Here is a 56,647-nt window from a genome sequence, read left to right as displayed (position 1 = left end):
CTAGTGGAAAATGAGGCTCAGTGCTGCGAGATGGGGCTGGCCCGTATGCTCGTGGGTGTTTCCACACAGCCTCGGCCGTATGGAGAGGAACACGGACTGTAGGCGCCGCCCCGCAGTTCCGGCCCCAGTCCTTGCGGTGCCTTGTGTCCGGCATCACCGGTTGCACACCCTTCGCATTGCGGGCGAACTACAGCAAGGCCGCCACCATGATCGCCAGCCCGGCGATGCTCACGGCCCAGGTGGCCGTGCGCACATACGGGATGCCGATGTAGTACACCGGGATGTAGACCATGCGCGCCCAGAAGAACACCTGGGCGCCCAGCTCCACCTGGCTGCCGGTGCGGTTGCTGGCCGTGGCCGCCAGGCCCAGGATGGCAAAGAACACGAGGTTGTCAAAGCTGTTGCGCGCCGTGCGCTCGGCGCGGCCGGCAAAGGCCCCCGGGTCGGCCAGGTGGTCGCGGTTGCCGAAAGCCAGCAGCAGGCCCGAGGGCGTCCAGGCGCGGGCGCGGATCAGGCTGGCCACGACCACCAGCAGCCAGGTGATGATGGCGAAGTACACGACGAGAGTGAGGATGGGGTTCATGGCAGCCCTGGGGCAAGGGGGTTGGAAAACGCCGCATCCATGGCACCTGGACAGGGCAGGAACCCGCAGCATACGCCGCCCGCCTGCCTGCCCGCCGCCCGGCTCAGTTCGGCGCGGCTGGCACGCCGCCGGGCACCAGGCGCTGCTCGGGCTGCTGCCCTGCCAGGCTTTGCGCGGGGCGGCGCAAGGTGGCATCAAACGGGTGGATGCGCGGGCCGATGGCCGCCGCCTCGCGCTTGAGCAGTTCCACCACCGTGGGCAGGCGGTCTTCGTTGAGGCGCGCCGAGATGGTGCCCACGCTGAGCGCGGCCACGGCGCGGCCCTCGCGGTCGAGCACGGGCACGCCCACGCCGGCCATGCCTTCCAGCAGGCCGGTATTGCGGGCGGCATAGCCGGTCTGGCGCACGCGCTCGATCTCGGTGCGCAGGTAGACCTCGTCGTACACGCCGTACTCGCGCACGCGCGACAGGTTGAAGCGGATCACCTCCTCGCGCTCGGCCTCGGGCAAAAAGGCCAGGATGGACAGCGCCCCCTGCCCCACCCCCAGCGCCACCCGGCCGCCGATGTCCCCGGTGAAGGAGCGGATCGGGAACGGCCCCTCGCTGCGGTCCAGGCAGATCGCATCGAAACCGCTGCGCACCAAAAGGAAGATGCTGTCGCCCAGGCTCGCGCTCAGGCGCAGCAGCGCGGGCCGGCACAGGCTGCGCAGGTCGCCCGGGTTGCCGGCCTTGGCCGCCAGGGCGAAGAACTCGGTGGACAGGCGGTAGAGCTTGCTGCGCTCGTCCTGCTCGGCCATGCCCTCTGCGACCAGTGACTGCAGCAAACGGTGCGTCGTGCCCTGGGTCAGGCCCACGGCGCGCGCCAATTGGGTGACGCGCCCCCCCTCGGCCTGCACCTCGGCCAGAGCCCGGATGACGGCAAACATGCGGGGCACGCCGCCCGTGGAGGTGGAAGCTGGTTCCATGCACTGCTCCTGTGGAATAGATGGCATTTTGAAGGCCCATCATATTCCATTAAACGGAATAAATTCAATAAATATTCTGATTAATGGAATACCCGATGCGAACTGGCCTGATTACTGCAATACATTGAATCGAAAGCGCAAGACAGTCCACGGGATGCCAACCCCCTGCACCGCCCCGGTGCAGACAGGGAACAGGCACCACAGCGACTGCCGCAGCGCGGCGATGAAACAGCGACCAGAAAGGCCCGTGCATGTCCTTCCTTCAACTCACTGACGTGACCAAGTTCTACGGCAGCACCTGCGCGGTGCAGGCCATGAACCTGGCGGTGGAAAAAGGCGAATTCGTGTCACTGCTGGGCCCTTCGGGCTGCGGCAAGACCACCACCTTGCAGATGGTGGCGGGCTTCGAGGCGGTGAGCAGCGGCCGCATCGAACTCGACGGGCGCGACATCACGCACGCCAAGGCCAACACGCGCGGCCTGGGGATCGTGTTCCAGAGCTACGCCCTGTTCCCGCACATGACGGTGGCCGACAACGTGAGCTTCGGCCTGGAGATGCGCAAGGTGGGGAAGGCCGAGCGCAAGGAGCGCGTGGCCCAGGCCCTGGGGCTGGTGCACCTGGAGGCCCACGCCACGCGCTACCCGCGCGAGCTATCCGGCGGCCAGCGCCAGCGCGTGGCGCTGGCGCGCGCGCTGGTGATCGAGCCACCCGTGCTGCTGCTCGACGAGCCCCTGTCCAACCTCGATGCCAAGCTGCGCGAGGAGATGCAGTTCGAGCTGCGCCAGATCCAGCGCAAGGTGGGCACGACCACGGTGATGGTCACGCACGACCAGAGCGAGGCCATGTCCATCAGCGACCGCGTGGTGGTGATGGAGGCCGGCCGCGCCACGCAGATCGACCACCCGCACCGCGTCTACGAGCACCCGCGCACGCGCTTCATCTCCACCTTCGTGGGCAAGGCCAACCTGCTGCCCGGCAAGGTCACGGCCAGCGGCACTGAGCGCACCCACGTGGCCGTGGGTTCGCTGGCCGTGCAGGTGGAGGGCCCGGCGTTCCGGCCCGGCGCCGCCGTGCTGCTCAGCGTGCGGCCCGAAAAGCTGCAGCTGGTGCCTGCCGTCCAGGGCCGGCTCGACGGCGAGGTGGGCGAGCGCTTCTTCCTGGGCAGCCAGTGGCTGTACCGCGTGGCCACACCCGTGGGCGACCTGATGGTGCTGGCCCCCAACGATGGCCGCAACGCGCTGAACGAAGGTGACCGCACCGGCGTGGACTGGCCCGACCACTGCATGCGCCTGCTGCTGGCCGACGAAGACAGCGCATTGCACGACGCCAAGGTGGCCGCATGACCAGCGCTGCACGCAAGGCCGTGCCCTGGTGGCTCTCGGGCCCGGCACTGCTGCTGTTCACCGCGCTGCTGCTGGTGCCGCTGGCGCTCACGGCCGTGCTGTCGTTCAACGCCTTCGACCCGGCCACGGGCGTGAAGGCCGGCGAGTACACGCTGGAGCACTACGCCCACGTCTTCGCCGATTCGTACTACCACGCCATCTTCTGGCGCACCTTCTGGATCTCGGCCCTGGTCACGCTGATCTGCGTGCTCGTCGGCGCGCCCGAGGCCTATATCCTGAGCCGCATGCGCAACCCCTGGCGCTCGGTGCTGCTGCTGGTGGTGCTGGCACCGCTGCTGGTGTCGGTGGTGGTGCGGGCCTTCGGCTGGAGCATGCTGCTCGGGCCCGAGGGCCTGGTCAACGGCACGCTCAGGCTCGTCGGCATCGGCCCGGTGAAGATGCTCTACACCGAGATCGCCGTCATCATCGCCCTGGTGCATGTGATGCTGCCCTTCATGGTGATCCCCGTGTGGACCTCGCTGCAAAAGCTCGACCCCGGCGTGCAGAACGCCGCGCTGTCGCTCCGGGCATCGCCGTTCACCACGCTGCGCCGCATCGTGCTGCCGCAGGTGCTGCCGGGCATCCTCTCGGGCAGCCTGATCGTCTTCGGCCTGGCGGCCAGCTCCTTCGCCATCCCCGGCCTGCTCGGTGGGCGGCGCCTGAAGATGGTGGCCACCGTGGTCTACGACGAATACCTGCACGAGCTGAACTGGCCCCTGGGCGCCGCCGTGGCCCTGACCCTGCTGGTGGCCAACCTGGTGGTGATGCTCAGCTACAACCGCCTGGTCGAGGGCCGCTACAAGAAGGCACTGGGATGACGACGCAGAGCCCGCAGGAAATCTGACCATGCAAAAAAACGGCCCCATCGCCCTGGCGTTCAACGCCCTCGTCATCGCCTTCATGCTCGCCCCCCTGCTGGTCGTGTGCGTGGTGGCCTTCACGCCCGAAAACACGCTGACCCTGCCGACCACCGCGTTCTCGCTGCGCTGGTTCAAGGCGGTGTTCGACCACCCCGACTTCGTGCAGTCGTTCTGGAACAGCCTGTGGCTGGCGCTCGCGTCGGCGACGCTGGCCACGGTGCTGGCCGTGCCTGCGGGTATCGCCATCACGCGCTACGAATTCCCGGGCCGTGGCTTTCTCAACGGCCTGTTCCTGTCGCCGCTGATCATTCCGCACCTGGTGCTGGGCGTGGCCCTCTTGCGCCTGTTCGCGCTGGTGGGCGGCACGGGCAGCTTCGGCTGGCTGGTGCTGGCCCATGCCCTGATCGTCACGCCCTACACGCTGCGCCTGGTGGTGGCGGCGCTGGTCGGGTTCGACCGCAGTGCCGAACACGCGGCGCTGTCGCTCGGTGCCAGCCAGGCCACGGTGTTCACGCGCATCACGCTGCCCATGATCCTGCCGGGCGTCACCGGCGGGTGGATGCTGGCCTTCATCAACAGCTTCGACGAGGTGACCATGTCGATCTTCGTCACCTCGCCGAGCACGGTGACGCTGCCCGTGCGCATGTACATGTACGCCACCGAGTCCATCGACCCGCTGATGGCCGCCGTGTCGGCCCTGATGGTGGCCGTGACCGCGGTTGCCATGGTACTGCTCGACCGCGTCTATGGCCTGGACCGCGTCCTCGTGGGACGCAAGTAAGCCATGGCCATGACGATGACCTCCCCTGCTTCGCCGCTGCTGCGCCGTGTGGCCGAAACCACGCGCCAGGCCGTGCCCTTCGTGCTCGACGGCCAGCCGGCCAGCGCGCTCGAAGGCGACACCGTGCTCACCGCCATCCTCACCCTGCAGGCGCGGCTGCGCCACAACGAGTTCAGCCACGAGCCCCGCGCGGGCTTTTGCATGATGGGCGCCTGCCAGGACTGCTGGGTGCAGACCGAGGGCGGCGAGCGCCTGCGCGCCTGCGCCACCTTCATACAGCCGGGCATGGCTCTGCGCACCCAGGAAGGCGCGGCATGAGCGAGCGCACGACCCTGCAGGCCGTGGTCGTGGGTGCGGGCCCCGCCGGCATACGCGCCGCGCAGACCCTGGCCGCCCATGGCGTGCGACCCGTGCTGCTCGACGAATCGGCGCGCGGCGGCGGCCAGATCTACCGGCGCCCGCCCGCGCACTTCGCACGCCCGGCCTCGGCCCTGTACGGCACCGAAGCAGCGCGCGCCACGGCCGTGCATGCCGCGCTCGACGGCATGGCAGGAGAGATCGACTACCACCCCGACAGCCTGGTGTGGAACGCCCAGGGCGGCCTGCTCGATGTGCTGCACGGCCCCACGCAGACCACGCGCACCGTGCCCTACGGCCCGCTCATCGTGGCCAGCGGCGCCGCCGACCGCGTGCTGCCCGTGCCGGGCTGGACCCTGCCCGGAGTCTACAGCCTGGGCGGCGCCCAGGTGGCGCTCAAGTTCCAGGGCTGCACCATCGGCAGCCGCGTGGTGCTGATGGGCACCGGCCCGCTGCTGTACCTGGTGGCCTACCAGTACGCACGCGCCGGTACCACCGTGGCCGCCGTGCTGGACACCGCGCGCCTGGCCGACCAGGTGGCCGCCGTGCCGGCCCTGCTGACCCAGCCCGCCACCTTCGCCAAGGGCGTGTACTACGTGGGCTGGCTGCGCGCGCATGGCGTGCCCATCCACACCGGCGTGCGCCCCGTGCGCGTGCTCGGCAGCGAGCGCGTGGAGGGCGTGGTGTGGAGTGACGGCACCCGCGAGCACACGCTGGCCTGCGATGCCGTGGGCCTGGGCTACGCCCTGCGCTCCGAGACCCAGCTGGCCGACCTGCTGGGCTGCCGCTTTGCCTGGGCGCCCCTGCACCGCGTCCACCTGCCCGAGCGCGATGCCGCGGGCCGCACCAGCGTGGCCAACGTCTACCTGGCCGGCGACGGCGCGGGCATCATGGGCGCCGATGCGGCCGAGTGGGCCGGCGAGCGCGCTGCGCTGGCCTTGCTGGCCGACCAGGGCATGGCGGTGGATGCGGCCCGCGCGCAGGCGCTCGAAGACAGGCTCGCCCACCTGCAGCGCTTTCGCGAAGGGCTGGAGCGCGCCTTTCCCTTCCCGGCCGACTGGGCCGCGCATGCACCCGACGATCTGGTCGTGTGCCGCTGCGAGAATGTCACCGCGGGCCAGTTGCGCGAGACCGTGCGCGAGGCCGGCGCCGACGAGATGAACCGCCTGAAGGCCTTGACCCGCGTCGGCATGGGCCGCTGCCAGGGCCGCAGCTGCGGGGTGGCGGCGGCGGAGATCCTGGCCCATGCAACCGGCAAGCCGGTGGAGCTGGTGGGCCGGCTGCGCGGCCAGGCCCCGATCAAGCCCATTCCCATCCACCTGCAGGCCGCCAGCCCGCACCACGGAACCGCAGCATGAGCACCGCCACGCCAACCCTGACCAGCAGCCCGCGGGTGCTGGACACCGATGTCGCCATCGTCGGTGGCGGCATCGTGGGCGCATCGGCCGCGTTGGCGCTGCGCCGCCGGGGTGTGGACGTGGTGCTGCTCGAACGCGACCTGTGCGGCTCGCGCTCCAGCGGCGTGAACTATGGCGGTGTGCGCCGCCAGGGCCGGCCGGTGAGCCAGCTGCCGCTGGCGCAGCGCGCCCACGAGATCTGGGGCCGCCTGCCCGCGCTGCTGGGCACCGATGGCGAGTACCAGCGCACCGGCCATTTCAAGATCGCGCGCAGCGAGGCCGACCTGGCCTCGCTGGAGAAATACCAGGCGATGAGCCGCGACTTCGGGCTCGGGATCGAGCTGCTGTCGGGCGCCCGCCTGCGCGAGCGTTGCCCCTGGCTCGGAGGCCGCGCCGTGGGCGGGTCGCTGTGCCCCGACGACGGGCAGGCCAACCCGCGCCTGGTGTCACCCGCGTTCGCCCTGGCGGCGCGGCGCGCGGGCGCGCACATCTTCGAGCGCACGCCGCTCGATGCGGTGGAGCACGATGGCCGGCAGTTCACGCTGCACTCGGGGCAGCAGTTGCAGGTGCGCGCGCCCGTGCTGATCAACTGCGCCGGCGCCTGGGCCGGCCCGCTGGCGGCGCAGTTCGGCGAGGCCGTGCCGTTGCGCTCGGGCCACCCGGCAATGGCCGTGACCGAGCCCCTGCCCTATTTCATGCAATGGAGCCTGGGCGTGGAAGGCGGCGGCATCTACTGCCGCCAGGTGGCGCGCGGCAACCTGGTGCTGGGCGGTGGATCCGGCGTGGCGCTGGACGGCGACCGCGCCCGCTCCGAGCGCAGCGCCATTGCGGCGCTGGCGGTGCAGGCCATCGAGCTGCTGCCGGCACTCAAGCATGCCCATTTCTTGCGCACCTGGAGCGGTACCGAGGGCTACCTGCCTGACCGCCAGCCGGTGCTGGACACCAGCCGCACCACCCCCGGACTCATCCATGGCTTCGGCTTTGCGGGCGCGGGTTTCCAGATCGGCCCCGCGGTGGGCGAGGTGCTGGCCGAACTCGCGCGCGACGGTCGCAGCAGCACGCCCACCGACGCCTTTGCCATTGACCGATTCGCCACCGCAGATGCGCCAGCGGCCGCAGCTGCCCATTGATCCCCATCCCCTGCCCGCTACCGACGACAACCTGAAAGGAAAGACCCATGACCTCTTCTCGCCAGACCTCTTTTCTGCGCCGCGCGCTGCCCGCGGCCGCCGCAGCGGTGACGCTGGCCGCCAGCGGCATGGCCGGGGCGCAGACGAAAACGATCTACATCGGCATGAACGGTGGCACGATGGAGAAGGCGTACACGCAGTACGTCTTCCCGGCCTTCGAGAAGCTGCACGGTGCCAAGGTGGTGGTGGTGCCGGGCACCTCCTCGGACATCCTGGCCAAGGCGCAGGCCAACAAGGACAAGCCGCAGATGCACGTGATGTTCCTCGACGACGGCATCATGGTGCGCGCCATGGGCATGGGCCTGTGCCAGAAGCAGCGGCCGAACCCGCACCTCGCCGAGATCTACCCGGCCGCCCGTTTCAAGGACGACCTGGCCAGCGGCGTGAGCCTGGGCATGACCGGCATTGCCTACAACACCAAGATGTTCACCGAGAAAGGCTGGGCGCCGCCGACCTCGTGGATGGACTTCGCCGACCCCAAGTACAAGGGCAAGGTGGTTTTCCAGTCCATGCCTTCGTCGTCCTTCGGGCTGCATGGCTTCCTGATGTTCAACCGCATCCAGGGCGGCAACGACAAGAACGTGGAGCCGGGTTTCAACAACTGGGCCAAGACCATCGGCCCGAACGTGCTCGAGTACATCCCGAGCTCGGCCAAGATCTCGGAGATGGTGCAGACCGGCGAGGCTGCGATGTTCCCGCTCACGCCAACGGCCGTGGCCGCGCTCAAGACCAAGGGCATCCCGGTGGAGTACGCGCAGCCCAAGGAGGGCTCGGTGGTGCTGATGGTGGGCCAGTGCGTGATCGCCAACAACAGCGAACCCGAGCTGGCGCAAAAGCTCGCCGAGTTCCTGCTGAGCCCGCTGGCCCAGGCCAATGTGCTGCAGTTCGGCGCCCAGATCCCCACCAACCCCAAGGCCCCGGCCGTGGGCGAAGGGGCAGCCCAGGTGGCCCAGATCAGCCAGTGGATGAAGAATGCCGTGACGCTGGACTGGGATGCCGTGAACGCCAACCGCCCCGCCTGGAACGCGCGCTGGAACAAGACCGTCGAGCGCTGATCGGCCCCGGCGGCAGGGGCATGGCCTGCCCCGCGGCGACCTGGTGGGCCGCGCGGGCAGGCTATCCGTGACATATGTCACCGGGGCCGCCCGCGCCTGGCGCGCGCAGTGCGCCAAACGGCCTGCAGGACTTCAGAATCCGCTCCATCGAGTTTCTGACCCCCTTCCTACAAGGCTTCCCCACCATGAAACGCTGGATCCAATGGACCGCCGGCAGCGCCCTGGCACTGGGCGTGCTGGTTGCCGCAACGGCGGCCACCGGCCTGTACCTGGCCGAGCAAAAGCGCAACCGCTACATCGACGTCAAGCCCCGCCCCGTGGCCTACACGACCGAGGCGCAGACCATCGAGCGCGGGCGCTACCTGTTCAGCTCGCGCGGCTGCACCGACTGCCATGGCGCTGCGGGCACGGGCCGCGAGTTCGTCAACGACGGCAAGGGCACGCGCCTGGCCGGCCCCAACATCACGGCGGCCGGCGTGGTGGCCCGCTACCAGCCCGAGGACTGGAACAGCGCCATCCGCCACGGCGTCAAGCCCAACGGCCGCCCGCTGCTGGTGATGCCCAGCGAGGACTACAACCGCCTGACCAACGACGACCTGAACGCCCTGGTCTCCTACATCCGCCAGTTGCCTGCCAAGGAGGGCACGCCTGCCGCCATCGAGCTGCCGCGCCCAGCCTGGGTGCTGTACGGGCTGGGCCTGATTCCCGACGCCGCCGCGCGCATCGACCACCAGCTGGCCCCCTCGCGCCCGGTACCCGCCGGCGTGACAGTGGCCAATGGCCAGTACGTGGCGAACATGTGCATCGGCTGCCACGGCGCCAACCTGGCGGGCGGCAAGATCCCCGGCGGCCCGCCGGACTGGCCGGCCGCCGCCGACATCCGCCCCGGCAAGGACAGCTCCATGGCGCGCTACCCGACGGCGGAGAGCTTTGTGGCCATGCTGCGCAACGGCAAGCGGCCCGATGGCACGTCCATCCAGGTCATGCCCTTCGAGTCCCTGGGCCAGCTCAGCGATGTGGATGCGCGCGCCCTGTACGCCTACCTGCAGGCCCTGCCCGCCGACGGCAGCATGCCCCCCGCCCCTGCGGCCGAGGTGGCACTGAACCACCGTTGAAGCGGCCCGCTCCCGGCGCCCGTCAGTGCGTGTGCTGGTGGGCCGGCTGTGCCTGGCTGTAAGAGCCCATGGGGCCGCCAGGTGCGGTGGAAGGCGGCGGTGCCCGGCGCACGCGCGGCACCACGCTCAGTTGCACCGTGTCGAGCACCGGCGTGGCCAGCACCTGCACGGCCTTGCGCGGCAGGTCCACCAGCTGCTCGGCATGCCACACGCGCACCTGGGCTGCGCCCTCGGGCACGCTGGCGAAGCGGGCGATGCCGTTGTCGTCGGTCTTGAGTGTCCAGGCCGAATCGGTCACGAACACGTGGCCGCGCATGGAGCCGTGCAGGTGGCAACCGAGCAGCACCACGCCCGCGGTGTCGAGCTTCACGTCGGCGAAATTCGAGGGCTTGCCATCGGCCTTGCCGGCCAGCCGCAATTCAAAGCCACCGGTACCGGGCGCCGCGCTGGCCGCGGGCGCGGCGGCGTTGCCGCGCACATGGTGGTCCCAGCGGTCCTGGTTGGTGAAACGCACCGTGGTGCCCGGCACCACCACCGTCACGGCAGGCACGAAACGCATCTTCTCCTGCTCGATCACGGGGCTGGGTGCCACCAGCGTGGGCGCGGCACCGCTGCCGGCGGGCGGGTAGACCACCACCACGGCGTCGGGCACGGGCTTGCCCTCCTTGTCAAGCACCTGGATCTGTACGTTGCCGGCGTGCGCCCCCAGGGCAAGGGAGCCAGCAGCGATGCCGGCGGCGATGGCGATGAGCGTGTGTTGCATGGGCAAGGTTCCCTCTCTCTGAGTCAGTGAACGGTGATCACGTCGCGGTGCATGGGGGCCAGCAGGGCCAGCAGGCGGTTCTGCTGGGCGAAAGGAATGCCCTGCGCGTCCATGGCGCTTTGCAGCACCTCGACGAGCGCATGGAAGTGGCCCTTGTTGATCTGCATGTCGGCATGGGCCGATTTCATATCGGCGCCTTCGTATTTGCAAGGCCCGCCGCTGAGCTGGCAGAACTGGTCGGCCAGGCTCTCCTTGAGCGCAGCGGGCTTGGTGTCCTTGAAGTGGGCGCCGATGCGTGGGTCCTTCACGGCGCGGTTGACGAAGTCGTCCACCAGGCGGTCGATGCCGGGCTTTTCGCCCAGCGCCTGGTACAGGCCCGCAGGCGCTGCGGATTGGGCCAGGGCGGGCAGCGCCAGCAGGCAGGCACCGGCGAGGCCCAAGGCCATCAGGGTCTTTTTCATGATCGGTCTCCAGAAGTGCCGGGGGTCAGAACGCGGCTTGTGCAGAGAGGTAGTAGCCAGTCTGGCGCCGGCCCTGGGTCACCCCGGGCACGATGCGGCCCAGGTCCACGTAGGCCAACGTGAGCGACAGGTGCTTGCTCGGTGCCCAAGCGATGAACAGGTCCTTCCAGTCGTCCTCGCGCAGCCCTGCGCCCAGGCCGGCCGCAGCGCCCAGCGCCTGCAGGTGGTTGGGCTTGAAGCGGTATTCGGCGCCCACGGCGACGTTCTTGCTCACAAGGTAGGCCACCGAAAATTCGGGCTGCAGGCTGCGGCTGTTCTTGCCCGGGGCCGCCGAGCCAAAGCCCAGCAGGCCGTTTTGGTTGGCGTTGGTGGAACGCAGCGTGGCGTTGACCAGCAGGCTCTGCGCCAGGAAGAGCTTGGTGGCGCTCACATACACGTCGGTGCCGCTGTTCTTCACGCTCAGGAAGTTGTAGACCGACTGGATGGAGCCGGGGTGGGCGCGCTTGTGCTCGATGCCCACCGCGATCTGCGGCATGAAGCTGTCGGCATCGAGCACCGCATCGCCGGCGACCCGGAACTTGAGGCCCACCACGTCCATCCTGATGTGCTGGCCGGGGGTCACGCCAAAGGCCGCGATGCCGTTGAGCGCCAGCGCTGGCGAGGCATCAAAGTCCTGCCGTGCCAGCGACAGCTCGGCCCGGTCGAACAGCCCCACGGCCACGCCGTAGCCGGTGAGGCCGTAGTCCCGCGTGCCCGCCCGCGTGGCGTAGCCGCTGAAGCCGACCTCGCCCTCGGTGGCATTGCTGCCGATCACGGCCCAGGGCGTGAGCCCCCCGCCGGCCGAGCCGGCAATGGTGTTCACGCCGCCGGTGAGCAGCAGCTTGCCGGTGTCCGCCTGCGCCAGCCCGGCCGCCATGGCCAGGACCGCAAACACGGTGAAGGGACGCCTGTGGGTCATCGGGGGCTCCAGTACGAAAGCGATGTAAGAGGATGTTGCACCCTACTTACGCAATCTGGTGCGCCCCGGATTCAAAAACCACAGATATTTTTCTTCCACCCAAGCCCCAAGGGCTGCACCTTGCGGCATTGGGGCGTCCCGCACCGCCCACCACCCGTCCAACTCGGCGCGGAACCATGCCAGTGCCGCCGTGCAAGGGCCGCCCCGCCGCACTGGCGGCGTCCCCCTGGGGGGAAGGCGCGCAGCGCCTCAGGGGGGCTTCATGCTTTTACAACATGCGCTGGATCAGCTCGCCCTTGAACAGCACAGGGCCCGTGGGCCCACCCGCGCTGGGCACACCGCCCTTGGGCTCCAGGCTGATGGCCAGGACCGGCACCTGGCGCACATCGGCCTCGCCGGCCGTCAGGTTGAGCAGCTTCTCCTGCCCCAGCACGCCGAGCGAACGCGGCCCGCCCGCAGGCGGCAGCGCCCACAGCTGCAGCGATTGGTCCGCCCCCTCCTGGAAGCCGCCCACGCGCTGCAGTTCCAGCCGGTTGTTCTTCGGATCGAAGGTCACCAGCATGGAAGCCGCGGCCTTGTCGTCGGCCAGCACGGCCACGTACTGGATCTGCGGCGCGGCCTGCAGCTGCTGGCGCAGCTCGGCGATCTGGGCGCCGCTGCTGGCGCGCAAGCCGCCATTGACCTGCAGCCCGACCACCACCGCCACCAGGGTGGCCAGGGCGCCGGCCACGGCCGCACCACGCCACAGCAGCAGGCTGCGCAGCCAGCCACCGGGGCCCGCGGACACCGGCAAGGCCGGCTCGCCGGCACCGGCCAGGCGAGCCGCCTGCATGGCCTGGGCCTGGCGTTCGGCCTGCACCAGGTTGTGGATGCGCGTCCACACGGCGGCATCGGGCTGCGCGAGTTCCTGCAGCTCGGCCAGACCCGACCAGTGGGTCTGCCACACCAGGGCGGCCGCCCGCACGGCCGCATGCTCGCGGGCCAGGGTCTCGAAGCGGCGGCGTGCGCCGCCGCGCAGGGTACCGAGCGCATAGCTGGCAGCCAGGCGGTCGAGCAGTTCGGGGTGTTGGGTGATGTTCATGGTGCGCCTCGGCTCAGATGTAGCGGGCCATGCACTGGCGCAACTGCTCCAGGCCCCGCCGGATCCAGCTCTTCACGGTGCCCAGCGGCAGTTGCAGCTGCTCGGCCAGCTCGCTGTGGCTCTGGTCGCGCAGGTAGGCCAGGCTCACCACCTCGCGATGCTTGTTGTCCAGTTTGCCCAGGCATTGGTGCAGTGCAAAGGCCTGTTCGCTGGCCTGGGTCACGTCCATGGGGTTGGGCGAATCGCCTTCCAGGGTCTGGGCCATCTCGTCGTCGAACTCGTTGGTGAGGTCGCTGCGCTCGGAACTGCGCTTGCGCAGCGCGTCCAGCGCACGGCTGCGCACGATCAGCCCCATCCAGGCCATGGGCGGGCTCAGCGATGCGCGGTAGTTGCCCGCCCCGCGCCAGATGCTCAGGAACGCCTCCTGCAGCACGTCCTCCGCCACGTCACGGTGGCGCACGATGCGCAACGCCAGGCCGAACAGCTTGGACGAGGTGCTCTCGTACAAGGCTTTCAGCGCGGAGTCGTCCTGCGCGGCAATGCGGTCAAGGAGGTACATCAGTTCACTGTCTGGGGTGAGGGTGCTCATGCGCCGATTGTGTGGGATGGCCCGAAGTCACGGTGGAAGTTGCAAGGGGTCTGCTGTGGATACGCCACAAACCGGCATCTGGATGCAGGGCCTCCCCATAAAACCGCCCCCACTCCGGTGGCTGCATCCAATGGCTGGCCAGCCCCGTATAGGTGGCACAAGGCACGGTCGGCGCCCCGCAGGCACTGCCCCGTGCTCCCCCATCCGACCCAGCCTGGCCCCATGAACGACCCCACCGGACTTTGCAGCCCCCTTCCCACCCGGCATCCCCAGCCAGGCCTCCCAGGATGAGGCCCGATGTGAAACGAAGCACGGTGGCGTTCGCCGCCTGCCTGCTCTGGCTGGCGGGCAGCGGTGCATCCGCCCAATCGGTGGAACGCGGACGTGCCGTGTACCAGGAGCATTGCGCGGGCTGCCACAGCGTGGAGGCGCACCGCGAGGGCCCCGCCCACCGCGGCGTGGTCGGCCGCCGTGCAGGTGCCCTCAAGGACTACCCATATTCACCGGCCCTGCAGGCCAGCAAGCTGCTGTGGACGCGGGCCACGCTCAAGGCCTGGCTGAACGATCCGGAGGCGCTGATCCCCGGTCAGGCCATGGACTACAGCCTGAACGACGCGCAGGAGCGCGAAGACGTGGTGGCCTACCTGGCCACGCTGCGGCGGCTGGCGGCCCTGACCGCCCCGGCCCCCTGATACGGTGCCCCGCTACCACTGGGCGCAGATGCCCACCAGCCCCGCCAGCACCAGCGCCAGACCGATGCCCTCGGTGCGCGACAGGCTCTCGCGGAACATGCGCCGCGACACCAGGTAGCTGAACAGCACCTCGACCAGCCCCAGCGTGCGCACGTCGGACGCCGGGAGCATGGCATAGGCCGTGAACCAGGCGATGGAGGCCAGCGCGCCCATGGAGCCCGCCACCACCGACAGCCGCCAGGCGCGCGCAATCGCACCGGCCACGCCGGGCTGGCGCGCCAGCAGCCAGCCGCCCAGCACCAGGGTCTGCAGCAGTTGCGCCCAGAACACGCCCCAGGCGCCGGCCACCCAGGGTGCCACGCCCTCGCCCAGCGCCAGCGAGGCCCCGCGAAAACCCACGCTGGCGAGCGCAAAGCACGCCCCCGAGGCCAGGCCGTAGACCACCAGCTTGCTGCTGCCGCCCTCCCCTGCGCGCAGCGCGCGCCAGCCGCCGGCCGGCAGCGAGAGCAGCACCACGCCCACGGTGGCCACGGCCATGGCGCCGAAGGCCAGCGGGCCGGGCAGTTCCTGCAGCAGCACGGCCGAGAACAGCGCGACCTGCAGCACCTCGGTCTTGGAATAGGCCACGGCGAGCACGAAATTGCGCTCCTTCATCGCCAGCAGCAAAAAGGCCGTGGCCCCCACCTGCGTGAGCGCACCCATGGCCAGCCAGGCGGCATAGGGCAGCGAGAAATGCGGAACGCCGTAGCCGGTGCCGACGAAGGTCAGGCCCGCCACCCAGGCCGAGGCCAGCGGCAGCCCGTAGAGAAAGCGCACCAGCGTGGCCGCCAGCGTGCCCAGCTCGGCCGTGACGGAGCGCTGTGCGGCGTTGCGCGCCGTCTGCGCGAGCGCGGCCCAGAGGGTGAGGGGAATCCAGGCCCAGGCCATCCATGAAAGCGTCATGCACCGGTTATAGCGCGCCGGCAGGGGCACCCGCCCACGCCAAAGGGCACGGCGGCCATACAGGCTGGAGAAGGCCCGCGCTACCTGGCTGGATGCCTAAACCGGGTAGGTGCCGGGCAGCAGGATCGAGCGGTCCACGTTGTTGATGTTGGTATGGCCGCAGAAGGCCATGGTGATGTCGAGTTCCTTCTGGATGATCTGCAGCGCGCGGGTCACGCCAGCCTCGCCGAAGGCGCCCAGGCCGTAGAGGAAACTGCGCCCGATCAGCGTGCCCTGCGCGCCCAGCGCGCGGGCCTTGAGCACGTCCTGCCCGCTGCGGATGCCGCCGTCCATCCAGACCTCGATGTCCTTGCCCACGGCCTGGGCGATGCCTGGTAGCGCGGCGATGGACGAGGGTGCGCCGTCGAGCTGGCGCCCGCCGTGGTTGCTCACGATGAGCGCATCGGCCCCGCTGTCCACGGCCAGGCGCGCGTCCTCGGCGTCCATAATGCCTTTGAGCACCAGCTTGCCGCCCCAGCGCTTCTTGATCCACTCCACGTCGCCCCAGTTGAGCTGGGGGTCGAACTGCTCGGCCGTCCACGACGACAGCGACGACAGGTCGCCCACGCCCTTGGCATGTCCGACGATGTTGCCGAAGCTGCGGCGCTTCGTACCCAGCATGCCCATGCACCACTGCGGCTTGGTGGCCAGGTTGATGAGGTTGCGCAGGGTGGGCTTGGGCGGGGTGGACAGGCCGTTCTTGATGTCCTTGTGGCGCTGGCCCAGGATCTGCAGGTCCAGGGTGAGCTGCAGCGCCGAGCAGTTGGCGGCCTTGGCGCGGTCGATCAGGCGCTCGATGAAGTCGCGGTCGCGCATCACGTAGACCTGGAACCAGAAGGGGTGGCGGCCGGTGTTCTCGGCGATGTCCTCTAGCGAGCAGATGCTCATGGTCGACAGCGTGAACGGAATGCCGAAGGCCTTGGCCGCACGCGCGCCCAGGATCTCGCCGTCGGCATGCTGCATGCCCGTGAGGCCGGTGGGCGCAATCGCCACGGGCATGGCCACGTCCTGGCCAAGCATGGTGGTGCGGGTGCTGCGGCCCTCCATGTTGACGGCCACGCGCTGGCGCAGCTTGATGGACTGGAACTCGGCTGTGTTGGCGCGGTAGGTGCCCTCGGTGTACGAACCCGAATCGGCGTAGTCATAGAACATGCGCGGCACGCGGCGCTGGGCGACCACGCGCAGGTCTTCGATGCAGGTGATTTTCGACAGGTCAGGCACGGGGTCCCCTTGTTATGGATGCAGCGCATCGTAGCCCCGCCGCGGCGCGGGCGGCATGAAGGCTTTTGTGCGGCCGTTGAAATTTTTGCATGGGCGATCAGCGGCGCGCCAGCGCCACCCCGGCGATGGCCACGACGAAGCCCACGAGCTGGATGGCCGAGAGCGTCTCGCCGAAGATGAGCCAGGCCTGCAGCGCCGACAGCGGTGGCACGGCCAGCAGCAGGGCTGTGGTGCGCGTGGCCTCGCCCTGGCGCATGAGCCAGATGAGCAGCGTGGCGCCACCGATGGACAGCACCAGCACCGAGAACGCCAGGTAGCCCCAGAGTGCGGCCGAGTTGTCCCAGTGCGGCTGGCCCACGGTGAACGCCATGGCCAGCAGCACGGCCACGGCGCCGATGTTCTGCACGGCGCTGGCGCTGCGCAGGTCGTCGCCCGCAGCCAGGGGCGACTTCTGCACCATGGAGCCCACGGTGAGCGAGAAGATGCTGCCCGCTGCGACCAGCACCACGGGCAGCGACAGCGCGCTGGAATCGGCCGCCTGCAGGCGCGGCAGCAGCACCAGGCCCACGCCGCCAAAGCCCAGCGCCAGACCGGCCCAGGTGGTTCCCGACAGGCGCTTGCCCAGTACCGCCACGGCCAGCAGCGCCGTGAACAGCGGCTGCAGCGCGCCGATGAGCGACATGATGCCGGCCGCCAGCCCCTGCGACATGGCCCACCAGCTCGGACCCAGGTACAGCCCGCTCATGAGCGCGCCGGCCAGCAGGTGCATGGCGATGCGCCGTGCGCCCCGGGGCCAGGCGGCCCGCACCCAGAGCGCCGCGCCGATGAAGGCGGCGGCCACGCAGGCAAAGCGCAAGGCCAGGAACCAGAACGGGTCGGCATGGCTGGCCACGCCACGCCCCGCGAGAAAGCCCGTGGACCATATCAGGACGAACAACACCGGGGCGAGCGCATGCATGGAAGGCGAGGAAAAAGCGGACAGAACCGCCGAGCATAGACGCATGCCGCCCGCCGCGCTGGGCAGGGCTGGCACGCCTGCCGCGTGCTAACCCGGCCCGGGCTGCGGCGGCGTGATGACCCGCGGCTCGGCCCCGGGGCCCGCATAGAGCATGAACTGCAGACGCCCGCCGCGCTTGGCGGCGTACATGGCGGCATCGGCGTGCTGCGTGAGTTCTTCGAAGGTGGCGCCATGCTCGGGGAACATGGCGATGCCACCGCTCAGGCCGATGCGCAGCGCCTCGCCACCCAGCTCGAAGGGGCTGGCCGCGCCAGCCAGCATCTTGCGGGCCACGCTGCAGGCGCCCTCTGCGTCCTCCAGGCCCGGCAGCAGCACCACGAACTCGTCGCCGCCCTGGCGGCACACGGTGTCCGATCCACGCACGGCGGACTTCAGGCGCTGCGCGAACTGCACCAGCAGCCGGTCGCCCATGTCGTGCCCGAGCCGGTCGTTGACGGCCTTGAAGCCGTCCAGGTCCAGGTACATCACGGCCAGGCAACGGCGATCGCGCCGTGCGTGGGCGATGGCCAGCTGGGCGCGGTCCTGCAGCAGCAGGCGGTTGGGCAGGTCGGTCAGCGCGTCGTACTGGGCCAGGTGGGCCATGCGCGCCTGCATGGCCACGGCCTCGGTGACGTCGCGCAGCACGGCCACGGCACCGGTCACCGTGCCATGCCGGTCGGTGATGGTGCTGGCGGTTTCCTCGACATCGAAGCGCTGCCCCGATGTACGGTGCTGCACCACGCCACGCACCGGTACCTCGGGCGGATGGCCGTTGATGGCGCCATGCAGTGCGCTGGGCAGGATCCTGTCCGTGTCCGGCTCCTGCAGCCGGACCACGGCCTCGACCCGGCTGCCGGCGGCGTCGAAGGCCTGCCAGCCCGTCAGGCGCTCGGCCACCGGGTTGAGGTAGGTGATGTGGCCCTGCGCATCGGCACAGATCACGGCATCGCCGATCGCCTGCAGGGTCAGGCGGATGCGCTCCTTCTCCTCGAACAGCTGTTCCTCCATGCGCTTGCGGTCGGTGATGTCGATGGTCTGCGAAAAAACGCCCCGCACCTGGTCGCCGTCCATGTCGGGCACGTAGGAGACGATGGCATGGTGCAGCTGCCCGGCCCTGTCGATCAGGGTGCATTCGAAGAGTTGGCGCTCGCCGCGCAGTGCACCGCGCAGGAAAGGCTCGCACATCGCGTACTGGTCGGGCCCGAGCAGCTCGCCAAAACGCATGCCGCGCAACTGCTCGGGTGCCACGCCGAACCAGGCGTCGTAGGCACTGTTGGCAAAACGGTTGGTGAGGTCCGCGTCCCAGTAGCTCACCAGCGACGGCAGGTTGTCGAGGATGGTCTGCCGGTCGCGCTCGGCCGCGCGCAATTCGGCGCTCACGGCCTGGCGGCGCAGCAGTTCGCGCACGAACAGCATGGCCAATCCCACACAACCGGCCATGAGCAGTGCAGAAAAGATGCTCAGCACCCAGGCGCTGCGGCGCCATTTGGCCAACACGGTGTCGCTGGACTGCGCGACATTCACGATCAGCGGGTAGGAGCCCACGTGCTCCCAGGCCTGCAGTTGGTGCGAGCCGTCGGCAGCCGCCGCATCGACCGCGTCGATGCCCACCGCCGTGGCTTGCAGCCGTGCCAGGGCGGCCGTGCCAGCGATGGTCGTATTCACATCGCCCTGGGCCAGCGGAAAGCGCGAGACAAGCAGCCCGTCCGTGCGGTACAGGTCCACCCGGCTGCCCACCCCCAGGTCGAGCGAACCGAACAGCCTGTCGAAGTAATTCAGGCGGATGGCACCGACCACGACCCCCGCGAAGCGGCCGTTCTGGTGGTAGTAGGCCCTGGTCAACGGAAGAATGTACAGCCCGGTGATGCGCGACGGTACGGGGCGACCCACGTGCAGGCCTTGTTGCCCGCCCTGGGAGAAGGCGAGAAAGTAGTCCCGATCGGCAAAGTTGGCCTGGCGCGGCTTCAGGGCGGACGAGTCCAGCACCACATCGCCCCGCTCATCGACCACCAGCACCGAGCCGGAGCCTGGCACCTGCAGGGAGTTGTCGAACAAAACGCCGTTGCGTATCTCGGGCGGCAAAGCCATCACCTCGGGGCGCTCCAGCCCCGCCACCACGCCCTTGAGCGATTCATCGAGCGAGCGAAGCGTGCCGCCAAGGCTTCGCTCCAGCGTGCTGGCCAGGTTGGCATTGGTGCGGCTGGCGTAGTCCCAGCTGTCCTCCCGCATGGTCCAGATGGTGCGGGCAAACAGCAAACCAATGCCCAGGGACACCAGCAGGGCCAGCCAGATCAGCCTGTGGGAGAAAAACTGGCGGGAAAAGTGCATGGACAAGCGTGCGTTGCGGGGCAAGCGTCATGCAGACCCGGTTATTTGCAACACAGTGTAACGTCGCCCATAGCCCCGGCATAGCGCGAAAAGGCAGGGCTTTTGCGGCACTTATCGGCGCGCTGGCGGGCTGGCGCCGGTCGCCCGCACACCCGCCCCGCGCACTTCGAACTGCAGCGTGTCATGCACCTTGCCGCGCGCGTCCACCAGTTCCAGCTGGTGGCGCCCGGGCCAGGGCGGCCAGGCCCAGCGGGCACCGCGCCCTTGCTCGCGCCCGTCGATGCGCCAGCGCAGGTCGCGCCCGCCGCTGGCCACGAACTGCAGACGCTGGCGCTCGGGCGGAATGTCGGGATCGAGCGCGATGATGGTGCCCGGCACCGGCGCCAGGATGCGCGCCGAGGGCGCTTCGTCGGCAGCTTCCGCCGTGGCGGGAGCGGCCCGCAAGGGCCTGGTACCGCGCTTCGCGGCGACGGAGTCGTCGGCCGGCCCGGCGTCGATGGCAAAGCGCGCCTGCTGGGTGCCGGGAACAAACCATTCCTCGCGCGCCGCCTCCAGCGGCAGCGGTGCCGCCCCTTCCGGCGCCGCCTGCAGGGGGCCGAACTGCACGGCCTGGCGCACCAGGCCCTTGGGCGCTGTGGGTGCCCGGCTGGGCTCGCGCGCATGCAGGAAGCCCATCACCGCGGCCCAGATGGGCGCGGCGCCGCTGGTGCCGCTCACGTCGTGCATGGCCGCACCGCTGGCGTTGCCGACCCACACGCCGACCGTGTAGCGCTGCGACCATCCCACGGCCCAGTTGTCGCGCATGTCCTTGCTGGTGCCGGTCTTCACGGCCGACCAGAAGCGCGTGGCGAGCACGCTGTCGGTGCCGAAGGTGCGCGAGCGCGCATTGCCGTCGGACAGGATGTCGCCCACGATGAAGGCCGCGCCGGCATCGATGGCGCGCACCGGCGCCGCGCCTGGCTGGCCCGGCCACACCCGCACCGGCCCGCGGTTGCCGCCGTTGGCCAGGGTGCGGAAGGCGTTCGTCAGGTGCAAGAGCGGCACCTCGGGGCTGCCCAGCGCCAGGCTGTAGCCGAAGTAGTCGCCGCTCTCGCGCAGCGGCAGGCCCAGGGCGCCGAGCTGGCGGTGGAAGGCATCGGGCGTGACCATGACCAGCGTGCGCACCGCCGGCACGTTGAGCGAGGCCGCCAGCGCAGTGCGCGCCGAGACCCAGCCCTTGAACTGCCGGTCGTAGTTCTGCGGGATGTAGAGACCGCCGGCCGTGGCGATGTGGGCCGGCGAATCGTCCACCAGCGAGGCCGCCGTGAGCCGCCGCTCGGCAATCGCCTGGGCATAGAGGAAGGGCTTGAGCGTGGAGCCCGGCTGGCGCAGGGCCTGCACGCCGTCGACCTCGCCGGCCTGGCTGAGCTGGCCCGAGGAGCCGACCCAGGCGAGCACGGCGCCCGTGGCGTTGTCGAGCACCAGCACCGCGCCGTCCTCGACGTTGCGGCCCTGCAGCTCGCGCAGGTGCTGGGCCAGCGTCTGCACGGCAAAGCGCTGCAGGGGTGCGCGCAGGGTGCTGGCCACCTGTTCGGGCACGGGGGCTGCGCCCGGCACGGCCTGCTGCTGGCGCAGCAGGTAGCGCGCGAAGTGCGGGGCCATGCCCTCGCTGGCACCGAAGGCCCTGCGCTGCAGCGCCGCGGTGACGAACAGGTCCAGCGCATCGCAGTCCACGCGGGCCGCCGCCTGGCCCGGGCGCTGCTGCAGATCGCGCAGCACGCCGCAGGCGCGCTGCGACACCAGCGCAGGCCGGGCATTGGGCGCGCGCACCAGTGCGGCGGCCACGGCCGCCTCGCGGTCGTCGAGGCCGTGGGCGGCCTTGTCGAACAGGGTGCGGCTCAGCGCGTCGATGCCCACCAGCTCGCTGCGAAATGGCACCAGGTTGAGGTAGGCCTCCAGCACCTGGTCCTTGCGCCAGCGGCGGTCCAGCACCTGGGCGGCCACGGTCTGGCCGAGCTTTTGCACCACGCTGCGCCCGCCCGGGCCCTGGCGCCAGTCGCCGTCGAGCAGGCCGGCCAGCTGCATGGTGATGGTGCTGGCACCGCGCGTGCGCTGGTTCCAGAGGTTGCCCCAGGCGGCCGCCGAGGCGGCGCGCCAGTCCACACCGCTGTGTTCGTAGAAGCGCTTGTCCTCGCTGAGCACCAGGGCCGCACGCAGCGCCGGCGAGATGTCGGCCAGCGGCACCCACTGGCCGCGGCGCACCGTGGCATCGGTGCGCAGGCGCTGGACGACCTCGCCCTCCTGCGAGAGGACCAGGGTATCGGAGGGCCTGAAATCCTGGCGCACCTCGGTGAAGCTGGGGATCGCATGGGCGGGCAGCGCCGCCGCTGCCGCCAGGGTCAGCGCCAGGCGGCGCCACCAGAGGGCCGGATCAGCCACCCGGATGCTCCCGCTCGAAGCGCTTCTCGGCCTCGGTGAGGTGGTGCAGCAGCACATGCGAGATGAGGTTGACGCCGATGCCACCGAAGACGGCCGGCAGCACGTAGAGCGCTATCGACACCTCGGACGCGAACACCGCGTCGTCGGCCGCCGAGAGCGTCTGGCGGGCCAGTGCCGCCATGCTTTGCAGCAGGTAGACGTCGACGCCCGCGATGAGCACCAGCGCAATGCCGAAGCCCAGCACGGCCGGGCGCGAGATGGCGCGGGTGCGCAGCAGCGCCGCATAGATGCCCGCAGGCAGCACCAGCGAGAACACCACCAGCACCCAGAACCGCAGCTCCACGAAGACGCTGGCGTTCATGGCCGGTGCCTCCCTGGCCAGGCTGCGGCGCGGGGTGTCACTTGGCGGCCTCCACCTTCACGCGGGCGTTGGGGAACTCGCCGAACATCTCGGGCGCGTACATGGCCTCCACGCGGCTCGGGGGCAGCGCAAAGTCGCCCACGTTGTTCAGGCGCACGGTGTACTCCATCTTCACCGTGCCCTTGGGCAGGTAGTGGTAGTAGCTGCGGAAGGACTCGAAGCTGCGCTCCTCGAACGCCGGCCAGCCGCTGCCGCTGCGCTTTTCGCCCTGGGTGGCGATCTCGGAGTCGCGGCCCAGGCCGCTGCCCAGGATGGTGGCACCGCCGGGCACCGGGTCGGTGATGGCGACCCAGGTCATGTCGGCACTGGCATTGACCTCCAGCGTCACGCGCAGCACGTCGCCGCGCGTGTACTGGCCGGCGGGCAACGACTTGTTGGCCTGCTCCACCGGGGTGATGGTCTTCTTGATGGCGTAGCCGGCGGCGAACGGGGCTTTCAGCTGGATGGCGGCCACCGACTGCAGCGTGAGCCAGGGCTTGCCCGTGCCCTGGTGGGCGACGGACAGGCTTTCCTTGCCGCCCGCGGCCGCCCAGGGCAGGAACATGCCGTTGTTGCGCAGGTTGCCCGGTGCGGCGGGTGCGCCGAACCAGGTGGTCTGGTGCGCGGCGCCGCCGGCATCCGAGGTCTTGATGCGCTCGACCTTGCTCCAGTCCACGCTGGCAGTGTTCGTGCCCATGCTGGCCTTGGTGCTGCCCGCGACCGGCGTGGCCTCGAACTTGGCCGAGAACTTCTCCAGCGCCAGGCCGCCCCAGAGGTTGGCCGTGGTGGTGTGCCAGGCGCCGCCCTGCTGGCGGCTGATGAAGCCATTGGCCAGGCGGCCCATGTCGTCCTTCCAGCCCGGGTCGTCCATCACGGCCAGTATCAGGCGCGCGGTGTTCACGTCGCCGTTCTGCATCAGCCACCACCAGTAGTCGTCCTGCTCGGTGCTGAAGATGGCCTTGGTGCCCTGGAACGACAGGCGGCTGCGCAGGATCTGCATGGCTTCGGCCAGGCGCTTGTCGCGCTCGGGCACGTCGGCCACGCGGCGCAGCACGTTCACCCAGTCGATCACCGAGTGCGTGGGCCACTGGTTGGGCGCCACGGTGATGCTGCTGACCATGCGCCCCTGGGCCTTGCCATAGCGCGACAGGGCCTCGATGGCGGCCAGCTTGCGCATGTCCAGGTCCTTGCGCGGGCTCCAGAACTCGCGCTGTATGCGGCCTTCGATGAAGGCGATCAGGCCCCGCTCCATGGGCGCGCGCGCATCGTCGGGCAAAGCGAATGCCGGGTCGATGCTGGAGGCCTCGTGGGTCGCCGCCAGCAGGTAGGCCGTGAGCGTGTCGCTGCCGCGGTTGGCGTCGCCATCGCGCGGCGGGAAGTAGTTGGCCAGGCCGTCGCTGTCGAGGTAAGTGGGCAACTGGGCCACCACCGTCTGCCAGAGCTTGCCGTCGCGCATGCCCACGGCCTTGCTGGTCTTTTGCTCCAGGCAGGCAAACGGGTAGTTGGCCCACCAGTCGCGCACGCCGGGCAGGCCTTCGGCCAGCTTGGGCTGCAGCGACATCTTCAGGCCGCCGCGGCCGGGCAATGCATCGGCCGGCGGGTTCACGTCCAGGGTGAAGCTGCCGTCCACCTGCACCAGCGTGGCCTGCTGCACCGTGAGCGGGATCGCCGGGATGATGCGCTGGCGCGCCTTGAGCGCATCGCGCGCGCCGCTCACGGTGTCCTTGGCATCGATCTCCCAGAGGATGGCTTCGGCGCGGGTCTGCGCCAGCTGGGCCGGCGCGGTCACGTTCCAGGCCACCTCGCGCGATTCGCCCGCGGGGATGTCGATGGTCTGGGGCTTCACATCCAGCAGCGTGGCGCGCGGCGACACCTCGACCTTCATGGCCGCCTTGGTGGTGTTGCGCAGCGTGAGCTGGGCGCGGAACTGGTCGTCCTCGCGCACCAGCGGCGGCAGGCCGCTGATGATCTGCAGGTCCTGCGTGGCGCGGATGCTGGTGCTGCCGGTGCCGAACAGGCCCACCGAGGCATCGGCCACGGCCACGATCTTGAAGGTGGTGAGTGCGTCGTTCAGGGGCACCGTCACCTTGGCCTGGCCATTGGCGTCGAGCTTGAGCGCGGGCTCCCAGAGCAGCAGGGTCTCGAGCAGCTCGCGCGTCTGCGCGCGGCCGCCGCCGCCGCCCGCGGGCACGGCCTTCTTGCCGTAGTGGCGCCGGCCGATGATCTCCATCTGCGCGGTGGAGGTCTGCACGCCCCAGCTGCGCCGCTGCAGCATGGATTCAAGCAGGTTCCAGCTGGTGTTGGGCATCAGTTCCAGGAGCGCCTGGTCCACGGCGGCCAGCGCCACCTCGGCATTGGCCGCCGGCTTGCCATTGGGCAGGGTGGCGGTGATGGTGACCTGCGCCTTGCCGCGCACGGCGTAGCTTTCCTTGTCGGCCACGACCTTCACGTCGATCTGATGCGCCTTGCTGCCCACGCGGATCTCGGCCAGGCCCAGGCGGAAGGCGGGCTTGGACAGGTCCACCATGGCGGTGGGGGCCTGGTATTCCTTGCCTTCGTACCAGAACGAGCTCCACCACTCGCGTGGCGACTTGAAGCCCCAGGTGAAGAAGCTGTACCAGGGCACGTCGCGCAGGCGTCCGCGCAGGGCCAGCACGCTCACATAGACGTTGGGGCCCCAACCGTCCTCGATCTTGAGCTCGATGGTCGGGTCCTGGCCGTTGAGCTGCACCACGCGCGTGTCGATGATGCCTTCGCGCTCCACCGCCACCAGGGCCGTGGCGAAGCGAAAGGGCATGCGCACCTGGAACTTGGCGGTCTCGCCGGGCTGGTAGCTCTTCTTCTCGGGCAGCAGGTCGATGCGGTCGTGGTCCTCGCCGCCGAACCACAGCTCGCCCTGGCGCGTGACCCAGACGGACGATGCCGCCTCGCTGGTGTTGCCGTCGCGGTCGCTGGCAATGGCCACCAGCTCCACCTCGCCGGCCTCGTCGAGCTTGGACTCGCACAGCAGCAGGCCGCGGCTGTCGCTCTTGCCGCTGCAGATGGTGCCCAGGTCCTTGGTCTCAGTCTGGTTGTCGTAGCTGTAGAAGCCGCCCACCATGCGCTTGCGCGTGGTGGTGGTGATGCGTGCCACGGCCTTGACCTGCAAGGGCACGTCGGCCGCGGCGGAGCCGTTGTGCTGCAGCGCCAGCGCCTGGAAGCGGATCTTCTGCTTGGCTGACACCCAGCCTTCGGTCTTGATGCCGGCCACCACGCCCGCGGGCCACACGGTCTGCGTGCTGCGCAGGGTCTGCACCTCGCCATTGGGGTCGGCGTAGGTGGCCTCCATCACCAGGTCCTGGGGCTGGCGCCCCTGGGGCACGTTCTCGATGGTGAGCTTGCCGGCACCGTTGCGGTCCAGCGTCACGGCCAGCTTGTCGGCGATCACGCGGCTGTCCTGGCTCGCGGCGGCCTCCTCGTCGTCGCTGTTGCCGCTGCCCGACTGGCCACGCTTGCGCGGCGGGTTGAAGCTGAAGGCGTCGTAGTCGTTGTACTGCAGGGACTTGCTGCGCACCATGGCCGATACGCGCACCGGCAGGTTGGCGGCACCGCCGCCGGCCACATAGTTGATCTGCACGTCGGTGGGCACGGAGCGCACGCGCACCAGGGCCTTCTTGTCGGTCGGGGCGATGCGGCCTTCGAGCACCGGCAGGCGGAACTCTTCCACGCGGAACTGGCCCGAGCTGAAGCTGCGCTCGCTGCCACCGGCATTGCGCAGCTCCACCGAGTACATGCCGAGCTTGGCCGCGGGCGGCACGGCAAAGCTGCTCTGCGCGCTGAAGCCGCCCGTGGCCGTGCTGCGCCAGGCCAGGGGCTGGGTGTACTGCTGGCCGCTGCCCAGGTGGGTGATCACCAGCGTGGTGGGCCGGCTCTCGGGGATGTCGAAGCCCTTGCGCGTCTCGGTGCGCAGCAGGTGCTTCATCGACACCGTCTCGCCCGCCCGGAACAGGGTGCGGTCGAAGATGGTGTGGGCACGCTCGTCGGGATTGGGTTCGTTGCTGGTGGGCACGTTGAAGCGCCAGGGCTCGATGCCGCGCTGCCAGTCGCTCCAGGTGAAGGCCATGTCCTCCACGCCGTCGGCGCCCTTGCTGCGCGCGCTGACGAAGTAGGCACGTTCGCCCTCTTCACCGCACTGCTCGGGCTCCGGCGACAGGCCTTCGAGGCTGGCCACGCCCTGGGCATTGGTGGTGCCGGTGGCCAGCTCGCGGCCGCTGCAGTCGGACACGCGCACCGTGGCGCCGGCCACGGGCTGGCCCTTGTCCAGGCTGGTGACCCAGGCCAGCGCGTTCTCGCGGCCGAGCTTGAAGTGCACGCCCAGGTTGGTCACCAGCGCCGAGGTGCGCACGTACATGGTGCGGGCATCGCCATGGCGTTCGTCAAGCAGCGAGTTGCCGAGCAGCTGCGAGGCGATCTCCACCACATGGAAGCCGGGCGCCAGCGGAATGCCCACCACCTCGAAGGGGCGCGGGTCGTTGTTCGCAGGCTTGGGCAGGTCCAGCGTCTTCACGCCGTTCTGCCCGCCGAGCAGGGAGACCATGCGCGACTGCACGTAGTCGCGGTCGTTGTCGAGCACCTTGGGCAGCGGGCCCTTGGTGTCGCGGCGCGCCTCCTTGCGGTCGACGTTGTAGTTGTCATAGCGCTTGACCTTGCGGAACCAGGCGATGATGTCCGAGTCGCTGGTGGGCCGCAGGGTGCTTACCTTGCCGGCGGGTGCCGCGGGCGTGCCGCTGCCCGCCTGCAGGCCCTGCACCTTGAGGGCCGCTTCCACATTGCGCAAGGTGACGGGCAGCAGCGCGGGGCCCTCGGGGCCTTCGGCAAAGCGCTCGACGATGCCGAAGGGCGCGGCCGCAAACTTGGCCAGCGGCGGCCTGCCGCCCGTGGCCACCTTGAGCGGGAAGCTGTCGGCATTGCGCAGCGTGCGGCCGGAGGCGTCCTTGAAATCCTTGGGCAGCTCGATGGTGAACTGGGTGTTCTCGGCCAGCGGGGCCGTGAACTGCAGGCTGGTGACCACGGAATCGGGGTTCTTGTCCTCGTCCGCACCGCCTTCGAGCTGCGGCTTGATGGTTTCCTTGCCCGACTTCAGGCGGATGCCGGCCGCCAGCTTGCGCGACAGCGGGGCATTGAAGGACAGGCCCATCGGGCGGATCGGCAGGCAGGCGGCCTGCGCGTTCTCGCGCTCGCAGCTGAACTCGGCCGAGAAGGGTTCGCGCACCTTGTAGGCAAAGCGCTTTTCCACCGCATTGGCCACGCCGCTCGGGGTGGCCACGCCCTTGCCGAAGACGAACTGCATGCGCGAGCCGGAGGTCAGGCGCCGGTTGCAGGCCAGGCTCACGTACTGCAGCGGCTGCTGGGCAGCGCGCTTGTCCAGGCCCAGCGACTTGAGGATTTCATCGCGCTGGCTGCCCTCGACCAGGCGCACAGGGACCTTCTCGCCCACGCCGTCGAGCGCGCACCAGGTGTTGGCCTTGATGCTGTCGAGTGTGGCCGGGCCGTTGAGCTGCAGCACGAAGACCTGCTCTTCGTCGATGTCCTGGTAGGTGCCGGGGCGCATGTTCTGCACGAACGGGCCGCCGGTGTTGAACTGGAAGCTCGTGGGCCCGGTCAGCGCCGCGCCGCTGGCCGACTTGAAGCCCGCCTTGACTGCGGCAGTGCAGCGCACGCCCGGGGGCAGGTCGTTCTCGAAGTCGAAGACCCATTCCTTCTCGCCCGTCCAGCGGCCATTGCCCCTGGTGGCGGCGGCATCGCTGCAGCTCAGGGTCAGCGGTGGTGGCGCCTTGGGGTCGCCGAAATTGACGGCCGCCGCGTCGAACTTGGCCACCACCTGGCGCACGCGCGCGACCTCGCCCTGGGGGGACAGGCTCGTGATCTGCAGGGCATGGGCGGTCCCCATGGCCCCCAGGGTCGCCAGCGACAGGCCGGCGGCAAACATCCAGTTCTTGGCTTTCACGCGATCCCCTCCAAAGGAACTGGCAAGCGTAACAAAACCGCATGGCATGGAGACCTGCGTTGCAAGCACTTACGGATCCAGGGCGTGCGCCACTTCACGGAAGGGGCCTTTTTTGCGCCGCCGACAGGAGGACGGCCCATGGTCCTACCTCCACCCGCGCGCTGCTGGGGAAAGATGCCATTTGACCCACGTCCCCGCCCCCCATTTCTGGAGCATCCATGGCCAAGTCCCCAGCCGTCCGCACGCCCGCGGACAAGCCACGTTCGACCCGATCCACCACCCCGGCGCCCGACACCTTGCGCGGCAATGGTGACGAATTGCAACAGCAAGCCGGCGCCGATCACCCGGTCATGACGACCCAGTTGGGCATACCGATCGCCGACAACCAGAACTCGCTGCGCAGCACGCCACGCGGCCCCTCGCTGCTCGAAGACTTCATCCTGCGCGAGAAAATCACGCATTTCGACCACGAGCGTATTCCCGAACGCATCGTGCACGCCCGCGGCACGGCCGCGCACGGCTACTTCGAGCTGACCGAATCGCTGGCCGACTACACCACGGCCCGCGTGCTCACCGAAGTGGGGGTGCAAACGCCCGTGTTCACCCGCTTTTCCACCGTGGCCGGCGGTGCCGGCTCGGTGGACACGCCGCGCGACGTGCGCGGCTTCGCCGTCAAGCTGTACACGCAGGAGGGCAACTGGGACATCGTGGGCAACAACATCCCGGTGTTCTTCATCCAGGACGCGATGAAGTTCCCCGACCTCGTGCACGCCGTGAAGATGGAGCCCGACCGCGGTTACCCGCAGGCCGGCAGCGCCCACGATACCTTCTGGGACTTCGTCTCGCTGATGCCCGAGACCCTGCACATGGTGATGTGGGCCATGAGCGACCGCACCATCCCGCGCAGCCTGCGCACGATGGAAGGCTTTGGCGTGCACTCGTTCCGCCTGGTGAATGCCGAGGGCGAGAGCACCTTCGTGAAGTTCCACTGGCGGCCGAAGCTGGGTATCCAGTCCACGGTGTGGGACGAGGCCGTGAAACTGCAGGCGGCCGACAACGACTACCACCGCCGCGACCTGTTCGAGGCCATCGAGGCCGGCAACTACCCCGAATGGGACTTCGCCGTGCAGCTCTTCACCGAAGAAGAGGCAGCCAGCTTCCCCTTCGACCACCTGGATGCGACCAAGCTGATTCCCGAGGAGCTGGTACCGCTGCGCACCATCGGCCGCATGGTGCTCAACCGCTGGCCCGACAACTTCTTTGCCGAGACCGAGCAGGTGGCCTACTGCCCGGCCAATGTGCCGCCGGGCGTGGATTTTTCCAACGACCCGCTGCTGCAGGGCCGGCTGTTCTCGTACCTGGACACGCAGCTGTCGCGCCTGGGCGGCCCGAATTTCGCGCAGATCCCGGTCAACGCGCCCAAGTGCCCGTTCCACAACATGCAGCGCGACGGCCACATGCAGATGAACGTGCCCAAGGGCCGCGTCAACTACGAGCCCAGCAGCCTGCAGGGCGACACGCCCCGCGCCTCGCAGGCGCAGGGGTTCCGCCATTTCGCCGAAGCCGCCGACGCGGGTGCCAAGGGCCGCATCCGGGCCGAGAGCTTTGCCGACCATTACAGCCAGGCGCGCATGTTCTTTCGCAGCCAGAGCGAGCTGGAGCAGTCGCACATCGCCTCGGCCATTGTGTTCGAGCTGTCCAAGGTGGCCACCGTCCACGTGCGCGAGGCCGTGGTCGGCCACCTGCAGCATGTGGACCCGGCCCTCGCCCAGCGCGTGGCCGATGGCCTGGGCATGGATGCCATGCCACCCAAGCCCCCGGCCGCCGTGAAGCCGCAGGACCTGCCACTGTCGCCCGCGCTGCGCATCATCGACCGCATGCAGCCGACGCTGGAAGGCCGCTGCGTGGGCCTGCTGGTCCACGACGGCACCAACGCCAAGTCGGTGGCGACCCTGCGAAAGGCCATCGAGAAGGCCGGTGCCACGGTGAAGATCGTCGCGCCCAAGGTGGGTGGTGCCGTGATGGACGATGGCAGCCGCCTGCCCGCCGATGGGCAATTGGCCGGAACACCCTCCACGGTGTTCGATGCCGTGGCCTCGATACTCTCGACCGAGGCGGGCCAGAAGCTCGCGCGCGAGGCCGCTGCCGTGGACTGGTTCCGCGATGCCTTCGGCCACCTCAAGGCCATCGGCGCCTGCCCCGGCACGCAGGCCATCCTTCAGGCGGCTGGTATCGAGCCCGATGCCGGCGTGGTGGACCCCAAGGACAGCAAGGCCTTCATCGCTGCCGCGCAGACGCGCCAGTGGGACAGAGAGCCCAAGCTACGCACCCTCGCCTGAGGAGCCACCATGCCCCCCGCGCCCGCCCCGCCCTCCCAACGCAGTTGGGAGATCGATGCAGCCCGGGGGCTGATGTTGCTGCTGATGACAGTAACGCACCTGCCCACGCGGCTCACCTCGCCGCTGGGCCAGCCCTTCGGCTACGTGTCCGCGGCGGAGGGCTTCGTGCTGCTGTCGGCCTACATGGCCGGCTTGGTCTACGGCCGCGTGGCCTGGCGCAAGAGCGTGGCCGAGATGCACCATGCCTTCTGGCGCCGCGCCCTCAAGATCTATGCCTGCCATGCGGCGCTGCTGTTGTTCCTGTTCACGGTGATCGCCTTCATCGGCATCCGCATCGAGCAACCGGCCGTGGTGGACCTGCTGAACTTCTACGTCAGGCAGCCGTTCACGGCCCTGGTGGGCGGACTGCTGCTGCTCTACGAGCCGCCACTCCTGGATATCCTGCCGCTGTACGTGCTGTTCATGCTGGCCAGCCCCTGGGTGATGGTGCTGGCTTTCGTCTGGGGCTGGCGGCCGGTGATGCTGGTCAGCGGGCTGGTGTGGCTGGCGGCGCAGTTCGGCCTGTCGCACGGCGTGTACGACAGCATCAACGCCCTGGTGCCGCTGCCCGTGCCCTTCAACGAGACCGGTGCCTTCGTGATGTGGAGCTGGCAGTTCCTTTGGATGCTGGGGCTGTGGATGGGCGCCACGCGCAACGACCCGAATGCGCCGGCGTTCGCCTTCCCGCGCTGGTCGGTGCTGCTGGCCATTGCGCTGGCCATTTTCCTGATGGGCTGGCGCCACCTGGTCGGCCAGATCCCTTTCCATGCCGACGGGCCGTACGCCGCATTCAACCCCTGGTTCGACAAATGGGCGCTGGGGCCCATGCGCATGGTCAACCTGTTTGCGCTGGTGGTGCTCGCTATCCACTATGGCCCCCGGCTGGCCGCCCGCATGCCGCGCCAGCGCTGGCTGGAGACACTGGGCTCGGCCTCGCTACCAGTGTTCTGCGCACACCTGGTGCTGGTGCTCGTGGTGCTGGTCGCGCTGGGTGCGAAATACGACCGGCCCTGGCTGCAGGACATCGCCTTGCTGGCCGCCTCCTTCGGTGTGCTCTATGCGGTGGCGCGGGCGACCCTGTGGCTCGAACGCCACCAGAAGGAAGACACGACGCCGCCCGCCGTGCTGGCCCCGGGCCAGAAGCGCCCGCCGATGTACCCGCCAGCGCCCACCCGCACGGCCGTGCAGCCCGCAGCGCAGGACCCGCCCCGGGCGAAACCGATTCCAGGATGAAGCAGCAGGCCTTCAGCGACCGGTGCTGACCTGGACGGCAGCGGCCTCAGGAATCGCAGGAATGGCCACCGGTGGTGCCGCCGTGGCTTGCGTGGCCTTTTTTACCGCCTTGTCCGGGCCGGCCTGCAGCGTGGCCTGGCCGCGCCCCACATAGTCGGCGATCACCGAGCGCCACAGCCGGTAGCCGGCATCGCTCATGTGCAGGCGGTCCGGCCCGAAGAGTTCGGCGCGGGGCGCGCCCTGCAGGTCCAGCATGGGCGTGAAGATGTCGATGTAGTCGCTGTTGGGCAAACTGCGCACATAGGCAGCCAGCAGGGCATTGGCCTCGCGTGCCCTGGGCATCAGCTCGGCGCGCAAGGGGCTGGGCTTGATGGAGATGTAGGCGATGCGCGTATCGGGCAGCTCGGCGCGCACGGCGGCCACGAAGCCCTCGAAGCTTTCGAGCACCTGCTGTGGCGAGCGGCCTTCGGCCAGGTCGTTGTCGCCTGCATAGACGAACACCTGGCGCGGCCGGTACTGCAGCACCAGCTGCTTGACGAAGTACTGGCAGTCGGCCATGGTCGAACCGCCAAAACCGCGGTTGATGAGCACCGGCACGTCGCGAAAATCCTGCGGCAGCTGCGTCCAGAAGCGGATGGTGGAACTGCCCACGAAGAGCACACCGTCCTCGGCCGGGGCCTGGGCCTTGTCGGCCGCGGCGAACGCCTCCATGCTGGCCTGCCAGCGCGCATAGTGGGAGGCCGAGGACGACTGCGTCGTCTTGGGGCCGGGCGCAGACCCCGTGCCCCCCACGGGCGCGGGGTGCACCGCGGCCGTGCTCGACACCAGTACCCCCGACAGCGCAAGGCGCCGGGCGAGCCTGGAAAGGCGGGGGAATCGCTTCATGGCATGGTTCCCAGGAAGTGGCACATCGTTGTCAGATGGGGCCATTCTCGGCAATTTCACCGCGGCCGCTGCATGTTTTACAACTTCGGCGGCAGCGCCACACCCCGCCAGCCACAGGCACTGCACCCGCCATCCGCATGGATGGTTCAGGGCATGGTGGCGCTGTTCAGCGGCTGGGTTGCAAAGGTATGCAACTCGGCCGAGGCGGCCAGCGTGGCCTTGCCCTTGCCAGTGCGCTTGCTGGCGTACAGCGCCTGGTCGGCCCGGTCGATCAGCGCCGGCAGGGCCTCTGCCGCATCGCCCTGGAACACGGCCACACCGATGCTGACACCGATGCGTGCATGCTCGCCGTTGTCCAGCCCGATGGGTGCCAGCATGTCCTGCAGGACCCGCTGGGCGACCTCCATCGCCGCGTGCGGCGAGGTCACCGCATTCAGCACCAGGGCGAACTCGTCGCCCCCCAGCCGTGCCGCCGTGTCGTTGGCGCGCGCCATCCCCGCCAGGCGCTGGCCGACGCGCAGCAGCACCTGGTCGCCACAGCCGTGGCCCATGCTGTCGTTGATGGCCTTGAAGCCGTCGAGGTCCATCAGCAGCAGCGCACCGGCACGGCGGTCGCGGTGTGCGGCCAGCACAGCCTGGGACAGGCGGTCCTCGAACAGGCGGCGGTTGGGCAGGCCGGTGAGGCGGTCATGGCTGGCCAGCGCCAGCACCTGCTGGTGGGCCCGCACCAGCCAGGCGCTGAGCAGCCCCAGCAGCAGGGCGAACACGTACGACAGCGTCACGACCAGCGCCGGCGCGCTGCCGGCGGCCTTCCAGCCGCCCACGGGCACGGCGCCCAGGATCCAGCTGCCGCCCCCGGGCAGGGGCACGTCGAGCGTGACCGGCTTTTCGTCGAACAGGCCGGCCTGGCCCACGAACACGGCCCCCTGCGCGCCCAGGGCATCGAGGCCGCGCGCGGCCACCTGGAAGCCCATCTGCTCGGTGTTGAGCCCCACATCGGCGAACAGGGTGTCGGCGTTCACGGCCAGCGAGACGATGCCCCAGTAGCGCGGCTCGGCCACGGGGGCCGCGCCGGGCACGCCCGACAGGAACACCGGCGTGCGGCTCACGATGCCCAGCCCGCCCTGCACCAATTGGATGGGGCCGGCCACCACCGTGCGGCGGGTCTGGATGGCGCGCTCCACCGCACCGCGCTGCTGCGGGTTGTCCAGGTAGCGCAGGCCCAGGGCCTTCTCGTTGCCCAGGCGCGGGTAGATGTCGCTGATGACGTTGTCCGGCGCCAGCGCCAGGTTGCGGATGTTGCGCTGGCTCTCCAGCAGGCGCCCGACCACCGAGGCAAAAATCTCGGGCGACATGTGGCCCTGCGCGGCCACGAAGGCGGCCACGGTTTCGGGCACCGAAAGCGTGCTCTGCAGCTGGCGGTCCAGGCGGTCGCGGATTTCGAGCAGATGGGTCTGCGCGCGGGCCACGATCTCGGTGCGTGCCTTGGTGTGCGAGATGTCGATCACCAGCCAGGCCAGCAGCATGGCCAGCGCAGCACTGCACAGCCCCACCAGCAAGGGCAGGTAACGGGACTGCTGCCAGTGCGCGGGCAGGCGGGTGGTGGGCATGGCGGAAGCCGGCCTGCGCCGGCAGGATGGGTTACTGGGCCACGAAGCCCGTGTCCTTGATGATCTTGGTCCAGGCTGCGGTGTAGGCCTTCTCGCGCGTGGCGAACTGCGCGGGCGGCATGTGGCCCACGGTCAGGCCCATGGCCGTGAGGTGGTCGCGCACCTCGGGCATGGCGATGACCTTGGCCACGGCGTTCGAGAAATCGGTGACGAACTTCTGCGGCGTGCCCGCGGGTGCATAGATGCCGTAGTACGGCAGGTCCTCGAAGCCCTTGAGGCCCAGTTCATCGAAGGTCGGCACGTCGGGCATGGCGGCCTGGCGGTTCTTGCCCAGCACGGCCACCACGCGCACCTTGCCGGCCTTGTGGTTCTCGATGAAGTCGGGGATGGAGGCCACGCCGGCGCCGATCTGGTTGCCCAGCATGTCGGCCATCATGGGCGCGCTGCCCCGGTAGGGTGCGGACACGAGGTCGATGCCGAACTTGCCGCCCACCAGCTTCACGAGGAACTCGGGGGTGGACGCAGGTGCGGGGATGCCCACGGCACCCTTGCCGCCGCCCGCGCCCTTGATCCAGGTGACGTATTCGCCGAACGACCTGGCGGGCGTGCCGCCCGAGACAGCGAAGGCATTCACGAAGGTGGCGATGCCGACCACGGGGATGAAATCGCGTGCGGGCTCATAGCCCGGATTCTTCACTACCTGGGGCAGGATGGAGATGGTGTGGTCGTGGGTGAGAAACAACACCGTGCCGTCCGCCGGGCCGGCCTTGAGCGTCTGGGCCGCGATCTGCCCGCCCGCACCGGGCTTGTTCTCCACCACCACCGAGGTACCGAGCTCGTCCTTGAGCTTGTCGGCCAGGGTGCGCGCGATCGCGTCGGTGCCACCACCCGCGGGAAAGCCCACCAGCAGCCGGATCGGCTTGGGCTGGGCCGATGCCAGGCCTGCAGCCGCAAGGCCCAGGAGCAGCGCACCGGTGCGCAGGGTGTTGATGAGAAGACGGCGGCGGGGCGAGGTCATGCGAAGGCTCCAGCGGATAGGTAATCAGATGCAACAGGCGAGGATCGTAGCCGCACGCTGCTGCGCTGTCATGCGCCGCCGGTGGGCGGCTGCCTCACCATGCAAGAAATACACCCAGCCAGGATTACGCCAGCCGTGCGCGGTGGCGCGCCAACTGGGCGTGCACCTGCGCAGGCGCCGTGCCGCCCAGCGTGTTGCGCGCGTTGAGCGAGCCGCGCAGGCTCAGCGCATCGAACACGTCCTTCTCGATCTGCGGGTGGAAGCCCTGCAGCACGGCCAGCGGCAGTTCGGACAGGTCCACCTGGTGCGAGACGGCGGCCTTCACGGCGTGGGCCACGGTTTCGTGCGCGTCGCGGAAAGGCAGGCCCTTCTTGACCAGGTAGTCGGCCAGGTCGGTGGCGGTGGCATAGCCCTTGAGCGCGGCCTGCTCCATGGCGGGTGCGTTGACGGTGATGCCGCCCTCTTTCTTGCCCGTGGCGGGGTTCAACTGGCCGCCGACCATCTCGGCGAAGATGCGCAGCGTGTCCTTGAGCGTGTCCACGGTGTCGAACAGCGGCTCCTTGTCTTCCTGGTTGTCCTTGTTGTAGGCCAGGGGCTGGCCCTTCATCAGGGTGATCAGGCCCATCAGGTGGCCGACCACGCGGCCGGTCTTGCCGCGCGCCAGTTCCGGCACGTCGGGGTTCTTCTTCTGCGGCATGATGGAGCTGCCGGTCGTGAAGCGGTCGGCGATCTTGATGAAGCCGAAGTTCTGGCTCATCCAGATGATGAGTTCTTCGCTCAGGCGGCTCACGTGCACCATGCACAGGCTGGCGGCGGCGGTGAACTCGATGGCGAAGTCGCGGTCGCTCACGGCGTCCAGGCTGTTCTGGCACACGCCCTCCATGCCCAGGGTGCGCGCCACGCGCTCGCGGTCCAGCGGGTAGGTGGTGCCGGCCAGGGCGGCGGCGCCCAGCGGCAGCACGTTGACGCGGCGGCGCACGTCGGCCATGCGCTCGGCATCGCGCGCGAACATCTCCACGTAGGCCAGCATGTGGTGTCCAAAGCTCACGGGCTGCGCCACCTGCAGGTGGGTGAAGCCCGGCAGGATGACCTCCACGTTCTGCTCGGCCACGTCCACCAGCGACACCTGCAGCTCCTTGAGCAGGTCGGCGATCAGGTCGATCTCGCCGCGCAGCCACAGGCGCACGTCGGTGGCCACCTGGTCGTTGCGGCTGCGGCCGGTGTGCAGGCGCTTGCCGGCGTCGCCCACGAGCTGGGTCAGACGCGCCTCGATGTTCAGGTGCACGTCCTCGAGGTCGAGCTTCCACTCGAAGGCGCCGGACTCGATTTCGGCACTGATCTGGGCCATGCCGCGCTGGATCGAGGCATGGTCCTCGGCGCTGATGATGGCCTGGGCGGCCAGCATGTCGGCATGCGCCAGGCTGCCGGCAATGTCGGCCTGCCACAGGCGCTTGTCGAAGAAGACGCTGGAGGTGTAGCGCTTGACCAGGTCGCTCATGGGCTCGGAAAAGAGCGCCGACCAGGCCTGGGCCTTGGTGTCGAGCTGGTTGTGGGAGGGCGCGGACGGCGCGCTATTGGCTTGGCTGTTGGACATGGGAGGGCAATAATCCGGTAGTTCTGACACCCGGAACGCCCGGATGCCGCAATGCAAAACACGCAAATTTTATCGACCCCGCCTCCCGAAGCCGAATCGGACCCACCCAGAGGCCCTTCGCGCAGCGGCCAACCCGCGGCCGGAAGGGCGCTGGTGTTCGACGCCTGCCAGGTCGGCGTGGTGCTGCGGGCCGTGCTGTTCGTCGAGGTCGTGGTGGGCGTGGGCACCCTGTTCGGTGCCCGCGGCCCCAGCGATTGGCTGGCCAACATGGCCCTGGTGACAGGCGGTGCCTTGCCGGCCACCCTGGCCTGGCTGATCACCGCCTGCAGCCTGAAGACCGTGCTGCAGGGCCTGGGCACGGGCCAGCAGTATGCGGCCGGCGTGACGCTCGGGGCGCTGGCGGGCCTCTATGCCTGCGCCATGCTGACCCTGGCCGGCGTGGCCGAGCGCTCGCCCTGGGTGGCCAGCGCCGCCACCGGCGCCCTGCTCGCGGCGCTGCTGGTCGCGGCCCTGGTGCTGCGCGCGCGCGGGCGCACCCCGGCGGCCACAACGGCGCGCCTGACCGAGCTGCAGTCGCGCATCCGCCCACACTTTCTGTTCAATACGCTCAACAGCGCGATCGCCCTGGTGCGCAAGGAGCCCGCCAAGGCCGAATCGCTGCTCGAAGACCTGAGCGACCTGTTCCGCGTGGCGCTCGTCGAGCAGGGCGAAGTGACCTCCCTGGGCGAGGAAATCACCCTGGCCCGCCGTTACCTCGGTATCGAGGAGGTGCGTTTCGGCAAGCGCCTGCAGGTGCAGTGGAGCCTGGACCCGCGCACCGACAGCGCCCGGCTGCCACCCCTGCTGCTGCAGCCGCTGGTGGAAAACGCCGTCAAGCATGGCGTGGAGCCGAGCCCGCGCGGCGGCAAGCTCAAGGTGATGACCGAACTGCGCGGCAGCCGCGTGGTGGTGCGCATCACCAACACCCTGCCCGCGAGCGACATCCGCTACCACGACGTGCCGCGCGGCCATGGCATCGCCCTGGCCAACGTGCGCGCGCGCCTGGCGCTGCTGCACGATGTGCAGGGCGAATTCACGGCCGGCGTGCTCGACGGCCTCTACCAGGTGCGCATCACCCTGCCCGTGCAGGACCGGCCGGCCCGCGTGTCCGGCCGCCCGCGCCGCCATGGCCGGCCCGCCGCACCAGCCCCGTCGCCACCTCCCTCCGCCCCTACCCGCAATGCCGCGCCATGAACATCCTGATCGTTGACGACGAAGCCCTGGCCCGCAGCCGCCTGCGCACCCTGCTGGGCGACTGCGCCGAGACCCTGCACACCACCGTGTCCGAGGCCGGCAACGCCGGCGAAGCCATGGCCCTGCTGGGGCCCACCGGGGGCAGCGCCTTCGACCTGGTGCTGCTCGATATCCACATGCCCGGCCAGGACGGCCTGGGCCTGGCGCACGCGCTGCAGGCCCTGGCGCGCCCGCCGGCCGTGGTCTTCGTGACGGCCCATGCCGACCACGCGGTGAATGCCTTCGAGCTCGACGCCGTGGACTACCTCACCAAGCCCGTGCGGCGCGAGCGCCTGCAGCAGGCACTGGCCAAGGTGCAGCGCACCACCCGCCCGGCCCACAGCACGGCCGCGGCCCCTTCGGCCGCCGACGGCGAGGCGCTGGTGATCCAGGACCGGGGCCGCACCGAGCGGCTGCCGCTGGCCGAGGTGCTGTATTTCAAGGCCGAGCAGAAGTACGTGACGGTGCGCACCGCCACCCGCAGCTACATCATGGACGGGGCCCTGAGCGAGCTGGAGGCGCGCTACCCCACGCGCTTCCTGCGCATCCACCGCAATGCGCTGGTGGCCCGGCGCGCCGTGCGCGCGCTCGAAAAGCACTACGACCCCGAGGAAGGCGACGGCTGGGCCGTGCGCCTGCAGGGCATGACGGAGCTGCTCACGGTCTCGCGCCGGCAGGTGGCCGCCGTGCGCGAGGAACTGGCACGCTAGCCAGCCCGAGCGGCTCAAGGCTGCGCAGGCAACAGCTCCAGCACCGTCTCGGCCGGCCGGCACAGCCCCGCGCCCAGGGGCGTGGTGACGATGGGCCGGTTCATGAGGATGGGGTGGGCCACCATGGCGTCGATGAGTTGGTCGTCTGTCACCCCGGGTTCGCCCAGCTTCAGTTCGGCAAACACCGCTTCCTTGCTGCGCACCACATCGATGGCCGGCACACCCATGGCCGCGATAAGCGCCTGCAGCGCGGCCCGGTTCAGCGGGGTCTTGAGGTACTCGATGACCTCGGGTTGCACCCCGCGCTCCTGCAGCAGGGCCAGCGTGTTGCGCGAGGTGCCGCAGCGGGGGTTGTGGTAGATCGTGACCATGTGCTTTTGCGTGCCTTCAATGCGCATGGGCCGCGCCGCTGACCAAGGTGACGATCACCATGCCGGCGATCAGCCAGGCGATCTGGGCCACGGTCTCGCGCGCGGACAGGCGCTTTTGCAGTTGCGGAATCAGGTCGGCCAGGGCCACGTAGATGAAACTGCTCGACGCCACGGCCAGGAAGTACGGCAGCAGGTCCTGCAACTGCCCCACGAGGAAGTAGCCGACGATGCCGCCCAGGGCGGTGACGGCGCCCGCCAACGACACCTTGACCAGCGCCATGCGCCGGTTGGGGCTGGTCTGGCGCAGCACCACCAGGTCGCCCATGTGGTGCGGCACCTCGTGCGCGAGCACCGAGACGGCCGCGATCATGCCCAGCCGGATGTCGGCCATGAAGGCCGAGGCGATCAGGATACCGTCACCAAAACAGTGCACGCTGTCACCGGTGAGCACGGCCCAGCCGCCGGCACGAGGGGCACCGTGGTGGTGGTGGCCATGCCCGTGGGCATGCTCGGCATGGTCGTGCGCGCCGTGGCCCTGCTCGGCAGGCGCCGCATGGCTGTGCTCATGGCCGTGGTGCCAGAGCTCGGCCTTGTCGAGCAGGAAGAAGAACACCACGCCGATCAGCAGCGTGGCGAACAGGTCGTGCGCACCAGCCTGGCTCTCGAAGGCCTCGGGCAGCAGGTGCATGAAGGCCGTGGCCAGCAGCGCGCCGGCCGCCAGGCTCAGCAGGTGCTGGGGCCCCACGCTGTCGCTGCGGCCCCCGAGCCCCAGGCGCATCAGCAGTGCGGCCAGCCACACGCTGCCGATGCCGGCAGCCAGGGTGGCCAAGATGATTGCTATCAAGGTCATAGCTATATGTGCGCGTCCATTGAGCGAAAGGTATTGTTTTTATGTCAATCGGGTGGCACCGCGGGGTCAAAAAAAGCCGCCCCTTGAATACAGGGGCGGCTGATTGTAGGAGAGCAGCCGGTCGGTCAGACGACGCCGTTCGCCTTGAACCAGGCCAGCGCACGCTTCCAGCCATCGTCGGCCGCTTCCTTGCGATAGCTGGGGCGGTAGTCGGCGTGGAAGGCATGCGGCGCATCGGGGTACACCACGAATTCCGAAGCCTTGGCGGCGGCGGAGCCACCGGCCAGGGCAGCTTTCATCTTATCAACCGTGTCAAGGGGGATGCCGGTGTCTTTTTCACCGTACAGGCCGAGCACCGGCGCCTTGAGGATGGGGGCGATGTCCACCGGGTGCTTGGGCGTGAGCTCGCTGGGCTGGCCCACGAGGCGGCCGTACCAGGCCACACCGGCCTTGACCGGGCCGTGCGCGGCGTATAGCCAGGTGATGCGGCCACCCCAGCAAAAGCCGGTGATGCCCACGCGCGCGCCATCGCCGCCGTTGGCGGTGGCCCAGGCCACGGCGCCGTCGAGGTCGGCCATCACCTGTGCATCGGGCACCTTGGAGACGATTTCGGCCATGAGCTTGGCGGCCTCGGTGTACTTGGAGGCATCGCCCTGGCGCGCATAGAGCTGCGGGGCGATGGCCAGGTAGCCGGCCTTGGCGAAGCGGCGGCAGGTGTCAGCGATGTACTCGTGCACGCCAAAGATTTCCTGGATCACCAGCACCACGGGCAGGCCGGTCTTGCCGGCGGGCGCGGCGCGGTAGGCGGGCACCTTGAATCCGCCCACGGTGAAGCTGACCTCGCCGGCCGTCAGTCCGTCGGCCGGGGTGGCGATGGCTGTCTGCGCCATCAGCGGCGTGGCCGCGGCTGCATAGCCCAGGCCCAGGGCGGTCTGCAGGGCCAGGCGGCGCGTGGCGCCGGCTTCGGTGGCACGGCCGGGCACCAGGGCCTCGGTATCCAGTCGGTGGTCGTCGCTCAGCATCGTTGATCTCCAGAGAGGGTGAATGAACAGAACAAGGCAGCGCGCAGTCTAGGCGGTTTGCGCGGCGGCTGCCACCGCCCGGCCAAACACATGCCGCAGTGGACGGCCTTTTCCCCTCGCGGACCCACCTCTCCCTGGAAGCCCGGAGCGCGGGCCAGCGCTCAGGCTCCCGCGTCCAGGTAGGCCTGCCGCGCCAGCGCCGCCGCCAGCACGGCCGAGGGGTTGACCAGCGCCAGGCCGGGCAGCGCCGGGCCCTCCTCCAGCGCCAGCGGTATCTCCGTGCAACCCATGACCAGGGTGGTGATGCCGTGGCGCTGCTGCAGCGCCCGCGCCACCGCCCTGAAGCGCTCGCGCGCCAGCGCATAGTCGCCGGCCTTCACCCCGTCGTAGATGCCTTGCATGAGCTGCTCGCGCCCGGCCACGCCGGGCAGGCAGCAGGCAATGCCCGCACGCTCGAGCTCGCCCTGGTACAGCCCGGCATCGTAGGCGCCGCGCGTGGCCAACAGGCCCACGCTGCGCACCTGGCGCGCCGCCAGGCCGGCCACCACCTCCTGCACCCCGTGCAGCACCACCAGCTGCGGAAAGCGCTGCTGCAGAAGGCCATGCCAGGCATGGGCCGTGTTGCAGGCGATGGCCACCGCGCGGGCGCCCAGCGCGGCCAGGCGGCCCGTGGCCTGCAGCATGGGTTCGGCAGGCTGGTGCGCGCCCAGTCGGGTGTCGCCCAGCGCGGCCGTGCGGTCGGGAATGGGCACCTGCGCCAGCCAGTGCTCGGGATAGGCCTGGTCGTGCACGGGAATGCCCAGTTGCGCCATGCGTTCGCCGCAGGCCTGCACGAACAGGCGCGCGAAGTCCGCGCCCGCCGCCGGCCCCATGCCGCCCAGGATGCCCACCGTCTGCGTGGCGGGGCGATGGCTTGCCAACATGCTCGGTGGCTCCCTTCAGATGGCGGGCTTGTCGCTCTGGGCGGCGAGGTTGTCGCGCAGCTCCTTGCCCATGGGCAGCTTGAGGTTCTGACCGCGCGGCGCGATGGGCGACATGAACCACTTGGCATACAGCTTCTCGAACTCGCCGGACTTCATCATGCCGCCGATGACGCCGTTGACCAGGGCCTGGAACTGCGGGTCGTCCTTGCGCAGCATGCAGGCATAGGGCTCGACCTGCAGCGCCTCGCCCACCACATCCCACTCGGCCGGATTGCGCGCATTGGCCATCAGGCCGTAGAGCAGGATGTCGTCCATGGCGAAGGCCTCGGCCCGGCCGGTGTCCACCAGCAGCAGCGAATCCTCATGGTCCTTGCCCATCAGGATCTCCATGTCGAGCTTGTTGTCGCGGTCGTACTTGCGCACCACCTGGGCATTGGTGGTGCCGGAGGTGGTGGAGATCTTGCGCTTAGCCAGATCGCCGAAGCCCTTGATACCCGAGCTCCTCTTGGTCAAGAGGCGCGTGCCGGTGTAGAAGTAGTTGGTGGCGAACTGCACGTCCTTGCCGCGCACCGTGTTGTTGGTGGTCGAGCCGCACTCCAGATCCACCGTGCCGTTCTGCACCAGGGGAATGCGGTTGAGCGAGGTCACGGGCTGCAGCTCGACCTTGATGGCCGGGTTGTTCAGGCGCTTCTTCACGGCCTCGGCCACGGCGTTCGAGATGTCCACCGCAAAGCCCACGGGCTGGCCGGTGCCTGCCAGGTAGCTGAAGGGCACGGACGATTCGCGGTAGGCCAGCGTGATCTTGCCGGTGTCGGCGATCTTCTTGAGGGTGTCGGCCTGGGCAGCACAGTAGGCAAGCAGGCAGGCGGCCAGCAGGGTGGCACGGGCGGCGGCGGTCGTTGGCATGGGGTTCCCTTTGCGACGAAGAAAAGAAATGAAAAGGCGTAGATGCACTGTAGAAATTCAGCGCCGCCTTGAACAATTCATTTCTCCGGGTAGGCCATGCCGGAAAGTTATGGGGGCCCGCCCCCACCGATCGGAACCTGTTCTCAGGGCCTGGGGCTGGGCAAGCCCTTGCTGGCCATGGTCTCGGCCACGGCCAGGCGCATGCAGGCGGCCATGGCACTGGCCAGCAGCGAGGCCGGCCGGTTGACGGTGCGCAGCGACTGGATGGGCACGGGGATGTGCGGCGCCAGGGCCAGCACGTCGACCTGGCTGCGGTCGGCCGAGGCGGCCGTGCAGGCGTCGACCAATGCCACTGCATGGCCGTGCTGTGCCAGGGCCAGCGCCGCGTGGTAGGTCTGCACCGTGATCGCCGTGCGCAGCCCCACGCCGGCCTCGCGGCAGGCATGGCCCATCACGGTGCCGATGGGGTCGCGCACGTCCAGGCGCACCACCGGCGTGTCCGCCAGGTCCGTGAGGTGCACGCTGCCCGCCTGCACCAGCGCCGGGCCCAGCATGCCCTTGGGTGCCACGCAGACCATGTAGCCATCGGCGATGTGCTCCTGGCTCAGCGAGGGGTGGGCGATGGAGCTGAACACGAAGCCCACGTCGGCCTCCTGCAGCACCAGGGCCGAGACGATCTGCGGCGAATGCAGCGCATCGATGGTCACGTCCACGTCCGGGTGCAGCGCACGGAAGCTGCGCAGCGCGCGCGGCAGCACCTCGTAGCTCAGTGCCAGCACGGTCAGGATGTGCAGCGCGCCCTCGCGCCGGTCGCCCTTGAGGCTGGCCGCCAGGCGTTGCACGTCGTCGAGCTGGGCGAACAGGCGTTCGATGTGCGGGTACAGCGTCTGCGCCTCGGTGGTCGGCACCAGCCGCCCCTTGAGCCGGTGGAAGAGCGCAAAGCCGAGCTGCAGCTCTGCATGCGCCAGGATGCGGCTCACCGCGGGCTGGGTGACGTTGATGAGCCGCGCGGCAGCGCTCACGCTGCCGGTGAGCATCACCGCGTTGAAGACTTCGATGTGGCGCAGGCGCATGCTTTTCTACCTTGCAATGAACGCGCCAGACATGCAAGCGCCTCTCGCAGGTCACAAGGCCTGCGGCCGAGAATACTGGCGCTGCCTGAGCCAGGACCGCCGCGCAAGGGCCGCCCCGCCGCGCTGGCGATGTCCCCCTTCCCGAATGGCGCAGCCATTCGAGAGAAGGGGGAAGGCGCGAAGCGACTCAGGGGGTTGTCCTTAGTGGGCTTTGTCCCAGTTGGGGCCTACGCCGACCTCGGCCAGCAGAGGCACCTTGAGTGCCGCCACCTCGGCCATCAGGCGCGGGATGTGGCTGCGCACCCAGTCCACCTCGCCCTCGGGCAGCTCGAACACCAGTTCGTCGTGCACCTGCATGATCATCTTCACCTGCGGCTTGTGCGCGTCGAGTTCCTTCTGCACCGCCACCATGGCCATCTTGATCAGGTCGGCCGCCGTGCCCTGCATCGGCGCGTTGATGGCCGCGCGCTCGGCGCCGCTGCGGCGTGGGCCGTTGGGCGAGTTGATCTCGGGCAGGTACAGGCGCCGGCCGAACACCGTCTCCACATAGCCCATGGACTTGGCGGCGGCCTTGGTCTCGTCCATGTACTGCTTGACACCGGGGTAGCGCTGGAAGTACTTGTCGATGTAGGCGGCCGCGGCCTTGGTCTCGATACCGAGGTTCTTGGCCAGGCCGAAGCTGCTCATGCCGTAGATCAGGCCGAAGTTGATGACCTTGGCATAGCGGCGCTGCTCGCTGGTGACCTGGTCCACCTCCACGCCGAACACTTCGGCCGCGGTGGCACGGTGCACATCCAGGCCCGCATGGAAGGCGTGCAGCAGCGAGTGGTCGCCGCTGATGTGGGCCATGATGCGCAGCTCGATCTGCGAGTAGTCGGCGCTGGCGATCACGCTGCCCGCCGGTGCCACGAAGGCCTCGCGCACGCGCCGGCCTTCGGGCGTGCGAATGGGAATGTTCTGCAGGTTGGGGTCGTTGCTCGACAGCCGCCCGGTGACGGCCACGGCCTGCGCATAGTGGGTGTGCACCCGGCCCGTGCGCGGCAGCGCCAGCTGGGCCAGCTTGTCGGTGTAGGTGCCCTTGAGCTTGACCAGGCCACGGTGCTCCAGCAGCTTGGCGGGCAGCGGGTAGTCCTCGGCGAGTTTCTCCAACACCTCTTCGTCGGTGCTGCGCGCGCCGGTGGCGGTCTTCTTGACCACGGGCATCCCGAGCTTGTCGAAGAAGATCTCGCCGAGCTGCTTGGGGCTGCTCAGGTTGAAGGGCTGGCCCGCGATCTCGTAGGCATCGGTCTCCAGCTGCAGGATGCGCTGGCCCAGCTCGTGGCTCTGGTTGGCCAGCGTGGGGGCATCGATCAGCACGCCGTTGCGCTCGATGCGGTACAGGGCCTCGCTGCTGGCCATCTCCAGTTCGTAGATGGCGCGCAGCTTGTCGTTGGCTTCGAGCAGGGGCCACAGGGCCTTGTGCACGTCCAGGGTCTGGTCGGAGTCCTCGCACGAGTACTCGGCGGCCTTGGCCACATCGACCTGGGCAAAGGGGATCTGGTGCGCACCCTTGCCGCACAGGTCTTCGTAGCTGATGCCGCTGCGCCCCAGGTGGCGGTCGGCCAGGCTGGCCAGGCCGTGGGGCTTGTGCACTTCGAGCACGTAGCTTTGCAGCATGGTGTCGTGCACATAGCCCTGCACCTCGATACCGTGGTTGGCGAACACATGGCGGTCGTACTTGATGTGCTGGCCCAGCTTCAGGTGGCGCGGGTCCTGCAGCCAGGGCTTGAGGCGCGCCAGCACCTCGTCGAAGGGCAGTTGCACGGGCGCGTCGGGCCCCTCGTGGCGCAGCGGGACGTAGGCGGCCGCGCCCGGCTCCACGCTGAAGCTGATGCCCACGATCTCGGCGCGCATCTCGTCGAGCGAGGTGGTCTCGGTGTCCAGCGCCGTCAGTGGCGCCACATGCAGCGTGGCGAGCCAGCGGTCGAACTGATCCCAGGTCAGGATGGTCTCGTAGCGCTCGTTGCGGGCTGGCTTTTCCACAGCGGCCGGAGTGCCGTCTACACCCCCCTCGGCCGGCTCGGCGAACAGGTCGGCGGTGTCGGTATCGCCACCGGCTTTCTTGCGGGCAGCGGGCGTGGGCTCGGCAGCAGGCTCGGCGACAGGCCCCCCGAGGGCCCGCGCCAGGCCCTTGAAACCGTACTTTTCATAGAACCCGCGCAATCCATCCACCTGCTGCTCGCCGATCACGATGGCGTCGAGCGCGGGCAGGCCCACGATGTGCTCGACCAGGTCGCAGTCGGTGCGGATGGTCACCAGCTTGCGGCCCGTGGGCAGCCAGTCGAGCGTGTTGCGCAGGTTCTCGCCGGCCACACCCTTGATCTCGTGGGCGCGCGCCACCAGTTCGGCCAGCGAACCGTATTCCATGAGCCACTTGGCCGCCGTCTTGGGGCCCACCTTGGGCACGCCGGGCACGTTGTCCACGGTATCGCCCACCAGGGTCTGGTAGTCCACCATCAGGTGCGGGGGCACGCCGAACTCGGCCGTCACGCCGGCCACGTCGCGGCGCTTGCCGTTCATGGTGTCGATGATGGTGATGTGCTCGTCCACCAGCTGCGACAGGTCCTTGTCGCCACTGGAGACCACGACGTCGATGCCCTGGCTGGCCGCGGTCACGGCCAGGGTGCCGATCACGTCGTCGGCCTCCACGCCCGGAATGGCCAGCACCGTCCAGCCGAGCATGCGCACCACCTCGTGGATGGGATCGATCTGCGCGCGCAGGTCATCGGGCATGGGCGCGCGCTGCGCCTTGTACTCGGGGTAGATCTCGTCGCGGAAGGTCGGGCCGCTGGCGTCGAAGATGCAGGCCGCATAGTCGGCATGCACTTCCTTGCGCAAGGCCTGCATCATGTTGATCATGCCGCGGATGGCGCCCGTGGCCGCGCTCGTGGGATCGCCCGGCACGGCCCGCAGGTCGGGCATGGCGTGATAGGCGCGGTACAGATAGCTGGAGCCGTCCACCAGCACCAGGGTCTTTTTATTGCTCATGGGGAGCCATTGTGCACGGCCAAAGCCCCTGCGGCACCCGTGCGCGGGGCGCTCTACAATCGGGCCATGCGCGCTGTTCACCTCTCCCTGCTGCTGGCCCTGGCCGGCGGCCCCGTACTGGCCCAGACCCCTGGCCAGAATGCCCCCGTGGGCGCCCCCCGGCAAGGCGAGGCGCTCACCACGCCCGAATCCCTGTCCGGGCGCACCAACCAGCGCACCGAACGCATCCAGATCGAGGACGCGGGCAGCCGCGTCGACGAACTGCGCGTGGGCGGCCAGACGCAGAGCATCAACGTGCAGCCCAAGACCGGCAACATGCCCAGCTACGAAGTGCAGTCGCCCGATGGCGCGCGCGGCCGCACCGGTGCCTTGAACGGTGCCGAGACCAACACCGCCCCCCGGGTCTGGAACGTCCTGAAGTTCTGATACGGATTTGCCGTCAACCGTCTAACGTCGTTGGTTCGCCTTGCCGTGCTACAGCACTGTCTGCGGCTCCCGCCTAGTTATACGATCGAAGGCAAATCCGTATATTCCCCCGGGCAGGCGGCCGCTGCGCCACCGGCGCACGGAAATTCCCTGCCCTGCCCGTCCCTGACCCGCATTTCCCGCATTCCCAAGCTGAGCGATGGCCGTTTTCACTGAAGTCTCCAATGAAGAGGCGCGCGCACTGCTGCGCCGCCTGAACCTCGGCGAGCTGGTCGCACTGCGCGGCATCGAAGGCGGGATCGAGAACACCAACTATTTCCTGACCAGCGACCAGGGCGAGTTCGTGCTGACGCTGTTCGAGCGCCTCACGGCCGAGCAGTTGCCGTTCTACCTGCACCTGATGAAGCACCTGGCGCATGGCGGCGTGCCCGTGCCCGACCCGCGTGGCGACGGCAATGGCGACATCCTGCACAGCGTGTGCGGCAAGCCGGCCGCCGTGGTGAGCAAGCTGCGCGGCAAGAGCCAGCTGGCCCCCGGCCCGGTGCACTGCGCCGCCGTGGGCACCATGCTGGCGCGCATGCACCTGGCGGGCCGCGGCTACGACCGCCACCAGCCCAACCTGCGCGGCCTGGCCTGGTGGAACGAGACGGTACCCGTGGTGCTGCCGCACCTCGATGCCAGCCAGGCAGCGCTGCTGCGCTCGGAACTGGCCTACCAGAACCACGTGGCGGCCTCCTCGGCCTACACCGCCCTGCCCACCGGGCCGGTGCATGCCGACCTGTTCCGCGACAACGTGATGTTCGACGGCGAGGAGCTCACCGGCTTCTTCGACTTCTACTTTGCCGGCGTCGACACCTGGCTGTTCGACCTGGCCGTGTGCCTGAACGACTGGTGCATCGACCTGCCCACGGGCGCCCACGACCCCGAGCGTGCGCGGCGCATGCTCGATGCCTACCAGGCGGTACGCCCGCTCACGGCAGCCGAGCGCGAACTGCTGCCGGCCCTGCTGCGCGCCGGCGCCCTGCGCTTCTGGATCTCGCGGCTGTGGGATTTTTACCTGCCGCGCGAGGCCTCCATGCTCAAACCGCACGACCCGACCCACTTCGAGCGCGTGCTGCGCGGGCGCATTGTGCAGCCCGTGCATGCCGGCTGAGCCCCCTTCGCCCCCCAAAAGCCGGCCTGAACCGGCATTCCGCGAGGAATGTCACGCCCCGGATGACTTTCGCAAGCCCCCATGCGGCCCCGGCCATGGTGGGCTGGGGTAAATTCGGCACTGTCTCCCCCACCCATCCGCCAGGCCCGAACACACGGGCCGTTGTCCCGAGCAGCCCTCTGTCCCCATGAAACTCAACATCGTCCCCGCCCGCACCGGCATGACCTGGGTACAGCTCGGCGTCCGGTCGTTCTGGCGCCAACCCATGGCGCTGGCGGCGTTGTTCTTCATGACCATGGCCGCCATGTCGCTGGCCAGCCTGGTGCCCCTGGTGGGCCCGGCCATCGCGCTGGCCCTGCTGCCTTCGGCCACGCTGGCCATGATGGTGGCGGCGGCCGAGACCACGATGGGGCGCTTTCCCACCCCCGCCGTGCTGCTGGTGGCGTTTCGCACCGGCCAGCAGCGCCTGCGCGACATGCTGGTGCTGGGCGCCCTGTACGCCGTGGGCTTTCTCTCCATCATGGGGCTGTCGGCGCTGATCGACGGCGGCCTGTTCGCCAGCGTCTACCTGGGCGGCACGCCGCTCAAGCGCGAAGTGGCCGAGAACGGCGCGTTCCAGGCCGCCATGTGGCTGTCGATGCTGCTGTACCTGCCGCTGTCGCTGACCTTCTGGCATGCGCCGGGGCTGGTGCACTGGCACGGCGTCCCTCCCGTGAAGGCCCTGTTCTTCAGCCTGGTGGCCTGCGTGCGCAACTTTGGCGCCTTCCTCGTCTTCGGCCTGGGCTGGATGGGCGTGTTCCTGATGGCCGGCGTGGTCGTGGCCCTTGCATCGGGCCTCATGGTGGCGCTGGGGCTGGGCGCGGCCGCGAGCGGCATCATGGTCGGCACAGCCATGATGCTGGCGGCGATGTTCTTCACCTCCATCGTGTTCACTTTCCGCGATTGCTTCGAACCGCCTGCCAAACCCTCATCGGAGGAATCCCATGACGAACAGCCAGCACCAGCTCCAGGGCCGCACTGAGGACGAAATCGTCTGGTACCAGAGGCGCAGCCTGTTGCAGGCGGCCGCAGCCTGGACGGCGGCCGGCGGATTCACGGCGGCACACGCGCAGCAGGGCCGCAACGTGGTGGAGGCGCGTGGCGACGTGCGCCGCAACGGCCAGGCCCTGGTAGCGGGCGAAGCCATCGCGCCCGGTGACCGGATCGAGACCGGGCCGGGCTCCACCGTGGTCTTCACCGTCGGCAAGGACGCCTTCATGGTGCGCCAGAACACGCGCATGTCGCTCGAAGGCGATACCCCCACCGCAGTGAAGGTGCTGCGCCTGCTGACGGGCGCGGTGGCCAGCGTCTGGGGGCGCGGCAGCGAGCGCCAGGTGGTCATGCCCACGGCCACGGCCGGCATCCGCGGCACGGGGGTGTATGCCGAGGTGTTCCCCGAGCAGGACTTTCGCAGCTACTTCTGCAACTGCTACGGCACCGTGGACATCGCGGCCGGCGGCGAATCCGTCGTCAGCCAGGCGTCCTACCACCAGGCCTTCTGGGCCGAGGTGGCGCCGCGCAGCGGCCGCATGCTGACGCCGGCCGGCGCCATCAACCACACGGACGAGGAACTCGAGTTCCTGGCCAAGCTTGTGGACCAGCGCACGGCCTGGCAGATCGCCGGGCGCAAGGGCAGCAAGGATGGCAGCGGGCAGATCACCTACCCCGCGGCCCCTGGCGGCAGCGGGGGCTCCGCGCCTGCTGCACCGGCCTCCGGGTCCACGTCGCGCGCGCGGCCACCGTCGCCGTACGGCTCCGACTACTGAAGCACCCCGGCCTGCCGCCAGGCAGGCACGCAAGAAAAAAGGCTGCCACGCCTGCGCGTGACAGCCTGCAAGGGCTTACTGCAAAAAGCGCCCCGTCACACCCCGATGGGGCCGCCGTCTGCCTTCTGGATGACCACGGTGGAAGAGCGGGGGCGCACACTGCCCGTCGGGGCGGTCGTGGCGTCGCTGGTGCCGTAGGCCGGCCAGTTCACCGGGTGCTGGATGTTCAGGAAGATGGTCCGGTAGTCCGGCGTGTAAGCAAAGCCGGTGATCTCGGCTTCGTTGGGGCCGACGAAGAAGCGGCGCAGGTCGCCCTGGTTTTGGGCGTTGATGACCGGGCCCGTGCCCTTGCTGTCGGTGGTCATGGCGCCCGGGATCACGGCCAGCATCTGGTCGTTGGTGGAGCGGGCCACGGCGTTGTTGCGGCCACCGTCGATGCCGTTGTCGGTCTGGATCCACATGATGCCGCGGTCGTCGAAGGCCAGGCCGTCGGGGCTGGCCAGCTGGTTCAGCGCTGTCAGGCCCGAGCGGTTGGTGTCTGCGGCAGCGCCAGCTTCGGAGCCGAACACGAAGATCTCCCACTTGAACGTGTTCGCATTGGGCGTGTCGTGCCAGCGCACGATGTGGCCGTTGGCGTTGTTCAGGCGCGGGTTGGCAGCGTTGGTGCCGGTGGTGGCATTGCGGCTGGTGTTGTTGGTCAGCGTCACGTACACATCGCCGTTGGAGGGGTGCACGGCCGTCCACTCGGGGCGGTCCATGGGCGTGGCGCCCACGAAGTCGGCCGCGGCGCGGGTGTTGATCAGGATCTCGTCGATCGTCTTGTACTTGTCGCCCAGGCGCGTGCCGTCCTTGCCTACGCTGGCCAGCGTCAGCGGCAGCCAGGTGCCCGAGCCGTCTTCGTTGAAGCGCGCGACGTACAGCGTGCCCTTGTCCAGGTACTTGGTGCCCACGGCCAGGCGGTCGGTGCGGCGTGCATCGGCCGGGTCCCAGTTGGCATCGGACACGAAACGGTAGATGTACTCGAAGCGCGAGTCATCGCCGCTGTAGAACGCCAGCGGCTTGCCCGACTCGGGCTTGCCATAGGCCGCGCCTTCGTGCGCGAAGCGGCCCATGGCCGTGCGCTTGGTGGCCACGCTGTCGGGGTTGTAGGGGTCGATCTCGACCAGGTAGCCGAAGCCGTTGACCTCATTGCGCCAGTCGTTCAGTGCGCTGGTGCCGCTGGGGGTGACGTTGAAGCGCGCGAACTCGCCCTGCACTTCGGTGGTATCCCCAGCAGCGGTTTCCCACTTGTAGCGGCCGGCAGCCGTGGGCACGCCCACGCGCGCCTGGTGCGCGGGCAGGCCCGATGCATTGGTGTTGACGAAGCAGGCCGCCCAGTTTTCCTCGGCGGTAATGTAGGTGCCCCAGGGCGTGGTGCCGTTGCCGCAGTTGTTGTTGGTGCCACGCACCGTGGTGCCGGTGGGCGAATACGGCGTCTTGACCCAGTCGGTGCCGCCGACCGGGCCGGCCAGCGCCATCGGCGTGGCCGAGGTGAAGCGGCGGTTGTAACGCGAGTTCTTGACGATGGCCCAGGCGTTGCCGGTCTTGCGAATGTGCATCACCGCCACGCCGTGGGCGTTGACTTCCTTGCGCACTTCCTCGGCGGGGCGTTTGTTGTTCACCGTGGTCGGGCCGGCGGGGTGCAGGGCCTTCTCGTCGATGTACTCGTGGTTGACCACCAGCAGGCCTTCGCTGGAGCTGCCGTCGAGCGGGAAGTAGTGCATGCCGTCGTGGTGCATGCCGGTGGAGTTGAGCAGGTCCCTGGAGGTGTTCTTGCCGTCGCGGTCCCACTCGGCAGCGCTGTCGTTGAGCGGCGTGCCCCAGGCGCCCAGCACCTGGGCCACATAGCCTGGAGGCACCACGCAGGCGTCGGTCATGGAGTTGGCCAGCGAGCTGAAGCCCAGCTTCAGCGGCTCGTCGTCGCTGCCGCCGCAGGCGGAAAGGCTGGTGCCGGTCAGCAGGGCCAGCGCCGCGCTCAGGCCACCGCGCGTGACAGTGCGGCGTGACAGCTGGACTTCCAAGATGGCGCTGAAGGGGGTGTTGCCAGCGTCGTTGCGAACGACCTTGTCAGAAATAGTTTTGCTCATGAGAGCCGCACTCCTCGTGGTATTGGTTGGTCATGGGAAGTGGGCAGTCTAGGAAGCGCATATGACCGATCCGTGACGCAAGAGCACTCGGCGCGCAGGGCGATTCAGCGGGCTGTCGACCGGCCGCCACGGCACCGTCAAATGGCTGTCACACAGTGTGCTTAGCATCCGGCACCAAGAGAGCGGTCCGGTTGCCTGGCCCTGCCTGCGGGGTGCAAGGGCGCCGGGCCGCTCTCCATAAAAACCCATATAACAAACCACGGAAGCTGCACTCCATGACCTCTGCGTCCATCCCTTCGCGCCGCCAGGCCCTCCAATTCCTGGCCGGCATACCCCTGCTTCCCCTGACCACCGGTGGCGCTGCCGCAGCGCTGCTGACCGCCTGCGGCGGCGGCGACGACGCAAGCTATGTGTCCACCGCCTTCACCTCGATGGCCGCGCCCACGCTGGCCAACCCGGCGGCCATGGCCACCAACACCGTGGGCTCGACCATGCAGGTCACGCTGAGCGACAACTCGGTGAAGAGCTATGCGCTGGCCTACCAGCCCTTCTTCATCACCGGCGACTCGGTGGCCAATGTCAAGGGCGGCCAGATCCTGGCCGGCAGCTACTACGACATCAACAACCAGCCCATCATCGACACCTCGGTGGCCGGCAAGGAGCGCCAGTTCTTCTCCGACGCCCCGGACGGCACCTCGCTGCTGACCGTGCCCAATGCCAAGGTCGACGGAGTCAAGGGCAACCACGTCTTCGCCGTGGTGCAGTTCGAATACACCACCTGGGCCCAGGACGGCAAGACCGACATGTACGGCAAGCTGCCCTCGCCCATCGCCGTGCTCACGCTGGACCAGGACCCGAACACCGGCAAGCTCGCCCTGGTGAAGTACCACAACGTGGACACCTCCAAGGTGCACGGCCTGTGGATCACCTGCGGTGCCAGCCTCTCGCCCTGGGGCACCCACCTGTCGAGCGAAGAGTACGAACCCGATGCCTTCACCATCGCCGGCAACACCCAGTTCCAGGCCTACAGCAAGAACCTGTACGGCGACGCGAGCCGTGCCAACCCCTACCACTACGGCCACATGCCCGAAGTGACGGTGAACGCCGACGGCACCGCCAGCATCAAGAAGCATTTCTGCATGGGCCGCATCTCGCACGAGCTGGTGCAGGTCATGCCCGACCAGCGCACGGCCCTGATGGGTGACGACGCCACCAACAGCGCCTACTTCGTGTTCGTGGCCGACAAGGAAAAAGACCTGTCCTCGGGCACGCTGTACGCCGCCAAGGTCGGCGCCGGCTTCACCGTCGACGCCAAGGCCACCGCCGGCGCGCCGCTGACCTGGATCAAGCTCGGCTCGGCCAACAGCGCCGAGATCGAGGCCCTGGCCAACACGCTCAAGCCCACGGACATCATGACCGTGGCCACCACCAACCCGAACGACGCCAGCTACACCCGCATCGTCGCCAACGGCAAGGAAGAGTGGATCAAGCTCAAGCCCGGCATGGAAAAGGCCGCCGCCTTCCTGGAAACCCACCGCTACGCCGCCTTCGTGGGCGCCAGCATGGGTTTCACCAAGATGGAAGGCACCACCGTCAACGCCAAGGACAAGATCGCCTACTCGGCGCTGCAGAACGTGCAGACCTCGATGGTGGCCGGCAATGCGCTGAACGTGGCGGGCAACGGCGTGTCCGTGCCCAAGGCGATCAACGCCGGTGCCGTGATGGCGCTGAACCTGCGCGGCGGCCAGAAGGACACGGCCGGTTCCAACATCAACAGCGAGTGGATGCCCGTGGACACCAAGGCCCTGCTGGTCGGCGAGGACATCAGCGCCGACGCCCTGGGCAACACCGCCAACCCGAACACCATCGGCAACCCCGACAACCTCAAGTTCTCGGAAAAGATGCGCACCCTGTTCATCGGCGAGGACAGCGGCCAGCACGTGAACAACTTCCTGTGGGCCTACAACGTGGACACCAAGCAGCTGTCGCGCCTGATGTCCATCCCCGCCGGCGGCGAATCCACGGGCCTGCATGCCGTGGACGAGATCAACGGCTGGACCTACATCATGAGCAACTTCCAGCACGCCGGTGACTGGGGCGCCATCCACAACGTGGTCAAGCCCACGCTGGATCCGCTGATCATCGCCAACTACAAGAACAAGGCCGGCGCCGCGGTGGGCTACCTCACCGCAACGCCGAGCCAGCCACGCCTGGGCTGATCGACGAAGGTTCGCCACAAGTCATGGGATGCCGCGCCTGGCGCGGCGGGACGGGGCCCTGCAGCGATGCAGGGCCCCGCTCCTTTTCGGGGGGTGCAAGCCGCACCTGCAGGTCAGGGAAATCCCCTTCCCGCACCAATGCAAATAAAACCCATTCTTATAATCACTGCGATCAAGGGATGCCTGCACTGCGGCGCGTCCCTTCCCTCCGGGCTTGCGCCCCACCGACACCCACCGGACTTCCCACGGCCTGGCGCCTTGCCGGACCGGACCGTTCCCGGCATGTCTGCCTTGTCACCCGTCTTCGTTGTTTGAGGAGAAACGCATGAAAACCAAGCTGTTGCACACCACCGCCCTCGCGGCCCTGATCGCCGCCAGCCCCCTGGGCCTGATGGGCGTGGCGCAGGCGCAGGGCACGGCCGCCCAGGCCCAGCAGGCCGTGACGCCCGCCGCGGTGGCAGCACAGTACGCCACGCTGGTGCATGCCAACTACGAAGACACGCTGAGCAGCGCCAAGTCCATGCAGGCCGCGATCAAGGCCTTCACGGCCCAGCCGTCGGCCGAGACCCTGGCCGAGGCCCGCAAGACCTGGCTGGCCGCACGCGAGTTCTACGGCCAGACCGAAGCCTTCCGTTTCTACGGCGGCCCCATCGACGACGACAAGGGCCCCGAAGGCCAGATCAATGCCTGGCCCATGGACGAGTCCTACGTGGACAGCGTCGAAGGCAAGCCCAAGGCCGGCCTGATCAACAACCGCAAGATCGCCATCACCAAGAAGGCGCTGGCGGCACAGAACGAGCGCGGCGGCGAGGAGAACATCGCCACCGGCTGGCACGCCATCGAGTTCCTGCTGTGGGGCCAGGACCTGTCCGAAACCGGTCCGGGCAACCGCAATTTCGAGGACTTCGTGGACGGCAAGAAGCCCAACGCCGACCGCCGCCGCCAGTACCTGAACGTGGTGACCGAGCTGCTGATCGACGATCTGTCCTTCCTCGTGAAGTCCTGGGCGCCCGAGGCCAAGTCCAACTACCGCGCCAAGTTCACCAAGGGCAACATGGAATCGGTGCGCAAGATGCTGGTGGGCCTGGGCTCGCTGTCGCGCGGCGAGCTGGCCGGCGAACGCCTGGAAGTGGCGCTGAACAGCCAGGACCAGGAAGACGAGCATTCGTGCTTCTCGGACAACACGCACCGCGACGCCGTGACCAATGCCAAGGGCATCCAGAACGTGTGGCTGGGCGAGTACCAGCGCGCCGACGGCAGCCTGGTCAAGGGCGCATCGCTGCGCGACCTGGTCGCCGCCAAGAACCCGGCACTGGCCGACAAGACCACCAGGCAGATCGCCGCCTCGGTGGCAGCGGCCGAAGGCATCCAGGCACCGTTCGACCGTGAGATCATCGGCGGCAAGGACGCGCCAGGGCGCCAGCGCATCCAGAAGACCATCGACAGCCTGACCCAACAAAGCAAGGACCTCGTGGAAGCCGCGAACG

General features: G+C 69.0%; 45 protein-coding genes (1 of these 45 running past the window's edge). 19 read left to right on the top strand and 26 right to left on the bottom strand.

Going from position 1 to position 56,647, the window contains the following annotated elements:
• Positions 1–187: 187 nt before the first annotated feature.
• Together AC07PF_RS20240 and AC07PF_RS20235 are read right to left on the bottom strand one after the other, a co-directional pair.
• Complete coding sequence (locus tag AC07PF_RS20240; protein ID WP_494604554.1) at positions 188–583, bottom strand: MAPEG family protein; 396 nt, start codon at positions 581–583, stop codon at positions 188–190.
• Positions 584–686: 103 nt separating this feature from the next.
• Positions 687–1,547 (bottom strand): IclR family transcriptional regulator, encoded by an 861-nt coding sequence (locus tag AC07PF_RS20235; protein ID WP_007848282.1) that lies wholly within the window; start codon positions 1,545–1,547, stop codon positions 687–689.
• A gap of 251 nt (positions 1,548–1,798) precedes the next feature.
• On the opposite strand from AC07PF_RS20235, the gene AC07PF_RS20230 reads away from it, so the two are divergent.
• The 8 genes from AC07PF_RS20230 (at position 1,799) to AC07PF_RS20195 (ending at position 9,684) form a co-directional block, all read left to right on the top strand.
• Positions 1,799–2,890 (top strand): ABC transporter ATP-binding protein, encoded by a 1,092-nt coding sequence (locus AC07PF_RS20230; RefSeq protein ID WP_007848285.1) that lies wholly within the window; start codon positions 1,799–1,801, stop codon positions 2,888–2,890.
• Positions 2,887–3,747: an ABC transporter permease gene (locus tag AC07PF_RS20225; protein ID WP_007848288.1), complete on the top strand. Its 861-nt coding sequence runs from the start codon at positions 2,887–2,889 to the stop codon at positions 3,745–3,747. The genes AC07PF_RS20230 and AC07PF_RS20225 overlap by 4 nt, the downstream gene beginning before the upstream one ends.
• Before the next feature lie 28 nt (positions 3,748–3,775).
• Positions 3,776–4,570, top strand: a complete 795-nt coding sequence (locus AC07PF_RS20220; RefSeq protein WP_007848291.1) for an ABC transporter permease — start codon at positions 3,776–3,778, stop codon at positions 4,568–4,570.
• 3 nt (positions 4,571–4,573) lie between these two features.
• A complete protein-coding gene (locus AC07PF_RS20215; RefSeq protein ID WP_007848294.1) occupies positions 4,574–4,888 on the top strand; it encodes a (2Fe-2S)-binding protein in 315 nt (104 codons plus the stop codon).
• A complete protein-coding gene (locus tag AC07PF_RS20210; protein ID WP_494613003.1) occupies positions 4,885–6,285 on the top strand; it encodes an FAD/NAD(P)-dependent oxidoreductase in 1,401 nt (466 codons plus the stop codon). Before AC07PF_RS20215 ends, AC07PF_RS20210 begins: the two co-directional genes overlap by 4 nt.
• Positions 6,282–7,454 carry an NAD(P)/FAD-dependent oxidoreductase gene (locus AC07PF_RS20205; protein ID WP_494613002.1) on the top strand — a complete coding sequence of 391 codons (1,173 nt, stop codon included), beginning with the start codon at positions 6,282–6,284 and terminating at the stop codon, positions 7,452–7,454. Before AC07PF_RS20210 ends, AC07PF_RS20205 begins: the two co-directional genes overlap by 4 nt.
• 47 nt (positions 7,455–7,501) lie before the next feature.
• The gene (locus AC07PF_RS20200) at positions 7,502–8,569 is read left to right on the top strand and encodes an ABC transporter substrate-binding protein (protein ID WP_007848301.1); all 1,068 of its coding nucleotides are present in this window, start codon (positions 7,502–7,504) and stop codon (positions 8,567–8,569) included.
• Between the two features lie 185 nt (positions 8,570–8,754).
• Positions 8,755–9,684 (top strand): c-type cytochrome, encoded by a 930-nt coding sequence (locus tag AC07PF_RS20195; protein ID WP_494613001.1) that lies wholly within the window; start codon positions 8,755–8,757, stop codon positions 9,682–9,684.
• A gap of 22 nt (positions 9,685–9,706) precedes the next feature.
• On the opposite strand, the gene AC07PF_RS20190 is transcribed toward AC07PF_RS20195, so the two are convergent.
• From AC07PF_RS20190 to AC07PF_RS20170, 5 genes are all read right to left on the bottom strand, one after another.
• The gene (locus AC07PF_RS20190) at positions 9,707–10,447 is read right to left on the bottom strand and encodes a cupredoxin domain-containing protein (protein WP_145696829.1); all 741 of its coding nucleotides are present in this window, start codon (positions 10,445–10,447) and stop codon (positions 9,707–9,709) included.
• A 23-nt stretch (positions 10,448–10,470) separates the two neighbouring features.
• Complete coding sequence (locus AC07PF_RS20185) at positions 10,471–10,908, bottom strand: group I truncated hemoglobin (RefSeq protein WP_007854134.1); 438 nt, start codon at positions 10,906–10,908, stop codon at positions 10,471–10,473.
• A 25-nt stretch (positions 10,909–10,933) separates the two neighbouring features.
• On the bottom strand, positions 10,934–11,866 hold the full coding sequence (locus AC07PF_RS20180) for a DUF3034 family protein (RefSeq protein ID WP_494613000.1): 933 nt from the start codon (positions 11,864–11,866) through the stop codon (positions 10,934–10,936).
• Positions 11,867–12,134: 268 nt separating this feature from the next.
• Positions 12,135–12,947 (bottom strand): anti-sigma factor, encoded by an 813-nt coding sequence (locus AC07PF_RS20175; protein ID WP_494612999.1) that lies wholly within the window; start codon positions 12,945–12,947, stop codon positions 12,135–12,137.
• 13 nt (positions 12,948–12,960) lie between these two features.
• Positions 12,961–13,536 carry an RNA polymerase sigma factor gene (locus AC07PF_RS20170; RefSeq protein ID WP_494612998.1) on the bottom strand — a complete coding sequence of 192 codons (576 nt, stop codon included), beginning with the start codon at positions 13,534–13,536 and terminating at the stop codon, positions 12,961–12,963.
• 299 nt (positions 13,537–13,835) lie between these two features.
• Between AC07PF_RS20170 and AC07PF_RS20165 the strand changes: the two genes are divergently transcribed.
• On the top strand, positions 13,836–14,228 hold the full coding sequence (locus AC07PF_RS20165) for a c-type cytochrome (protein ID WP_494612997.1): 393 nt from the start codon (positions 13,836–13,838) through the stop codon (positions 14,226–14,228).
• Between the two features lie 12 nt (positions 14,229–14,240).
• Here the strand turns inward: AC07PF_RS20165 and AC07PF_RS20160 are convergent, their stop codons facing one another.
• The 7 genes from AC07PF_RS20160 to AC07PF_RS20130 all read right to left on the bottom strand — a co-directional run bounded on the left by AC07PF_RS20160 (position 14,241) and on the right by AC07PF_RS20130 (position 28,541).
• The gene (locus tag AC07PF_RS20160; RefSeq protein WP_494612996.1) at positions 14,241–15,170 is read right to left on the bottom strand and encodes a DMT family transporter; all 930 of its coding nucleotides are present in this window, start codon (positions 15,168–15,170) and stop codon (positions 14,241–14,243) included.
• A gap of 96 nt (positions 15,171–15,266) precedes the next feature.
• Positions 15,267–16,430, bottom strand: coding sequence for an alpha-hydroxy acid oxidase (locus tag AC07PF_RS20155; protein ID WP_471634073.1), 1,164 nt, complete (start codon positions 16,428–16,430; stop codon positions 15,267–15,269).
• Between the two features lie 97 nt (positions 16,431–16,527).
• Positions 16,528–17,388, bottom strand: a complete 861-nt coding sequence (locus AC07PF_RS20150) for a DMT family transporter (RefSeq protein ID WP_494612995.1) — start codon at positions 17,386–17,388, stop codon at positions 16,528–16,530.
• Between the two features lie 87 nt (positions 17,389–17,475).
• Positions 17,476–19,755 carry a bifunctional diguanylate cyclase/phosphodiesterase gene (locus AC07PF_RS20145; RefSeq protein WP_494612993.1) on the bottom strand — a complete coding sequence of 760 codons (2,280 nt, stop codon included), beginning with the start codon at positions 19,753–19,755 and terminating at the stop codon, positions 17,476–17,478.
• A 111-nt stretch (positions 19,756–19,866) separates the two neighbouring features.
• Positions 19,867–22,230 (bottom strand): penicillin-binding protein 1C, encoded by a 2,364-nt coding sequence (gene pbpC / locus AC07PF_RS20140; RefSeq protein ID WP_494612992.1) that lies wholly within the window; start codon positions 22,228–22,230, stop codon positions 19,867–19,869.
• On the bottom strand, positions 22,166–22,534 hold the full coding sequence (locus AC07PF_RS20135; RefSeq protein ID WP_007854116.1) for a hypothetical protein: 369 nt from the start codon (positions 22,532–22,534) through the stop codon (positions 22,166–22,168). The genes pbpC and AC07PF_RS20135 overlap by 65 nt, the downstream gene beginning before the upstream one ends.
• 37 nt (positions 22,535–22,571) lie before the next feature.
• Complete coding sequence (locus AC07PF_RS20130) at positions 22,572–28,541, bottom strand: alpha-2-macroglobulin family protein (protein ID WP_494613009.1); 5,970 nt, start codon at positions 28,539–28,541, stop codon at positions 22,572–22,574.
• 236 nt (positions 28,542–28,777) lie between these two features.
• Here AC07PF_RS20130 and AC07PF_RS20125 point away from each other — a divergent pair, with 236 nt between their 5' ends.
• Positions 28,778–30,898 carry a catalase gene (locus tag AC07PF_RS20125; protein ID WP_494612991.1) on the top strand — a complete coding sequence of 707 codons (2,121 nt, stop codon included), beginning with the start codon at positions 28,778–28,780 and terminating at the stop codon, positions 30,896–30,898.
• A gap of 9 nt (positions 30,899–30,907) precedes the next feature.
• Positions 30,908–32,170, top strand: coding sequence for an OpgC domain-containing protein (gene opgC / locus AC07PF_RS20120; RefSeq protein WP_494612990.1), 1,263 nt, complete (start codon positions 30,908–30,910; stop codon positions 32,168–32,170).
• 12 nt (positions 32,171–32,182) lie between these two features.
• Here opgC and AC07PF_RS20115 read toward each other — a convergent pair whose 3' ends face one another.
• The 4 genes from AC07PF_RS20115 to argH form a co-directional block, all read right to left on the bottom strand.
• Positions 32,183–33,055, bottom strand: a complete 873-nt coding sequence (locus tag AC07PF_RS20115; RefSeq protein WP_494612989.1) for an SGNH/GDSL hydrolase family protein — start codon at positions 33,053–33,055, stop codon at positions 32,183–32,185.
• A 146-nt stretch (positions 33,056–33,201) separates the two neighbouring features.
• On the bottom strand, positions 33,202–34,665 hold the full coding sequence (locus AC07PF_RS20110) for a diguanylate cyclase domain-containing protein (protein WP_494612988.1): 1,464 nt from the start codon (positions 34,663–34,665) through the stop codon (positions 33,202–33,204).
• Between the two features lie 31 nt (positions 34,666–34,696).
• A complete protein-coding gene (locus AC07PF_RS20105) occupies positions 34,697–35,683 on the bottom strand; it encodes a Bug family tripartite tricarboxylate transporter substrate binding protein (RefSeq protein ID WP_494612987.1) in 987 nt (328 codons plus the stop codon).
• A gap of 124 nt (positions 35,684–35,807) precedes the next feature.
• Positions 35,808–37,277: an argininosuccinate lyase gene (argH, locus tag AC07PF_RS20100; RefSeq protein ID WP_494612986.1), complete on the bottom strand. Its 1,470-nt coding sequence runs from the start codon at positions 37,275–37,277 to the stop codon at positions 35,808–35,810.
• Between the two features lie 51 nt (positions 37,278–37,328).
• On the opposite strand from argH, the gene AC07PF_RS20095 reads away from it, so the two are divergent.
• Positions 37,329–38,510 carry a sensor histidine kinase gene (locus AC07PF_RS20095; protein ID WP_494604518.1) on the top strand — a complete coding sequence of 394 codons (1,182 nt, stop codon included), beginning with the start codon at positions 37,329–37,331 and terminating at the stop codon, positions 38,508–38,510.
• Positions 38,507–39,259 (top strand): LytR/AlgR family response regulator transcription factor, encoded by a 753-nt coding sequence (locus AC07PF_RS20090; RefSeq protein WP_007854102.1) that lies wholly within the window; start codon positions 38,507–38,509, stop codon positions 39,257–39,259. Before AC07PF_RS20095 ends, AC07PF_RS20090 begins: the two co-directional genes overlap by 4 nt.
• A 14-nt stretch (positions 39,260–39,273) precedes the next feature.
• Here the strand turns inward: AC07PF_RS20090 and arsC are convergent, their stop codons facing one another.
• From arsC to polA, 7 genes are all read right to left on the bottom strand, one after another.
• On the bottom strand, positions 39,274–39,657 hold the full coding sequence (gene arsC, locus AC07PF_RS20085; RefSeq protein ID WP_007854100.1) for an arsenate reductase (glutaredoxin): 384 nt from the start codon (positions 39,655–39,657) through the stop codon (positions 39,274–39,276).
• On the bottom strand, positions 39,647–40,480 hold the full coding sequence (locus tag AC07PF_RS20080; protein ID WP_007854098.1) for a ZIP family metal transporter: 834 nt from the start codon (positions 40,478–40,480) through the stop codon (positions 39,647–39,649). The genes arsC and AC07PF_RS20080 overlap by 11 nt, the downstream gene beginning before the upstream one ends.
• A gap of 125 nt (positions 40,481–40,605) precedes the next feature.
• Positions 40,606–41,502 carry a dienelactone hydrolase family protein gene (locus tag AC07PF_RS20075; RefSeq protein WP_007854096.1) on the bottom strand — a complete coding sequence of 299 codons (897 nt, stop codon included), beginning with the start codon at positions 41,500–41,502 and terminating at the stop codon, positions 40,606–40,608.
• A 161-nt stretch (positions 41,503–41,663) separates the two neighbouring features.
• A complete protein-coding gene (locus tag AC07PF_RS20070; RefSeq protein ID WP_007854095.1) occupies positions 41,664–42,425 on the bottom strand; it encodes an aspartate/glutamate racemase family protein in 762 nt (253 codons plus the stop codon).
• Between the two features lie 15 nt (positions 42,426–42,440).
• Positions 42,441–43,331, bottom strand: a complete 891-nt coding sequence (locus AC07PF_RS20065; RefSeq protein ID WP_494612985.1) for an amino acid ABC transporter substrate-binding protein — start codon at positions 43,329–43,331, stop codon at positions 42,441–42,443.
• A 143-nt stretch (positions 43,332–43,474) separates the two neighbouring features.
• A complete protein-coding gene (locus AC07PF_RS20060; RefSeq protein WP_007854090.1) occupies positions 43,475–44,404 on the bottom strand; it encodes a LysR family transcriptional regulator in 930 nt (309 codons plus the stop codon).
• A 201-nt stretch (positions 44,405–44,605) separates the two neighbouring features.
• Positions 44,606–47,431 carry a DNA polymerase I gene (gene polA, locus AC07PF_RS20055; RefSeq protein ID WP_494612984.1) on the bottom strand — a complete coding sequence of 942 codons (2,826 nt, stop codon included), beginning with the start codon at positions 47,429–47,431 and terminating at the stop codon, positions 44,606–44,608.
• Between the two features lie 66 nt (positions 47,432–47,497).
• Here polA and AC07PF_RS20050 point away from each other — a divergent pair, with 66 nt between their 5' ends.
• From AC07PF_RS20050 to AC07PF_RS20035, 4 genes are all read left to right on the top strand, one after another.
• On the top strand, positions 47,498–47,857 hold the full coding sequence (locus tag AC07PF_RS20050; protein WP_007854086.1) for a hypothetical protein: 360 nt from the start codon (positions 47,498–47,500) through the stop codon (positions 47,855–47,857).
• A 199-nt stretch (positions 47,858–48,056) separates the two neighbouring features.
• Entirely contained in the window at positions 48,057–49,010 is a 954-nt protein-coding gene (locus tag AC07PF_RS20045; RefSeq protein WP_494612983.1) for a homoserine kinase, read from the top strand.
• 187 nt (positions 49,011–49,197) lie between these two features.
• Positions 49,198–50,031, top strand: a complete 834-nt coding sequence (locus tag AC07PF_RS20040; RefSeq protein WP_007854082.1) for a BPSS1780 family membrane protein — start codon at positions 49,198–49,200, stop codon at positions 50,029–50,031.
• Positions 49,994–50,815 (top strand): FecR family protein, encoded by an 822-nt coding sequence (locus AC07PF_RS20035; protein ID WP_494612982.1) that lies wholly within the window; start codon positions 49,994–49,996, stop codon positions 50,813–50,815. The genes AC07PF_RS20040 and AC07PF_RS20035 overlap by 38 nt, the downstream gene beginning before the upstream one ends.
• A 95-nt stretch (positions 50,816–50,910) precedes the next feature.
• Here AC07PF_RS20035 and AC07PF_RS20030 read toward each other — a convergent pair whose 3' ends face one another.
• Positions 50,911–52,941, bottom strand: coding sequence for a PhoX family protein (locus AC07PF_RS20030; RefSeq protein WP_494612981.1), 2,031 nt, complete (start codon positions 52,939–52,941; stop codon positions 50,911–50,913).
• 275 nt (positions 52,942–53,216) lie between these two features.
• Between AC07PF_RS20030 and AC07PF_RS20025 the strand changes: the two genes are divergently transcribed.
• Positions 53,217–55,160 carry a PhoX family protein gene (locus AC07PF_RS20025; RefSeq protein WP_007854076.1) on the top strand — a complete coding sequence of 648 codons (1,944 nt, stop codon included), beginning with the start codon at positions 53,217–53,219 and terminating at the stop codon, positions 55,158–55,160.
• A 325-nt stretch (positions 55,161–55,485) separates the two neighbouring features.
• Positions 55,486–56,647 carry the 5' portion of an imelysin family protein gene (locus tag AC07PF_RS20020; RefSeq protein ID WP_007854075.1) on the top strand. 38 nt of this gene lie beyond the right edge of the window, so only the first 1,162 of its 1,200 coding nucleotides appear in the window; the start codon lies at positions 55,486–55,488; its stop codon lies beyond the right edge, outside the window.

This window comes from Acidovorax sp. GW821-FHT10A04, from assembly GCF_059415825.1.
Note: the sequence above shows the minus strand (reverse complement) of the source record. Positions and strands in the feature narration are given on the sequence as shown.

Excerpts from the sequence above, each read along its gene's own strand:
- AC07PF_RS20240 (WP_494604554.1), bottom strand. The coding sequence starts at position 583 with ATGAACCCCATCCTCACTCTCGTCGTGTACTTCGCCATCATCACCTGG.
- AC07PF_RS20235 (WP_007848282.1), bottom strand. The coding sequence starts at position 1,547 with ATGGAACCAGCTTCCACCTCCACGGGCGGCGTGCCCCGCATGTTTGCC.
- AC07PF_RS20230 (WP_007848285.1), top strand. The coding sequence starts at position 1,799 with ATGTCCTTCCTTCAACTCACTGACGTGACCAAGTTCTACGGCAGCACC.
- AC07PF_RS20225 (WP_007848288.1), top strand. The coding sequence starts at position 2,887 with ATGACCAGCGCTGCACGCAAGGCCGTGCCCTGGTGGCTCTCGGGCCCG.
- AC07PF_RS20220 (WP_007848291.1), top strand. The coding sequence starts at position 3,776 with ATGCAAAAAAACGGCCCCATCGCCCTGGCGTTCAACGCCCTCGTCATC.
- AC07PF_RS20215 (WP_007848294.1), top strand. The coding sequence starts at position 4,574 with ATGGCCATGACGATGACCTCCCCTGCTTCGCCGCTGCTGCGCCGTGTG.
- AC07PF_RS20210 (WP_494613003.1), top strand. The coding sequence starts at position 4,885 with ATGAGCGAGCGCACGACCCTGCAGGCCGTGGTCGTGGGTGCGGGCCCC.
- AC07PF_RS20205 (WP_494613002.1), top strand. The coding sequence starts at position 6,282 with ATGAGCACCGCCACGCCAACCCTGACCAGCAGCCCGCGGGTGCTGGAC.
- AC07PF_RS20200 (WP_007848301.1), top strand. The coding sequence starts at position 7,502 with ATGACCTCTTCTCGCCAGACCTCTTTTCTGCGCCGCGCGCTGCCCGCG.
- AC07PF_RS20195 (WP_494613001.1), top strand. The coding sequence starts at position 8,755 with ATGAAACGCTGGATCCAATGGACCGCCGGCAGCGCCCTGGCACTGGGC.
- AC07PF_RS20190 (WP_145696829.1), bottom strand. The coding sequence starts at position 10,447 with ATGCAACACACGCTCATCGCCATCGCCGCCGGCATCGCTGCTGGCTCC.
- AC07PF_RS20185 (WP_007854134.1), bottom strand. The coding sequence starts at position 10,908 with ATGAAAAAGACCCTGATGGCCTTGGGCCTCGCCGGTGCCTGCCTGCTG.
- AC07PF_RS20180 (WP_494613000.1), bottom strand. The coding sequence starts at position 11,866 with ATGACCCACAGGCGTCCCTTCACCGTGTTTGCGGTCCTGGCCATGGCG.
- AC07PF_RS20175 (WP_494612999.1), bottom strand. The coding sequence starts at position 12,947 with ATGAACATCACCCAACACCCCGAACTGCTCGACCGCCTGGCTGCCAGC.
- AC07PF_RS20170 (WP_494612998.1), bottom strand. The coding sequence starts at position 13,536 with ATGAGCACCCTCACCCCAGACAGTGAACTGATGTACCTCCTTGACCGC.
- AC07PF_RS20160 (WP_494612996.1), bottom strand. The coding sequence starts at position 15,170 with ATGACGCTTTCATGGATGGCCTGGGCCTGGATTCCCCTCACCCTCTGG.
- AC07PF_RS20150 (WP_494612995.1), bottom strand. The coding sequence starts at position 17,388 with ATGCATGCGCTCGCCCCGGTGTTGTTCGTCCTGATATGGTCCACGGGC.
- AC07PF_RS20145 (WP_494612993.1), bottom strand. The coding sequence starts at position 19,755 with ATGCACTTTTCCCGCCAGTTTTTCTCCCACAGGCTGATCTGGCTGGCC.
- pbpC (WP_494612992.1), bottom strand. The coding sequence starts at position 22,230 with ATGTGCTGCTGCACCACCTCACCGAGGCCGAGAAGCGCTTCGAGCGGG.
- AC07PF_RS20135 (WP_007854116.1), bottom strand. The coding sequence starts at position 22,534 with ATGAACGCCAGCGTCTTCGTGGAGCTGCGGTTCTGGGTGCTGGTGGTG.
- AC07PF_RS20130 (WP_494613009.1), bottom strand. The coding sequence starts at position 28,541 with ATGTTTGCCGCCGGCCTGTCGCTGGCGACCCTGGGGGCCATGGGGACC.
- AC07PF_RS20125 (WP_494612991.1), top strand. The coding sequence starts at position 28,778 with ATGGCCAAGTCCCCAGCCGTCCGCACGCCCGCGGACAAGCCACGTTCG.
- opgC (WP_494612990.1), top strand. The coding sequence starts at position 30,908 with ATGCCCCCCGCGCCCGCCCCGCCCTCCCAACGCAGTTGGGAGATCGAT.
- AC07PF_RS20115 (WP_494612989.1), bottom strand. The coding sequence starts at position 33,055 with ATGAAGCGATTCCCCCGCCTTTCCAGGCTCGCCCGGCGCCTTGCGCTG.
- AC07PF_RS20110 (WP_494612988.1), bottom strand. The coding sequence starts at position 34,665 with ATGCCCACCACCCGCCTGCCCGCGCACTGGCAGCAGTCCCGTTACCTG.
- AC07PF_RS20105 (WP_494612987.1), bottom strand. The coding sequence starts at position 35,683 with ATGACCTCGCCCCGCCGCCGTCTTCTCATCAACACCCTGCGCACCGGT.
- argH (WP_494612986.1), bottom strand. The coding sequence starts at position 37,277 with ATGTCCAACAGCCAAGCCAATAGCGCGCCGTCCGCGCCCTCCCACAAC.
- AC07PF_RS20095 (WP_494604518.1), top strand. The coding sequence starts at position 37,329 with ATGCAAAACACGCAAATTTTATCGACCCCGCCTCCCGAAGCCGAATCG.
- AC07PF_RS20090 (WP_007854102.1), top strand. The coding sequence starts at position 38,507 with ATGAACATCCTGATCGTTGACGACGAAGCCCTGGCCCGCAGCCGCCTG.
- arsC (WP_007854100.1), bottom strand. The coding sequence starts at position 39,657 with ATGCGCATTGAAGGCACGCAAAAGCACATGGTCACGATCTACCACAAC.
- AC07PF_RS20080 (WP_007854098.1), bottom strand. The coding sequence starts at position 40,480 with ATGACCTTGATAGCAATCATCTTGGCCACCCTGGCTGCCGGCATCGGC.
- AC07PF_RS20075 (WP_007854096.1), bottom strand. The coding sequence starts at position 41,502 with ATGCTGAGCGACGACCACCGACTGGATACCGAGGCCCTGGTGCCCGGC.
- AC07PF_RS20070 (WP_007854095.1), bottom strand. The coding sequence starts at position 42,425 with ATGTTGGCAAGCCATCGCCCCGCCACGCAGACGGTGGGCATCCTGGGC.
- AC07PF_RS20065 (WP_494612985.1), bottom strand. The coding sequence starts at position 43,331 with ATGCCAACGACCGCCGCCGCCCGTGCCACCCTGCTGGCCGCCTGCCTG.
- AC07PF_RS20060 (WP_007854090.1), bottom strand. The coding sequence starts at position 44,404 with ATGCGCCTGCGCCACATCGAAGTCTTCAACGCGGTGATGCTCACCGGC.
- polA (WP_494612984.1), bottom strand. The coding sequence starts at position 47,431 with ATGAGCAATAAAAAGACCCTGGTGCTGGTGGACGGCTCCAGCTATCTG.
- AC07PF_RS20050 (WP_007854086.1), top strand. The coding sequence starts at position 47,498 with ATGCGCGCTGTTCACCTCTCCCTGCTGCTGGCCCTGGCCGGCGGCCCC.
- AC07PF_RS20045 (WP_494612983.1), top strand. The coding sequence starts at position 48,057 with ATGGCCGTTTTCACTGAAGTCTCCAATGAAGAGGCGCGCGCACTGCTG.
- AC07PF_RS20040 (WP_007854082.1), top strand. The coding sequence starts at position 49,198 with ATGAAACTCAACATCGTCCCCGCCCGCACCGGCATGACCTGGGTACAG.
- AC07PF_RS20035 (WP_494612982.1), top strand. The coding sequence starts at position 49,994 with ATGACGAACAGCCAGCACCAGCTCCAGGGCCGCACTGAGGACGAAATC.
- AC07PF_RS20030 (WP_494612981.1), bottom strand. The coding sequence starts at position 52,941 with ATGAGCAAAACTATTTCTGACAAGGTCGTTCGCAACGACGCTGGCAAC.
- AC07PF_RS20025 (WP_007854076.1), top strand. The coding sequence starts at position 53,217 with ATGACCTCTGCGTCCATCCCTTCGCGCCGCCAGGCCCTCCAATTCCTG.